The organism is Zhouia amylolytica AD3 (assembly GCF_000511935.2).
Classification (GTDB): Bacteria; Bacteroidota; Bacteroidia; order Flavobacteriales; family Flavobacteriaceae; genus Zhouia; species Zhouia amylolytica.
This window is the reverse complement of the sequence record NZ_AYXY01000031.1, coordinates 173,014-230,684: the sequence shown is the minus strand read 5'-3', so window position 1 is coordinate 230,684 and position 57,671 is coordinate 173,014. Positions and strand designations below refer to the sequence as shown.

41 protein-coding genes and 1 tRNA gene (2 of these 42 only partly in view) are annotated in these 57,671 nt (G+C 37.8%); 15 read left to right on the top strand and 27 right to left on the bottom strand.

The window, feature by feature from the left end; all coding sequences use genetic code 11:
• Nucleotides 1-65, bottom strand: partial view of a hypothetical protein gene (locus P278_RS16230; protein WP_038269073.1) — the beginning only. It extends 277 nt beyond the left edge of the window; 65 of the gene's 342 nt are visible here — the first part of the coding sequence; the start codon lies at nt 63-65; its stop codon lies off the left edge, out of view.
• Between the two features lie 135 nt (nt 66-200).
• Here P278_RS16230 and P278_RS16620 point away from each other — a divergent pair, with 135 nt between their 5' ends.
• The 5 genes from P278_RS16620 (at nt 201) to P278_RS16210 (ending at nt 6,484) form a co-directional block, all read left to right on the top strand.
• A complete protein-coding gene (locus P278_RS16620) occupies nt 201-362 on the top strand; it encodes a DUF5522 domain-containing protein (RefSeq protein WP_161808370.1) in 162 nt (53 codons plus the stop codon).
• Nucleotides 363-511: 149 nt separating this feature from the next.
• A complete protein-coding gene (locus P278_RS16225; protein WP_038269071.1) occupies nt 512-2,515 on the top strand; it encodes a urocanate hydratase in 2,004 nt (667 codons plus the stop codon).
• Between the two features lie 65 nt (nt 2,516-2,580).
• Nucleotides 2,581-3,123: a DUF4136 domain-containing protein gene (locus tag P278_RS16220; RefSeq protein WP_038269069.1), complete on the top strand. Its 543-nt coding sequence runs from the start codon at nt 2,581-2,583 to the stop codon at nt 3,121-3,123.
• Nucleotides 3,124-3,244: 121 nt separating this feature from the next.
• The gene (locus P278_RS16215) at nt 3,245-5,002 is read left to right on the top strand and encodes an aromatic amino acid hydroxylase (RefSeq protein ID WP_038269068.1); all 1,758 of its coding nucleotides are present in this window, start codon (nt 3,245-3,247) and stop codon (nt 5,000-5,002) included.
• A 24-nt stretch (nt 5,003-5,026) separates the two neighbouring features.
• Nucleotides 5,027-6,484, top strand: a complete 1,458-nt coding sequence (locus tag P278_RS16210; protein WP_038269066.1) for a sulfatase family protein — start codon at nt 5,027-5,029, stop codon at nt 6,482-6,484.
• 97 nt (nt 6,485-6,581) lie between these two features.
• Here P278_RS16210 and P278_RS16205 read toward each other — a convergent pair whose 3' ends face one another.
• The 3 genes from P278_RS16205 to alaS form a co-directional block, all read right to left on the bottom strand.
• Nucleotides 6,582-7,913 (bottom strand): serine hydrolase domain-containing protein, encoded by a 1,332-nt coding sequence (locus tag P278_RS16205; RefSeq protein ID WP_038269062.1) that lies wholly within the window; start codon nt 7,911-7,913, stop codon nt 6,582-6,584.
• A gap of 84 nt (nt 7,914-7,997) precedes the next feature.
• Nucleotides 7,998-8,948 carry a GSCFA domain-containing protein gene (locus P278_RS16200; protein WP_038269059.1) on the bottom strand — a complete coding sequence of 317 codons (951 nt, stop codon included), beginning with the start codon at nt 8,946-8,948 and terminating at the stop codon, nt 7,998-8,000.
• 35 nt (nt 8,949-8,983) lie between these two features.
• Nucleotides 8,984-11,596, bottom strand: coding sequence for an alanine--tRNA ligase (gene alaS / locus P278_RS16195; RefSeq protein ID WP_038269192.1), 2,613 nt, complete (start codon nt 11,594-11,596; stop codon nt 8,984-8,986).
• A 118-nt stretch (nt 11,597-11,714) separates the two neighbouring features.
• Between alaS and P278_RS16190 the strand changes: the two genes are divergently transcribed.
• The 6 genes from P278_RS16190 to P278_RS16165 all read left to right on the top strand — a co-directional run bounded on the left by P278_RS16190 (nt 11,715) and on the right by P278_RS16165 (nt 16,846).
• The gene (locus P278_RS16190) at nt 11,715-12,692 is read left to right on the top strand and encodes a M23 family metallopeptidase (protein WP_038269057.1); all 978 of its coding nucleotides are present in this window, start codon (nt 11,715-11,717) and stop codon (nt 12,690-12,692) included.
• Nucleotides 12,692-13,021: a MerR family transcriptional regulator gene (locus P278_RS16185; RefSeq protein ID WP_038269054.1), complete on the top strand. Its 330-nt coding sequence runs from the start codon at nt 12,692-12,694 to the stop codon at nt 13,019-13,021. Before P278_RS16190 ends, P278_RS16185 begins: the two co-directional genes overlap by 1 nt.
• Nucleotides 13,022-13,127: 106 nt before the next feature.
• Entirely contained in the window at nt 13,128-13,724 is a 597-nt protein-coding gene (locus tag P278_RS16180) for a LemA family protein (protein WP_038269051.1), read from the top strand.
• Between the two features lie 9 nt (nt 13,725-13,733).
• The gene (locus P278_RS16175) at nt 13,734-14,174 is read left to right on the top strand and encodes a TPM domain-containing protein (protein ID WP_038269049.1); all 441 of its coding nucleotides are present in this window, start codon (nt 13,734-13,736) and stop codon (nt 14,172-14,174) included.
• 1 nt (nt 14,175) lies between these two features.
• Complete coding sequence (locus P278_RS16170) at nt 14,176-14,982, top strand: TPM domain-containing protein (RefSeq protein ID WP_038269046.1); 807 nt, start codon at nt 14,176-14,178, stop codon at nt 14,980-14,982.
• Nucleotides 14,983-15,082: 100 nt separating this feature from the next.
• A complete protein-coding gene (locus P278_RS16165) occupies nt 15,083-16,846 on the top strand; it encodes a MutS-related protein (protein WP_038269043.1) in 1,764 nt (587 codons plus the stop codon).
• 133 nt (nt 16,847-16,979) lie between these two features.
• Here P278_RS16165 and P278_RS16160 read toward each other — a convergent pair whose 3' ends face one another.
• From P278_RS16160 to der, 4 genes are all read right to left on the bottom strand, one after another.
• Entirely contained in the window at nt 16,980-19,757 is a 2,778-nt protein-coding gene (locus P278_RS16160) for an outer membrane beta-barrel protein (RefSeq protein ID WP_038269040.1), read from the bottom strand.
• 112 nt (nt 19,758-19,869) lie between these two features.
• Entirely contained in the window at nt 19,870-22,599 is a 2,730-nt protein-coding gene (locus tag P278_RS16155) for an outer membrane beta-barrel protein (RefSeq protein ID WP_038269037.1), read from the bottom strand.
• A gap of 102 nt (nt 22,600-22,701) precedes the next feature.
• Entirely contained in the window at nt 22,702-25,470 is a 2,769-nt protein-coding gene (locus P278_RS16150) for an outer membrane beta-barrel protein (protein ID WP_038269034.1), read from the bottom strand.
• Between the two features lie 82 nt (nt 25,471-25,552).
• On the bottom strand, nt 25,553-26,857 hold the full coding sequence (gene der, locus P278_RS16145; protein ID WP_038269031.1) for a ribosome biogenesis GTPase Der: 1,305 nt from the start codon (nt 26,855-26,857) through the stop codon (nt 25,553-25,555).
• A gap of 217 nt (nt 26,858-27,074) precedes the next feature.
• Here der and P278_RS16140 point away from each other — a divergent pair, with 217 nt between their 5' ends.
• Nucleotides 27,075-27,614, top strand: a complete 540-nt coding sequence (locus P278_RS16140; protein WP_038269027.1) for a lipid-binding SYLF domain-containing protein — start codon at nt 27,075-27,077, stop codon at nt 27,612-27,614.
• 30 nt (nt 27,615-27,644) lie between these two features.
• Here P278_RS16140 and era read toward each other — a convergent pair whose 3' ends face one another.
• Both era and P278_RS16130 read right to left on the bottom strand, forming a co-directional pair.
• Nucleotides 27,645-28,532 carry a GTPase Era gene (era, locus tag P278_RS16135; RefSeq protein ID WP_038269024.1) on the bottom strand — a complete coding sequence of 296 codons (888 nt, stop codon included), beginning with the start codon at nt 28,530-28,532 and terminating at the stop codon, nt 27,645-27,647.
• Entirely contained in the window at nt 28,525-29,889 is a 1,365-nt protein-coding gene (locus P278_RS16130) for an alanine/glycine:cation symporter family protein (protein ID WP_038269021.1), read from the bottom strand. The genes era and P278_RS16130 overlap by 8 nt, the downstream gene beginning before the upstream one ends.
• Before the next feature lie 167 nt (nt 29,890-30,056).
• Here P278_RS16130 and P278_RS16125 point away from each other — a divergent pair.
• Nucleotides 30,057-30,129, top strand: a tRNA-Met gene (locus P278_RS16125).
• A 450-nt stretch (nt 30,130-30,579) separates the two neighbouring features.
• Here P278_RS16125 and P278_RS16120 read toward each other — a convergent pair.
• The gene (locus P278_RS16120) at nt 30,580-31,791 is read right to left on the bottom strand and encodes an alpha/beta fold hydrolase (RefSeq protein ID WP_051413632.1); all 1,212 of its coding nucleotides are present in this window, start codon (nt 31,789-31,791) and stop codon (nt 30,580-30,582) included.
• A 135-nt stretch (nt 31,792-31,926) separates the two neighbouring features.
• Here P278_RS16120 and P278_RS16115 point away from each other — a divergent pair, with 135 nt between their 5' ends.
• Nucleotides 31,927-32,112 carry a hypothetical protein gene (locus P278_RS16115; protein ID WP_038269018.1) on the top strand — a complete coding sequence of 62 codons (186 nt, stop codon included), beginning with the start codon at nt 31,927-31,929 and terminating at the stop codon, nt 32,110-32,112.
• A 344-nt stretch (nt 32,113-32,456) separates the two neighbouring features.
• Here the strand turns inward: P278_RS16115 and P278_RS16105 are convergent, their stop codons facing one another.
• From P278_RS16105 to P278_RS16050, 13 genes are all read right to left on the bottom strand, one after another.
• The gene (locus tag P278_RS16105) at nt 32,457-34,100 is read right to left on the bottom strand and encodes a discoidin domain-containing protein (RefSeq protein ID WP_161808369.1); all 1,644 of its coding nucleotides are present in this window, start codon (nt 34,098-34,100) and stop codon (nt 32,457-32,459) included.
• 49 nt (nt 34,101-34,149) lie between these two features.
• Complete coding sequence (locus P278_RS16100; protein WP_051413631.1) at nt 34,150-35,220, bottom strand: discoidin domain-containing protein; 1,071 nt, start codon at nt 35,218-35,220, stop codon at nt 34,150-34,152.
• An 11-nt stretch (nt 35,221-35,231) separates the two neighbouring features.
• Nucleotides 35,232-37,061 carry a RagB/SusD family nutrient uptake outer membrane protein gene (locus P278_RS16095; protein ID WP_038269011.1) on the bottom strand — a complete coding sequence of 610 codons (1,830 nt, stop codon included), beginning with the start codon at nt 37,059-37,061 and terminating at the stop codon, nt 35,232-35,234.
• Between the two features lie 11 nt (nt 37,062-37,072).
• A complete protein-coding gene (locus tag P278_RS16090) occupies nt 37,073-40,474 on the bottom strand; it encodes a TonB-dependent receptor (RefSeq protein ID WP_051413629.1) in 3,402 nt (1,133 codons plus the stop codon).
• Nucleotides 40,475-40,648: 174 nt separating this feature from the next.
• A complete protein-coding gene (locus P278_RS16085; protein WP_152973954.1) occupies nt 40,649-41,737 on the bottom strand; it encodes a FecR family protein in 1,089 nt (362 codons plus the stop codon).
• A gap of 103 nt (nt 41,738-41,840) precedes the next feature.
• Complete coding sequence (locus P278_RS16080) at nt 41,841-42,419, bottom strand: RNA polymerase sigma factor (protein WP_038269009.1); 579 nt, start codon at nt 42,417-42,419, stop codon at nt 41,841-41,843.
• A 224-nt stretch (nt 42,420-42,643) separates the two neighbouring features.
• Nucleotides 42,644-45,376 carry a PKD domain-containing protein gene (locus P278_RS16075; protein WP_161808368.1) on the bottom strand — a complete coding sequence of 911 codons (2,733 nt, stop codon included), beginning with the start codon at nt 45,374-45,376 and terminating at the stop codon, nt 42,644-42,646.
• 164 nt (nt 45,377-45,540) lie between these two features.
• Nucleotides 45,541-46,953, bottom strand: coding sequence for a DUF4403 family protein (locus P278_RS16070; RefSeq protein ID WP_038269003.1), 1,413 nt, complete (start codon nt 46,951-46,953; stop codon nt 45,541-45,543).
• Between the two features lie 91 nt (nt 46,954-47,044).
• The gene (locus P278_RS16465) at nt 47,045-47,227 is read right to left on the bottom strand and encodes a CPXCG motif-containing cysteine-rich protein (RefSeq protein WP_038269001.1); all 183 of its coding nucleotides are present in this window, start codon (nt 47,225-47,227) and stop codon (nt 47,045-47,047) included.
• A gap of 12 nt (nt 47,228-47,239) precedes the next feature.
• Entirely contained in the window at nt 47,240-48,559 is a 1,320-nt protein-coding gene (locus tag P278_RS16065) for a TolC family protein (protein ID WP_038269000.1), read from the bottom strand.
• The gene (locus tag P278_RS16060; protein ID WP_038268998.1) at nt 48,549-51,746 is read right to left on the bottom strand and encodes an efflux RND transporter permease subunit; all 3,198 of its coding nucleotides are present in this window, start codon (nt 51,744-51,746) and stop codon (nt 48,549-48,551) included. Before P278_RS16060 ends, P278_RS16065 begins: the two co-directional genes overlap by 11 nt.
• Nucleotides 51,747-51,751: 5 nt before the next feature.
• Nucleotides 51,752-52,885, bottom strand: coding sequence for an efflux RND transporter periplasmic adaptor subunit (locus tag P278_RS16055; RefSeq protein ID WP_038268996.1), 1,134 nt, complete (start codon nt 52,883-52,885; stop codon nt 51,752-51,754).
• A gap of 76 nt (nt 52,886-52,961) precedes the next feature.
• Entirely contained in the window at nt 52,962-54,872 is a 1,911-nt protein-coding gene (locus P278_RS16050; protein ID WP_038268994.1) for an ABC-F family ATP-binding cassette domain-containing protein, read from the bottom strand.
• A 66-nt stretch (nt 54,873-54,938) separates the two neighbouring features.
• Here P278_RS16050 and P278_RS16045 point away from each other — a divergent pair, with 66 nt between their 5' ends.
• Entirely contained in the window at nt 54,939-55,334 is a 396-nt protein-coding gene (locus tag P278_RS16045) for a DUF983 domain-containing protein (protein WP_038268991.1), read from the top strand.
• Nucleotides 55,335-55,341: 7 nt separating this feature from the next.
• On the opposite strand, the gene P278_RS16040 is transcribed toward P278_RS16045, so the two are convergent.
• The 3 genes from P278_RS16040 to porM all read right to left on the bottom strand — a co-directional run.
• A complete protein-coding gene (locus P278_RS16040) occupies nt 55,342-56,403 on the bottom strand; it encodes an NAD(P)/FAD-dependent oxidoreductase (protein ID WP_038268989.1) in 1,062 nt (353 codons plus the stop codon).
• A 107-nt stretch (nt 56,404-56,510) separates the two neighbouring features.
• Nucleotides 56,511-57,401, bottom strand: a complete 891-nt coding sequence (gene porN, locus P278_RS16035) for a type IX secretion system ring subunit PorN/GldN (protein WP_038268985.1) — start codon at nt 57,399-57,401, stop codon at nt 56,511-56,513.
• Nucleotides 57,402-57,494: 93 nt separating this feature from the next.
• Nucleotides 57,495-57,671: the end of a type IX secretion system motor protein PorM/GldM gene (porM, locus tag P278_RS16030; RefSeq protein WP_152973953.1), read on the bottom strand. Its footprint extends 1,419 nt past the window's final position; the window shows 177 of its 1,596 coding nt (coding positions 1,420-1,596); its start codon lies off the right edge, out of view; the stop codon is at nt 57,495-57,497.

Below are 57,671 nucleotides of genomic sequence, written 5' to 3'. Positions count from 1 at the left end.
ATTACTGGCCATAAGGTTAAACCTACATAGGGTTTTGGAAATATATGTTTAAATACTAAAATCATATTTCACTTATCTCAAACAGTTTTAATTCTGTTATATTTGTAAAGTTAATTATATACGGAGTAATATATAACGAACTATCATAAATAAATTTTAAAGAGTTATTCACAAAATAACTTTTTACGATATTTGTTCGCATGAAAAAGATTATTCCTTTAGAAGAAGGAGATTATTACCTGTCTCCGCAAGGATACAGGGTTTTTACAGAGAAGTATCATTTAAAGCGTGGGTATTGCTGCGAAAGTGGTTGCAAGCACTGTCCATACGGATTTAACAAAAAGACTAATACTCAAAAATAAATAAGCTTTCTTTTGGATAACAACCTTATGAAATACAAGTCTACTACTGCTTATTCCTATCATAGGGCTGATATCCGCTATCCTTAGTTTTACATTATTGACCTTGAACCTTAAGTTTTATTTTTTCAATAATTGTAAACGATTACATCATGACATTCAAAGAGCAAATTTTAGAGGGTATTCCAAGCGAACTACCTCAACCGAAAGTATACGAAACTGAAATTAATCACGCACCAAAGCGCAAGGAAATACTAAACGAGCAAGAGAAAAAACTGGCTCTTAAAAATGCGCTTCGCTATTTTGATGCGGCCCATCACGAAACTTTAATACCTGAATTTAAAGAGGAACTTGACAAGTATGGCCGTATCTATATGTACAGGCTTCGCCCGGATTATGAGATGAAAGCCCGTTCTATTGAGGCCTATCCTGCAAAAAGCAAACAGGCGGCTGCGATTATGTTGATGATTCAAAACAATTTGGATTATGCTGTTGCTCAACACCCGCATGAACTTATCACCTATGGTGGTAATGGGGCTGTATTTCAAAATTGGGCTCAGTATAGACTCACTATGAAATACCTGGCTGAGATGAATGATGAGCAAACCCTGGTAATGTATAGTGGGCATCCAATGGGTCTTTTCCCTTCTCACAAAGACGCTCCCAGGGTGGTTATTACTAACGGAATGATGATTCCGAATTATTCGAAGCCGGATGACTGGGAGAAATTCAATGCATTGGGAGTTACCCAATACGGACAAATGACTGCAGGAAGTTATATGTATATCGGTCCGCAGGGGATTGTTCACGGTACCACCATTACGGTTCTGAATGGATTTAGAAAAATTGGCAAGGTGCCTCAGGGCAACCTATTTGTTACTTCCGGATTAGGGGGAATGAGTGGAGCTCAACCAAAGGCCGGAAATATTGCCGGTTGTATTACCGTGTGTGCAGAAGTGAACCCGAAAGCTACGCACACAAGACATTCTCAAGGCTGGGTAGATGAAGTTATTTCTGATTTAGATCTATTATCCGAACGTGTAAAACAAGCAAAAGCAAATAAAGAGACTGTTTCCATTGCTTATCAGGGTAATGTGGTTGATGTTTGGGAAAAATTTGATACTGAAAACATACATATCGACCTTGGGTCGGATCAAACTTCTTTGCACAATCCGTGGGCAGGAGGATATTACCCTGCAGGTTTAAGCTTTGAAGAATCGAACGAACTGATGGCCAATAAGCCTGAAGAATTCAAAGAGGCCGTACAAGAGTCGTTGAGAAGGCAGGCAGCAGCCATCAACAAACATGCTGCGAAAGGCACGTACTTCTTTGATTATGGAAATGCTTTCTTATTGGAGGCATCAAGAGCGGGGGCGGATATTATGAACACCCCGGAGGAAGCGATTAAAACGAACCGTGAATTCAGGTATCCGAGTTATGTACAGGACATCATGGGACCTATGTGTTTTGATTATGGGTTCGGACCATTCCGATGGGTTTGTGCCAGTGGAGACCCTGAGGATCTCAAAAAGACTGATGAGATTGCCTGTAAAGTTTTGGAAGAAATCATGACTAATTCTCCTGAGGAGATACGTCAGCAAATGGCGGATAACATCCAGTGGATCCAAGGAGCTCAGGAGAACAAACTTGTGGTAGGTTCACAAGCGAGGATCTTGTATGCCGATGCCGAAGGACGTATGAAAATAGCTGAAGCCTTTAATAAAGCTATTTCGAAAAATGAAATAGGTTTTGTAATTTTAGGTAGAGACCATCATGATGTGAGTGGTACGGACTCTCCATATCGCGAAACCTCTAATATTTATGACGGCTCTCGCTTTACAGCGGATATGGCCATTCATAATGTAATAGGCGATAGCTTTAGAGGTGCTACCTGGGTGAGTATTCACAATGGTGGTGGCGTTGGATGGGGAGAAGTTATAAACGGCGGATTTGGTATGGTTCTTGATGGTACTAAAGATGCAGACAGACGTCTGAAATCGATGCTTTTCTGGGATGTTAACAATGGTATCTCCAGACGCAGTTGGGCTCGAAACGAAGGGGCTGTTTTTGCCATCAAAAGAGCTATGGAGGTTGAGCCAAATTTAAAGGTTACACTTCCAAACAATGTCGATGAAGATCTGCTGAATAATGTTTAACCCGGTGTTCTGCTACGAAAGCAAACAGTTTGTGGCTGGCCACCAAAAATTAAAAGCTAATTGTTATGAGAACAGTTAAATTATTATCATTGGTAGCCTTGATCTCATTTTTTGCGGTTTCCTGCTCTTCGATAAAGGTAGCAGCCGACTATGACAGACAAGCAAACTTTAACGATTATAAAACATTTGCTTTTTACAAACCAGGAGTCGACAAGGCAGAAATCTCTGACCTTGACAAAAAACGGATTCTAAGAGCTGTAGAAAGAGAAATGATAGCAAAAGGATATACGCTTTCGGAGAACCCTGATGTATTGGTAAGTATTTTTACCAAAGAACGCGATCGGGTAAATGTGTATAATAACGCCGGATGGGGCTGGGGACCATACTGGGGTCCGTACTGGGGTATGGGATACAGTAATGTTTCGACCACTACTGAAGGTTCTTTATACATCGATATAATCGATGCTGAAGAAAAGGAGCTTGTCTGGCAGGGTAAAGGAACAGGTAATTTGGTAACTTCAGGTGATATTGACAAGAAGGTTGCAAAGATCAATGAATTCGTCATGGAAATCATGTCGCAATATCCACCGGGGTCATCGAACAAATAATAGCTTTAAAAAACCGCCAAATGGCGGTTTTTTCATTTCATAACGTGTTGTCTTTTATTTAAGAAAACGTTTTCGTTATGTTTTGTAACTTTACATCAACACAAAACACTAAAAACACATTATGAACACTGCATACACCAGCAATCCATTACTCGATAAGCTTCCTGCGCACCTGAAACAGTTTATCAAACCTCAGAACTATGATGATTATTCACCTATCAACCAGGCTGTATGGAGGTATGTCATGCGTAAGAATGTAGATTATTTAAGTAAGGTTGCTCATGAGTCTTACCTTGACGGACTTAAACAAACAGGGATTTCTATAGATCATATTCCGAGTATGTACGGAATGAATCGTATTTTAAAGGAAATTGGATGGGCGGCAGTTGCCGTCGATGGTTTTATCCCGCCCAACGCCTTTATGGAATTCCAAGCCTATAACGTCCTGGTTATCGCATCAGACATTCGACAATTGGAACATATTGAGTACACTCCAGCTCCTGATATTATACATGAAGGTGCAGGCCATGCACCTATCATTGCGAATCCTGAATACGCGGAGTATTTGCGTCGCTTTGGTGAAATTGGAGCTAAGGCCATTTCCAGCGCTAAGGATTACGAAATGTATGAGGCTATCAGGCATCTTTCGATCATAAAAGAGGCTGAAGGCACGCCTCAGGAAGAAATTGAGGCCGCTGAAAAGCGGGTTGATTATCTACAGGATCATATGGGAGCACCCAGTGAGATGGCTTTAATTAGAAATTTACACTGGTGGACGGTAGAATACGGATTGATCGGCGAACTGGAAGATCCAAAAATATACGGTGCGGGACTTTTATCTTCTATCGGAGAAAGTGCCTGGTGTATGACAGACCAGGTAAAAAAATTACCGTATACCATTGAAGCTGCTTACCAGGGGTTTGACATCACTAAGCCCCAGCCACAGTTATATGTAACCCCTGACTTCGCTCATTTAAGCCTTGTTTTAGAGGAGTTCGCCAATACCATGGCTTTGAGAAAAGGCGGATTGAGTGGCCTTCAAAAACTTATCAAATCTGAAGCATTAGGTACTATTGAACTTAGTACAGGAATACAGGTTTCGGGAATATTCACCAATGTAATTGAACATGACGGAAAGCCTGTTTATGTCCAAACATCAGGAAAAACTGCCTTGGCATACCGGGAGAAGGAATTGGTAGGTCATGGCACAAACTATCACAGAGAAGGTTTTGGAAGTCCTATTGGAAAATTAAAAGGCATTAACCTGGCGATTGAAGACATGAGTCCTCGAGATCTCAAAGCCTACAAGATATACGAAGAACAACGGGTTACCTTTGAGTTTGAAGGAGGCATTAAAGTTGAGGGTGTTATCATTACCGGTAAAAGAAACCTACAGGGCAAAATAATACTCATTAGCTTAAAAGACTGTACAGTAACTTATGGTGACACTGTTCTATTCAAACCAGAATGGGGTGTATACGACATGGCTATCGGAAAGGAAGTAACTTCTGCTTTTTCCGGACCGGCTGATGTAAATAGTTTTGACCTCATCACTCATGTTCCTTCAGAAAAAACGATCAAATCTAAAAAATCTCCGAAGCGAATTGCTCTTGAAAGTTTATATCAACAAGTCAGGGAATATCGCGAGGGCAAGAACAGAACTATATCGCGACATAAAGTATTTGAAGAGTTGGTAGCGCACTATCCCAACGACTGGTTGCTTTCGGTGGAGTTATATGAATTGGCCAGAAATAGTCATAATGACGAGTTTGCTCAAGAAATCTTAGATCATCTGGAAACTGTAAAATTAAACAGACCTCAGGTAGGTCATTTGATTGACGGTGGAATTTCATTGATCAATTCAGAATTAATTCATTAATTTTAGGGCGATAAACCTAAATATATGAACAAAAAAATATTCCTCGGTATTGTATGCTGTTTAAGCGTCCTTGCCTGTAAAAAGGGCACGGAAGAGAAATCGGATGAAATCGCAACCAATTCCCACAAGCAACCTAATGTGGTCATTGTATTCACGGATGATCAGGGTTATGAAGATGTTGGATGCTTTGGTTCCCCAGACATCAAGACACCACATTTAGACCAAATGGCTAGTGAAGGGGTAAAACTGACTAGTTTTTATTCGGCTCAGGCTGTTTGTTCTGCTTCTCGAGCTGGACTTTTAACAGGATGCTACCCTAACAGAATAGGCATTCATAATGCCTTTATGCCTGATGCGAAAATTGGTCTTAACCCTGAAGAAACGACCATTGCTGACATGTTGAAGGAGCAAGGATATGCAACTGCTATCTATGGAAAATGGCACTTAGGAGACCACCCGGATTTTATGCCGAACAATCAGGGATTTGATGACTATTTCGGAATTCCATATTCAAATGACATGTGGCCTTTGCATCCGCAACAGGGCCCAATTTTTAATTTCGGCCCGCTTCCATTATATGAGAATGAAAAGGTGATTGATACCTTAACCGATCAGTCGCAATTGACCACTCAAATTACGGAAAGAGCCGTTTCTTTTATTGACAAGAACAAAGACAACCCATTCTTTCTATATGTGGCACACCCACAACCCCATGTACCTTTATATGTTTCTGATAAATTTAAAGGCAAGTCTGAAAGGGGTTTATATGGTGATGTTATTATGGAGATCGATTGGAGTGTAGGACAGATCCTGGAGACTTTAAAAAAGAACAACCTGGATAGAAACACCCTGGTTATATTCACTTCTGATAATGGACCGTGGTTAGCCTATGGTAATCATGCGGGATCAGCGGATCCATTCAGAGAAGGAAAAGGGACTGCCTGGGAAGGAGGTCAGAGAGAACCTTTTATTGCGTGGTATCCCGGAACATTACCTGCCAATAAGACTATTAATACACCGGTAATGGCCATTGACATTCTCCCTACTGTAGCCTCGATTACGGAGAGCAAGCTTCCTGAAAAGGAAATTGACGGTAAAAACGTTTGGCCAATTTTATCGGGAGCATCTACGGAAACACCTCATGAAGCTTTCTTTTTCTATTATCGAGTTAATGAACTCTTCGGTGTACGCTACAAGGACTGGAAATTATACTTCCCTCACCGTTACAGAACAATGGATGGTCAGGAACCCGGAAAAGACGGCTTACCTGGTGAATATCGATTTGTAGACATGGAAGCCATTGAACTCTATAATTTAGCTACTGATTCTATAGAGTCTACCAATGTAGCCGAGGAAAATCCTGAGGTCGTAAAAACGATTATGGCAATTGCCGATGAGAAAAGAAAAGAACTAGGTGACAGTTTAACTGGCATTGAAGGCTCTGAGAACAGAGCACCCGGACAAGTTAAAACCGAAGACTAATAACATATTCATAGTCAGGCGACTGAAAACAATAGAAGGGGCAAAAACACGGTCGTGTTTTTGCCTCTTTGCATTTGAACACAGTATAACTGACGTACTATTTTCTGATAAAATCGAATTTTATATTCCCTTGTTTAAACAGGAACAATTGCTTTCCGTCTTTTTTATAGAAAGACATCTTTATGCCTGCCGGTTTAAATTCAAATTCAGTATTCGAATACGGCGTAAGCGGAAAAGCCCCCTGTCCTGTAGCCTGTCCATATAATTCATTGTCTTTTATATATACTTTTATATCTAACGGAAACTCCGGGTTATCATAAACACCCTCATATCCTTCCAAAACCTCCCCATCAACTTCTACTGGTCTTCTTGAAAAATCAGGAAAGTCTAATGGCTTACCATAAACTCCATTAAGCAATTGAATTGATATATCGTTCGGATTAAAATAATTGGTTGCGTTTACAAACTGAACTAACAAAACCCCATCTTCTTTGTTGTATCCAACAGTAGATCTATAACTTTCTATCCCTCCTGAATGCCCATAAAACTTCTTATCGTTAAAAGGAAAGCTCGTTATTCCATAACCATATCCTTCCTTTATATCGAGCATTTTTTCTAAACTTTCCTGAGCAATTAACTTCCCTGAAAAAAGAGCTTTGTAAAACACTGCCAGATCTTCCAGTGTTGCAGCTAAAGCTCCTGCTGACCATGCCCAGTCAGTATTCCATTCTGGTACTGTGGGCTCCCACTTATCACCTTTTCGGAGATAAGATTTAGCAAAATGCGTTTTATCCAAAGGCCTTCCCAGGTAGGTGTTTTTTAACCCTAGTCTTCCAAGAATCTCTTCCTCTAATTGTTTTTTATAACTATTCCCAGAAGCGTCTTCTATAATGTACCCTAACAACATATAGTTAGTATTACTATATTCATATTGGGCATCAGGTTCAAAAACAATTTCATACCCTTTGACTTTATTCAAAAAAGATTCTTTTGAAATTGGTTGACTTACATTTTCGATAAATCCTTCCTCATTGGTATAGTTATACAAACCAGACCGATGCCTTAAAAGCATTTCTATATCTATTTTGTCTGCATTGGGGATTTCCGGATAATACCTGGCCAGCTTATCAGACAGGTTCAATTTATTCTCTTCCGCTAATTGTAAAATAAGTGTGGCTGTATATGTTTTAGTTATAGAGCCTATTAAGAATAACGAATTAATGGTGTTTTTTTTGTTATTTTCTAAGTTCTGATACCCTACAGATCTTTCATAAAGTACTGTACCATCTTTTTTTAGTAATACATTACCGAAAAATGCATCATTTTTCTGATAATGGTCAAAAAGGCTATCTAGTTCAGCTATTTTAGGGTTTTGGGCACTGACCGTAAAGACCAGAATCAAACATAAAATAAATGCTATTCTTTTCATAAGTGTGTGTTTTCAAATTAAAATTAGGGAATCTACATGAAAAACACTTCAGAATGAAAGAAAATTAATCGTGGTTATAACGATTTACGAAAACTTTATTGATGGATATTGTTTCTGAATGGTCTTTATTTTGTTCTGAATTTTTTCGAGAAATGCATGGTGTTGCTCCGAGTTCGGGTTAAAAGGTTTATGAGCAAGTCCCTTTTGAATTTTGTCAATTTCACCCATCAATTCAGTTGCTTTGGGATCAATCCACACTTCTTTAAATTTCTCCCAGATATAATCTATGGCCACTTCATTAGGATGTACCATATCCGCATTGTAAAATCGGTAATCCCGTAATTCGTCCATCATGATTTCATATGACGGAAAATACAAGGAGTTTACAGCATCCCGGATCGTATCATGAACAGCGGTTAACAAACATGCTTTACTTCGCTGATTCTCAACAAAACCATCTTTTAAATGTCTGACCGGTGAAACCGTAAAAATAATTTTAGCTTTTTGATTATACCTGTGGACAAGATCGACTATACTCCTGAGGCACCGTTGCAGTGCAGGAACCGACCACAATACTTTATTAAATTCCTTTTGGGGTACTTTATGACAATTAGCCACCACCCTATGGGTATTTCTTAATTCATAGGCCCAGGCGGTTCCAGGGGTAATAACTACATAGTCCACTTCTTTTAAGCTTTCATGGACGGCATAAAGCACTTTATTCAAATTAGCCAATATGGTTTCCCTGGATGGATTGCTAAAATCGGAATGCACTTCGTAACAATGCCAGCGTTCGTTTAAAAAAAACACATCTTCTTCGGTGAATTCCCTTTGCTGTTCTACTCGTTCCAATAAATTAAGAACTGCTTGTGGATGAAATAAAATACCAAATGGATTCAGGAATGAAGAAAATTTATAGTAATCTAACTTCTTACCGATATTCTCAACAAAACAAGAACCTAGTAACAAGAGTTTATCACTATAGCCTATTTGCTTTTTTTCTGGCTTTAACGGTATGTGCGTTTGTAGTTGCATATAAAAAATATTCCCGCCTGGGCGGGAATACAAATTTATAAAATATATGTTTTGGCCTTTTCAAGGACTTCGGGAATCCCGCCCGGGTTTTTACCTCCGGCTGTTGCGAAAAACGGTTGGCCTCCGCCACCGCCCTGAATGAGCTTCCCTAACTCTCTTACCACTTGTCCGGCATTTAATTCTTTTTCAGCCACCAATTCTTTGGAAATATAACAGGTAAGCATCGCTTTACCATTATTTTCTGAAGCGAATAAGGCAAATAAGTTTTTAAACTCACTCCCTAACTCGAAAGCCATATCTTTAAGAGCCGCCTGATCCAAATCTACTTTTTGAGCCAGAAACTTCACTCCGTTTACGTCTTCAAGTCCATTTCGGATCTCTTGTTTAAGCCCCTTAGCCTTTTCTTTTTGCAGTGCCTCGATTTCCTTTCTAAGTGCAACATTTTCCTCTTGCAAAGAGGTTATAACTTTGATAGGATCGTTCTTAGTTTTAAGCACAGCCAGCACCTTGTCATAAGCCTCACTCTGGCTTTCAAAATATTGCTTAGCACCCTCAGCAGAAATAGCTTCAATTCTTCTTACCCCAGCAGCTACAGCGCTTTCTGAAGTAATTACAAAGTGCCAAATATCTGCTGTATTCTTCACATGGGTACCTCCACAAAGTTCCATGCTTTCACCAAATTTAATCGTACGTACGGTATCACCATATTTTTCACCAAATAAAGCAACTGCACCTTCATTTAATGCTTGCTGATACGGAATATTTCTATTTTCCTCTAAAGGTAATTGCTCTCTGATCCTGGCATTTACAAACTCTTCCACCTGCTTTAATTCATCGGTGGTCACTTTAGCATAATGAGAAAAGTCAAAACGGAGATAATCCGCTTTCACTAATGATCCTTTTTGTTCCACATGCGTACCGAGTACGGTTCTTAGTCCCTGATGTAAAAGGTGGGTTGCCGTATGGTTCGCCGCAGTATTGTTTCTGCTATCTAAATCTACCACCGCCTCGAAGGTTGCATTGAGGTTTACAGGTAAATTCCTGGTGTAATGAATGATTAAGTTATTTTCCTTTTTGGTATCTAAAATGTAAGTAACATCACCATTGGGAGCTTCTAAATATCCTTTATCGCCAACCTGACCACCACCTTCCGGATAGAAAGGAGTTAAGTTAAAAACCAATTGATACATTTCACCATCTTTCTTAGAGGTAACCTTTCGATAGCGTGTGATCTTTACTTTGGTTTGAAGCATGTCATAACCTACAAACTCTTCTTCATCATCTTCAATAAGCTCATGCCAATCGCCTGTCTCAATTTTGGTTGCTTTTCTCGAACGCTCTTTTTGTTTTTGCAATTCTACATCAAAGCTCTCTGTATCGAGTTCAAAGCCTTTCTCGCTTAAAATTAGTGCGGTAAGGTCTATAGGAAAGCCATAGGTATCGTAGAGTTCAAAGGCCTTTTTACCTGAAATTGTTTTACTCTTGCTACCCGCTATCACATTATCTAAAAGCTGTAATCCCTGATCTAAGGTTCTGAGAAAAGAGTGTTCTTCTTCTTTTATAACATTTTCGATGATTCCCTTTTGAGATCTTAATTCCGGAAATGCTTCATGCATTTGATTTTCCAGGGTATCTACTAATTTGTAAATAAAAGGTTCCTTTTCGTTCAGGAATGTAAACCCATAGCGAATGGCTCTTCTAAGAATTCTTCGTATTACATACCCTGCGCCTGTATTACTTGGTAATTGTCCATCGGCAATGGCAAATGACACCGCCCTAACGTGGTCTGCAATAACCCTGATGGCTATGTCAATCTCTTCTTCTTTACCATATTTAGAATTTGTTATGGTTTCAATCTCGCGAATGAGTGGTGTAAAAACATCAGTATCGTAATTACTCTTCTTATTTTGTAATACCATACACAAACGTTCAAACCCCATACCCGTATCTATATGCTGAGCAGGTAATTCTTCGAGTGAGCTGTCTGCTTTTCTATTGAATTGAATAAAAACCAGGTTCCATACTTCAATTACTTCCGGATGATCTTTATTTACTAAATCTTTTCCGGGCACTTTTGCTTTTTCTTCGGCAGAACGAATATCTACATGAATCTCCGAGCACGGTCCACATGGCCCCTGTTCGCCCATTTCCCAGAAGTTATCCTTTTTATTTCCGTTAAGAATTCTGTCTTCACTGATGAATTCTTTCCAAATATCATAGGCCTCGGTATCTCGTTGAAGACCTTCTTTTTCATCTCCTTCGAAAATGGTAACATACAGCATATCCTTATCGACCTTGAATACTTCGGTAAGTAATTCCCAAGCCCATTGAATGGCCTCTTTTTTGAAATAATCACCAAAACTCCAATTCCCCAACATTTCGAACATGGTATGGTGATAAGTATCCTTACCAACCTCTTCAAGGTCATTATGCTTCCCGCTGACCCTTAAACATTTTTGAGTATCGGTAACCCTTGAATTTTTAGGTTTTTTATTACCAAGAAAAAATTCTTTAAACTGGTTCATCCCCGCATTGGTAAACATCAGGGTGGGATCATCTTTGATAACCATTGGTGCCGAAGGGACTATGGTGTGTTTTTTATTTTCAAAAAACGCTAAAAACTGCTTTCTTATTTCTTGAGACTGCATCATAAAACTCTTAACTTTTTCTAAAAATTGGAGCAACTGCGAAACAATTTTTATATTTGTTCGTTAGCAAAATTGCAATCACTCTCATTTAGAGTGCAAAAATAGAATAATTAAACTAATGTCGAAGGTAAAATATTATTACGATCACGAAACACTATCTTATAGAAGAATTGAACCTAAAAAAGGGAAGAAGTTAGGTTTAGTGGCTATTTTCATTACCGGCATGATTTTATCTGGGTTTTTATTTTTTATTGCAACCAGTTACATCCCTAATGTTAAGACTCCCAGAGTACTTTCACTGGAGCGCGAACTCAACAATGCTGAGTTAAATTATCAGATATTAAACAACAAGCTCACCCAAATTGAAAGTGTTCTTTCGAATATAGAGGAGCGAGATAATAATATTTACAGAATATATTTTGAAGCCAATCCGATTCCTGACGAGCAAAGGCAAGCTGGTTTTGGGGGTGTAAACCGATACAAGCATTTAGAAGGGTTTGACAATTCTGATCTAATCGTAAACACCACTGAGCGTTTGGAGGTACTTCAAAAAAGGTTGGTAGTTCAGTCAAAATCTTTGGATGAGATCACTGAACTGGCAAAGGAAAAAGAAGATTTACTAGCGGCTATCCCTGCTATACAGCCTGTAAAGAATGAAGATCTTACCCGAATCGCATCGGGATATGGATGGCGTTCTGATCCTTTTACAAAGGCTAGAAAATTTCATTATGGAATGGATTTTACCGCTCCGAGAGGGACTCCTATTTTTGCTACAGGAGATGGTGTTGTTACGAGGGCGGATAACAGATCTTCTGGTTATGGCGAGCATATTCGCGTAGACCATGGTTATGGATATGTAAGTTTGTATGCCCACCTGAGCAAGTATAACGTTAGAAGAGGGCAAAAGGTAAAAAGAGGCGATATCATTGGATTTGTAGGAAGCACGGGAAGATCGCAAGCCCCTCACCTTCACTATGAGGTTTTTAAAGACGACAATCGTATTAACCCTCTTAACTTCTATTACGGCAGTTTAACAGCTGACGAATTTGATGCTATGTTAAAGGCAGCTACGATAGAAAACCAATCGCTTGATTAATGCACTTAGAACTTCCTGATAAACTATATTACAGCATTGGTGAGGTAGCCAAGGCCTTTGATGTAAACACTTCTCTAATTCGTTTTTGGGAAAAGGAGTTTGATGTTATCAAACCAAAGAAAAATGCCAAAGGAAATCGGAAGTTTACTCAAGAGGACATAAAGAACCTTCAACTTATCTACCATTTGGTAAAAGAAAGAGGTTTTACTCTTGAGGGAGCAAAAACACACTTAAAAGAAGAAAGGTTGAAAACTCTTTCAAATTTTGAGATTATTCGTAAATTGGAGCATATAAAAACTGAGCTGATAAAAATTAAGGACCAACTATAAATTGGTTTGCGTATTGGTCACTACACAAGTTTTTATAAATGTTACCTGTAACGAATGTGTAAAATTTTATACCTATAATTAGAAACAACCTAAAAACTGAATATCGATGAAAAAGTGGTTAATTCCTGTTATCATTATTGTTGTGGTAGTCTTCGGACTTTACAGATGGGCTGTTGGCATCAACAACACAGCAGTTACGTATGAAGAAAATGCTAAAACTGCATGGGCTGATGTAGAGAGCACTTACCAAAGACGTAATGATCTCATTGGCAATCTTGTAAAAACGGTACAAGGTGCTGCTGATTTTGAAAAATCGACCTTAACGGATGTTATTGAGGCCAGAGCAAAAGCTACCTCAACAACCATAGACCCCACTAATATAACTCCAGAACAGTTAGCAGCCTTTAATCAGGCTCAAAGTGGTTTGTCTTCTGCTCTCTCCCGTCTATTGGTTACGGTAGAGCGTTATCCTGAACTGAAAGCCAATCAGAACTTTTTAGAATTACAATCGCAACTGGAGGGTACTGAAAACAGGATCAATGTAGCCAGAGATCGTTTCAACGAATCTGTTAATACATACAACAAGCATATTAAAATATTCCCAAACAGTTTGTTAGCAGGCATGTTTGGTTTTGAAGAAATGGGACGTTTCTCAGCCGATGCCGGTGCAGAAAATGCTCCTGATGTAGAATTTGATTTTTAATTATCGCTAATGTCTGAAGTTGAGGAGTTTTTAACACCTGAAGAAGAAAAAGAAATCGTGGCTGCCATTCGCACAGCTGAAATGCAAACCTCAGGTGAAATTCGCGTACATATAGAAAAATCTTCACAGGAAAAAGAAGCGTTCGAAAGAGCGAAAGAGGTATTCCATTGGCTTAAAATGGATCAAACTAAAGAAGCTAATGGGGTACTTATCTATGTCGCTGTTCACGATCATACCTTTGCTATTTGTGGAGATAAAGGAATAAACGAAAAGGTCCCTAAAGGCTTTTGGGACAGCACCAAAGATGTCATGCAAAAGCATTTCAGACACAAACAATTCAAACAAGGATTGGTGGAAGGTATTTTAAAAGCGGGTACCGAATTACGAATGCATTTTCCATGGAAGCATGATGACGCAGATGAATTGTCGAACGAAATATCAAAAGCTTAATATGCTTAGATCAAACTTTATAAAAAACTGTTTATGTTTCATAGCAGGTCTTTTATTAATCAATATTGCTTCAGCTCAATTTCAAATTCCTGAAACTCCAAGTGAACAAACCAGTGTTTATGATTATGTAAACCTCTTGTCTTCTTCTGAAAAGTCTTCCTTAGAAAATAAGCTCGTACGTTATTCTGACACTACCTCCACTCAAATTGTGGTAGCTATCATCTCTTCTACCGAAGGAGAGGATATCAATTATCTGGCCGCACAATGGGGTCATAAATGGGGTATTGGACAGGAAAAAGAAGATAATGGAATATTGATTCTTCTTGCCAAAGATGATAGAGACATCAGCATACAAACCGGATATGGCATCGAACATCTTTTAACAGATGCGCTTTCCAAACGTATCATTACCAACGTTATCATCCCTGAATTTAAGAAAGGGGACTATTATGCCGGATTGAATCGGGGCACGGATGTTATCTTTCAGGTTTTATCGGGAGAATACAAAGGCAGCAGGAAATCCGGATCTAAGGGCTTCCCTGTTGGTGGTATCATTTTCATGATATTTATATTTTTTATTATCATTTCGGCCTTGTCAAAAAAGAACAGAGGTGGGCGCGGTGGACCCGGAGGTAAAAATCGCGGACTTGACATCTGGGACATGATCATTTTAAGCAATATGGGGCGTGGCGGCTTCGGTGGTTCCGGAGGTGGATTTGGCAGTGGTGGTAGCTTTGGTGGCGGTGGCTTTGGTGGCGGCTTCGGCGGCGGTGGCTTCGGTGGTGGTGGTGCCAGTGGAAGCTGGTAATATCGAGAACCAAAAAGTAATTCCCTTTTAACTTTTCATTATTAACAATCCATTACAGAAATGGTTTCTTTTGTAGTGCTAATAAAATAACCTGGAAGTAATGCCGGCATCTTTTTACACCCAAGAAATAGAAAATTACCAATCAGCGCTCAAAGCTACAAATAAGAAGTTATTATTTTTTAGTATGCTTCGTCTAACTGTTTTTTTGCTTGCGGTAGTTGGTATATACTTCTTCTCTGGCAATTGGACCCTGATTACCGTCATAGCCATTATATGTACGACTGTTTTTCTCGGGCTGGTATCTCATTACTCAAACCTTCAATATGAAAAGAAAAAAACACAAAAGCTCATTGAGATTAATCAAAATGAACTTCGGTTTTTAAAACGAGATTATCATGAGTTTGACACGGGTGAAGAATTTTCAGATGCCAATCATTTTTACAGTTATGACATCGATCTGTTTGGGAAAGGTTCATTTTTTCAATATTTGAACAGGACCGCCACTCCTGAGGGCAAAAAAGAATTAGCAGAAATATTACTTCACAACGATCCGGTTGATATTGAAAAGAAACAACGTGTTATTAAAGATCTAGCTTCTAAACCCAAATGGCGTCAGGTTTATTCTGCCATCGCTAACCTTATTGAATCGGACCTTAGCACTAAGACTATTGTTAACTGGATTAAAGGTTATCAATCGTTCACCCCGAAATATGCCAAGCCAATCTCGATTGGATTTTCTATCATTTCCCTTGGGGTTATTACCACCGCCATTCTAAATATCATTCCTGAATCGTTCGCCATTTATTGGTTCTTTATTGGGTTAACAATTACAGGACGTTACTTTAAAAAAACGAATTTACTGTCTGATCGTTCGGGAAAAGCTAAAGAAGTACTTCAACAATATCATCAGTTATTGAATTTGATAGAGGAAGCCTCATTTTCTGCTGAAATCTTAAAGGCCAAGCAGGTAATCATTAATTCCAAGCGTGAAAAAGCCTCCGGCATTCTCAAGAAGCTTTCAAAAGCGATAGACTCCTTAGATCAGCGGAATAACATGCTGTTTGGTGTCCTAGCCAACGGCTTCTTGTTATGGGATTTGAGACATGCAAAAACTATTGAAGAGTGGATTCATACGTATAAAGAAGACGTTGATCACTGGTTTGAAATCATCGCTTATATAGATGCTCAAAATTCCCTGGCTACTTTTGCTTATAATCACTCTGGCTATCATTATCCCACTATTTGTGATAAAAAAGGAATTGAAGCGAAAGGCTTAGGGCATCCACTATTAAATCCTGAGAACAGAGTTGATAATAACTTCAATATTCAAAACAAAGAATTCTTTATCGTTACAGGGGCTAACATGGCTGGAAAGAGTACTTTTTTAAGAACTGTATCATTAAGTATTGTTATGGCTAACTGCGGCCTTCCTGTTTGTGCTTCTTCGTTTGATTATTCGCCTATGAAGCTTATTACGAGTATGCGAACCTCGGACTCTCTAGCTGATGGTGCATCCTACTTCTTTTCTGAATTACAGCGTTTAAAATTTATTGTTGAAGCCATTAAAACGAGTCGTTATTTTATCATTCTTGATGAAATCCTCAAAGGCACCAACAGCACTGATAAAGCAATGGGATCACGTAAGCTGGTAGAGCGTTTGGTTAAAAGTAATGCTACAGGCATTATTGCCACTCACGATCTGAGTTTATGTAAGGTAGCCCAGGAATTGGATGCGGTTAAGAACTATTATTTTGACGCCATTATTGCGAACGATGAGTTGTCCTTCAGCTACGAATTGAAGGAGGGAATTTGCCAAAACATGAATGCTTCATTCTTGCTGAAACATATGGATATTGTTGAGTAATAAAAAGGTCGCACCCTTATCCAAAAATAGCAATTACCCGCAATATCATTTGTTGTCTTTTTGTGATTAAAAGCAAATAAAAAGGCCACTACTTTTGTAGTGACCCATTTTTACATTCGAAATCCGTAATCGATTAAAATCTTCTAAAACGCATTCCTCCACGTTGGGGAGCTTTTCCTCCGAACTTATCAAATTTCCATGTAAAGCTCAGCATAAAATACCTTTGAAGAACCGTACCCTGACTGTCTTGAATGTAATCTTCAGCGACCGTTCTACGCGTGTTTATATTTTGATCGAGTAAATCGTATGCCAATAACTTTAAGGTACCCTTTTCTTTGAACATCTGGACTCCCAGACTCATATTCCAAAAGACGGAACTCTTATCAAAACCTTCACTTACATTCCCGTTATAGCTATACACAATATCGTTCCCCCAGATGATATTCTTTGGCCAATAAGTAGAGGTTCTTAATTCAGCATTATGCGTAATAAATTTAACTTTATCGAGGTTATCTAAGGTATAGGATGTATTATTAAATGTAATTGAATAACCCGGTTCTATATCTATTAATTCTTTATAGTTATAGTCGAAGGTTAGACGTGGAGTAAAGCTGAAATTTTTAGAAGTAAATTCTACCCCATTACTAAAACTCACATCATTGTTATATCCGGAGTTTAATCGCAAACGCCATCCCAGTGTATATGTCGTATCTTTCTTTATCTGTTTCCCATATGATGCTCCCACATTGGCTGAATAATTACCATCTACATTGGTATAGGAGGTTCTTCTGATAAAGTTATCATCCGTAACTGTAAATCGGGTTATTTTATCATTTTCAAAATTCATCGCCCCATAGATGAACATTCCGCTCCGGCTTCTCCAATCGAAATTATTATAATTAAATGAAACCCGATGACTTAGCGCTGCATCCAAATCAGGATTCCCGACTACTATATTTGTAGGGTTCGAAATATTCTCAATGGGTTGAAGCTGGGACAACGATGGAATATCTACGCTTGACCTATAATCAAAACGTATCCGTTTATTTCTACTTAGGGTATACCGCACACGACTTGAGAAAAAGATGTTATTAAAATCCTTATCAAATTCTAAATTTTGTAGTCTATCGTTGTTATTCATTTCGGTATTCTGATAGTTTGCATTTACGCGAACACTCAGGGCCTCGCCTTCATAATTGATACCAAAAGTTGATCTTTGTTGTATGTTCTTAAAGGTAAATTCGGAACTTAGGTCAGCATTAAAATCAGTATATCCATTTGATGCGGCATCAAAATCATTAACAATCCTGCTATTTTCCTGATTTTGCCAATTATAGCGATATTCTAAATCGGCAAAAAGGTTTTTAATAATTGGTTGTCTGAACTCGATCTCTGCCTGATATGTATCGGAGCGGTTATCAATTTTAGTCAACTGATCCACTTCTTCTTCTGACGGGTTATTCCCGTATACCGATCTGAGCGTATTGAGGTTAGAACTCCCATCGGTAACATTGTTATTATTATTAAAACCTACTCTCAAAAACTGACCTTTACTTCCAAACCTTTTGATCACATCGAGATTATTACTGAAACTCTGTTGCTCATTTTCATCAACACTTCTGGATTGACTTTCATTGATCAGCGCCCCATCTTCATCGGTAGCATTTTCCATGGTTCTATTTGAGGAGAGGCTTTTAGCAAGGTTAAACCTTGGAGCTATCGTTATCTTAAAGGTTGAATCTAATTCAAATTCAAATCGTGCATTCCCCCTGTGTGAATCGGTATCTCCATTAAAACTGGATTGACGTTCGGTAAAATAACGTCTATCTGGTAATATGTTTTCTCGTGATGTTTTGGTATCGTTGAATGAACTACTCCCCCCATAGAAATAATCCCCGGTAACTTCAGTTTTATCACTGAATTCATTGGCATAATTACCTCCGATATTGGTAGATGTTGTTATACCCTGACCAAAACCAAAGTTGAGTCCATTTACACTAAAACTACCATTTCCTCCGACGGAAACACTTCTTCTTCCGGAGTTTCCTACCATGTCAAAAATCTCATCCATGGAGAACCCGGAACTATTGATATTATTCTTTCCTGCCAGAATACTGAAGCGTTCTTCACCTTTAAACATATTCAACATACCGTTTAACTGATAGCGATCATCGGTTCCATATCCGGCTGTGGCTCTACCAAAATGGCCTTTATTCTTCTCTTCTTTTATCGTTATGTTTATAGTTTTTTCTTCAGAATCAGAATCTTTACCTGTAAACTCTTCAGTTTCTGTCTTGGTATCGGTAATTTGTATTTTATCTATGATTTCTTTAGGCAAGTTTTTTGTGGCTATTTTAGGGTCATTACCAAAAAACGCCTTTCCGTTCACCAACACTCTATTTACCTCTCGTCCGTTAACGGTAATTTTTCCATCGCTATCTACCTCAACGCCCGGCAACTTTTTCAATAACTCCTCGACATTGGCATCCGGACGCGCTTTGAAGGAGTCGGCATTAAATTCGAGAGTGTCTTTTTTTATTTGAATGGGAATACGCTCTCCAACTACATTAACTCCTTCGAGTTCTTGTGTTTGCTGATCTAACAATATTTCTCCTAAATCTATGTTCGTCTTATTCAGGTCAATGATCCTCTTTTTCGAATTATATCCTGTATAAGAGATCATTACATTGGCCTTGGTAACATTCGTATTCAGTTGAAGCTCAAAAGATCCATCATCTTTTGAAATGGTATATGAAATAAGCGTACTGTCTTTTAAAGTCTCTGCAAACACAGTCGCGGCTTCCAGAGCATTCTTCGTACCATTTTCTTTAACAGTACCTGTTATGGTATACTCTTGGGAAAATAAATAGCTGCTAAAAAGCAGTACAATCAGGGTAATTTTTACTTTCATCTTAGTTTAAAGGTTCAAGGTTAGTTTATGATAACTCTTAAAAAGACTTTAATCAAGACAAAAGGTTTAACGTTATTATGTTATAGTTTTCTTAAATAAACATGAAAATCAATTAATTATAATTTCGGCGGCCACTTTTTGATCTTTTCCCTCCAAACTGATCTAATTTATAAGAAAAGCTCAATAAAAAATATTGTTTCAACACAGTACTTTGATTATCCTGAATAACATCTCCGAAAGCCGTTCGGGAGGTATTAATATTTTGATCCAACAGGTCATAAGCAAATAGTTTCACCAGACCTTTATCTTTTAAAACCCGCATCCCAATGCTCATGTTCCAGAAAACAGAACTTTTATCGAAATCATCACTGACGTTTCCGTTATATGAATATGAAATATCGTTCCCCCAAATTACATTTTTAGGCCAAAAGGTTGTCGTCCTGACCCCCGCGCTATGTCTTGCAAATCGAACCTTGTCTCTGTTTTCTAAAGTATAAGAAGCATTACTATAAGTAAGTGCATAGTTTGGAGCAACATCAATTAATTCTTTGTAGTTATAATTAAATCCAATACGCGGCGTCAGGTTAAAGGTTTTCGAAGTAAATTCAATTCCATTACTAAAATTGACATTGTTATTGTATGATGCATTCAGGTTTAAATTGAATTTTATCTCATAAACACTATCTTTCTTAACCTGTTTATTGAAGGATCCACCCAGTCCTATCGAATAATCACCATCGAGGTTGGTATATGTGGTTGTCCTGACCAGGTTTTCATCTGTAATGGTAATCCTGGCAATTTTATCATTAGCAAGTCTTAAATTAGAATTAACACTAATGCCCATCTTTTTTTTCCAATCGTAATTATTGTAGTACATGGATAGGTTATGACTAACGGTTGCATTTAAATCGGGATTTCCGACTCGAATATTTGTCGGGTTTATTCTATTTTCAATTGGCTGGAGCTGATTGACATTTGGCACCCTCACATTGGATCGATAATTTAAATGGACCTGTTTATTATTTTCTAACTGATACCTGAACCTTCCACTAAAAAAGAAATTATTGAATTCTTTATCAAACTGTACATCTTGCAATTTATCATCATTACTCATTTGGGTATTTTGCCAATTACCATCAATACCAACACTCAATTTTTTTCCGGCATAATTAACTCCAACCGATGCATGTTGTCGTATGTTTTTAAAAATAAAGTCAGAACTTAATTCTTCATTGAACTGAGTATATTCTTCTGTTATTTCATCATAATCATTGACGATGATTTTATTTTTCTGAACATTTGAATTATAGTTATATTTTGTATCCAAGAAAAGTTTCTCTACAATCGGTTTTCTATAATTGACATTTATACCATACCCATCGGATCGATTACTTCGTGTTGTTAACTGTCTCACCTCTTCTTGTGAAGGATTATCACCATACAATTCTCTAAAGGTATTCAACTTCATCAACCCGTTATTGATGTTATTAGCATTGTTAAACCCCATGCTAACATAGCCACCTTTGCGGTCCAGACGTTTAATGATGTTTATATTGTTATTAAAACTTTTTCGATCATTCTCTGATACGTTTTCTGTTGCACTTTCATTAATAAGGTTTCCATCTTCATCACTTGATTTTTGTGCACTCGTATTGGCGGCAATATTCTCAGTGATATTAAATCTCGGAGCCATGGTAATTCTAAGGGTAGAATCTAATTCAAAGGCAAAACGAGCATCGGCATTGTGGGTATCTGCATCTGAATCGGATTTAGACAAGCTTTCTGTAAAATAATATCTATCAGGCAATATATTTTCTCTTGACGTTTTAGATTCATTAAATGTACTGCTACCCGAGTACATATAATTGGCTCTTACATTTGTTTTGTCCTTAAAGCGATTGGAATAATTAGTTCCTATATTACCAGAGTTTGTGATCCCTGATCCACCCCCTACACTAACTCGATTCATGGGCCCTCCATACATATCATAGATTCCATCCATAGAAAACCCCGTGTTATTAACATTATTGGCACCTCCAATGATACTCACCCGTTCTGCCTCCTGAAAGAGGTTGACCATTCCATTTAACTGATACTTATCGTCTGTTCCGTAACCAGCTGCTAATCTTCCGAAGTACCCTCTGTTTTTACCTTTTTTGATGGTAATGTTCAATGTTTTGTTTTCCGAATCGGATTCTTTGCCCGTGAACTCTTCTGTTTCTGTTTTTGTGGTTGTAAACTGAATTTTATCTACAATTTCTTTGGGCAGGTTTTTAGTGGCGATTTTAGGATCACTACCGAAAAACTCTCTCCCATCGACCAGAATTTTATCTACCTGCCTCCCGTTTACCATAATTTTCCCGTCGCTATCGACTTCGACGCCGGGTAGCTTCTTTAATAACTCTTCTACATTGGCGTCTGGTCGAGCCTTGAACGAATCAGCATTGTATTCAAGGGTATCTTTTTTTATGGTAATTGGCCTTCGCTCTGCAACCACACTTACACCTTCCAGCTCCTCCATTTGTTGCTCCATTAGAACTTCTCCCAGGTCTAACGGAGTCTTTTTAAGCGCCAGCAACTTCTTGGTTGTTCCATACCCCGCGTAGGAAATAAACAGGTTTACGCGATCTAAGGAAGAGACCAGGTCGAGTTCAAACGAGCCGTCTTTTTCTGAAATAGTGTATGAAATTAGCGTACTGTCTTTAACACTTTCCGCATAGACGGTTGCTGCCTCCAGTGCTTCTTTCGATTGTTTTTCTTTAACTACTCCTTTTATGGTATATTCCTGAGCGAGTATAAAACTACTCCATAGGAATCCAATTATAAAAAAATAATTTCGCACTTTGGTGTTTGGGTTGGTTTATATATTTTACAATTAGAGTCCTATTTATCGTAAATGGGTGCCTTCATATATGTTATAATTTTCTTAAAAAATATAGAAAAATTAATCTAAGTACATCATACTACTTTTTTTCTTTTTACCTCCAAACTGATCGAATTTAAACGTAAAACTCATCATAAAGTATCGCTGTAGAACTGTACCTTGAAAATCCTGGATGTAATCGGTTCCGGTTGATCTTCTGGTATTGTTATTCTGATTGAGCAGATCGTAAGCTAATACTTTTAAAGTGGCCTTTTCCTTAAACATTTGCATTCCCAAACTCATGTTCCAGAACAAGGCATCTTTGTCAAATCCCGGTCCGACATTACTATTATACGTATAACTAATATCATTCCCCCAGATAAGATTTTTCGGCCAATAGGTCGTTGTTTTTAAAGTCGCTCTTTGGGTTACAAAATTGATGTCATCTACAGCACTTAAATTATACCTGGTATCGGTATATCCGAATTCATAACCCGGTTCTAATTCGAGCATTTCCAAAAAATTTAAGGTAGTTGAAATTCTTGGGGTTATGGAATAAGAATTACTCTCCAGTTGCTGTCCGTTACTAAAGCTTACTCCTTTGTTATAATTAAAATATGGTTTTATATTAATCTTAGCCGTGAAGGTACTATCCTTTTTAAACTGTTTTGAATACCTGGCGGACCCGTAAATGGAATAATTACCATCTATGTTGCGATATTCTGTTGTTCTTATAAAGTCTTCATCGGTAGTGGTTACCGCGACAATTTTATCAGTTTCAGCCCGTAGGCTTGCATGGAAAAACATTCCCGTTCGTTCCTGCCAATTGTAATTATTAAAACTCAAACTAAGGCTATGGTTTGTCGAAGGATTCAAATCGGGATTACCAATCACAACATTCAATGGATTACTAACATCCGGCACAGGCTGTAACTGACGAACAGATGGCATATTTAAATCAGAGTAATACCATAAAGACATACGCTTCCGCTTATCGAAACTATAATTAGCATTGGCGGTGAATAATAAGTTTTCGTATTTATTATTAAAGGTGGTACTCTGCAAAAAATCTTCATTATCCAGTTCGGTAAAAAAGTACCTGGCAGACAATCCAAATCTGAACTTCTCCCCATTTCTTCTAAATCCTGCTTCAGGGTAATGCTGTTTATTCTCAAAGTTAAAATCAGAACTCAAGAGCGTATTAAAGTCGTCATAGACTTGTGATACTTCATCGTAATCAAATACACTTTTTTCATTCTTATTCATTGCGTTTCGGAAGTTATATCCAAGGCTTACAAAGGTCTTTTTGGAGAGTGGGTGATTATAGGTAAACCCTAAATTATAGCTATCGGTTGTAGCATTGGTAAATGTTTTTTGATCGAGTTCTTCATCTGAAGGGTTATCACCGAAAACCTCTCTTCGGGTATAAAAATTGGACACATTCATGTTTTCGGTATTATTATTTGAAAACCCAAACCTTATGTATCTTCCAATGGTATCTAACTTTTTAAAGATATTCAATTGATTCGAAAAATTACGTTGTTCGCCATTACTGACGGTTCTACTTCTGTTTCTATTAATCAGTTCATCCTGATCACTGATACTCTCGGTAGCACTTATGTTCTCGGAATCGGTATTATTAACGCTCATTGCCGGCTGTACCGAGATCCTTAGGGTTTCATCGATATCGAATTCAAGATTCGCAGCTCCTCTATGCGACTTGGTAGTACCTTCAAAATTAGATTCGGAATTGGTAAAGAAACTACCATCCGGCAAGAAGTTTTCTCTATTGGTTCTTTGATCATTATAGGAATCACTTGAAGTAAAAAAATAATTAGCATCGAGCTCATATTTACCTTTTTTTGCATTTGCATAGCTGGCACCAAGGTTTGAGGTTGTTACTATTCCCTGTCCAAAACCAAAAGACATCCCTCCTACAGAAAATGCCCCATTGGAATTGAATGAGATCCCTCTACTGGTATTACCTACCATGTCGTAAATCTCATCGAACGAAAACCCGGCATTATTGATATTATTTGCTCCTGTAAGTATACTTACCCGTTCTTTATTATTGAAATAATTTAAAAGACCGTTGAGTTGATAGCGGTCGTCGGTACCATAACCTGCGGACAATCGTCCCATCATTCCTTTGTTCTTATCTTCTTTGATAGTAAGGTTAATAGTTTTTGTTTCTCCATTACCCTCCTCTCCTGCGAATTCCTGGGTTTTTGTTTTGGTATCGGTAATCTGAATCTTACTAATAATTTCTTTTGGAAGGCTCTTGGTTGCTACTTTGGGGTCGTTACTAAAAAAAACCTGCCCATTGACCAATACCTGATTTACTTCCTTTCCGTTGACCGTTATTTTACCTTCCGAATCGATCTCGACCCCAGGTAGTTTTTTCAGCACATCTTCGACGGTGGCATCTGGTCTTGTTTTAAAAGAATCTGCATTAAATTCTAAAGTATCTTTTTTAATGGTAATGGGAATGCGTTCCCCAACAACACTTACACCATCCAATTCCTGCAATTGAGGCTGTAGTAGAATATCGCCAACCTCGAATTTCGGTTTATTCAGCACGAACTCTTTCATTACGGATTTGTACCCGTTGTAGGTAAAAAACACATTAACTTTAGGCTCAGAGGTTTTGAAATCGAGTTGAAAACCACCGTTATTCTCGGAAATGGTATATGAAATCAGGGTACTATCTTTTATGCTTTCCGCATAAATAGTTGCTGATTCCAGTAATTGTTGCGATTCTTTTTCCTTAACGGTTCCGGTTATGGTGTAATCTTGCGCAAAGATTAGACTACTCGTAAAGAGTAGCAATAAAGTACATAATCTGATCATTTTTTGATTGAATTTTCAACAAAACTAAAACATTAGTTCAACCAAAAAACTAAGAAAGTGTTAAAAAATTGGTTATGTTTCCCTATTTTTTCCTAAAATATACCTGAATTGGCACTCCGTTAAAGTCAAAATTTTCCCTCAGCTTATTTTCGACGAATCTTCTGTATGGGTCTTTAATGTACTGTGGTAAATTCGCAAAAAATGCAAACTGAGGTGTTGGAGTTGGTAATTGAGTACAGTATTTAATTTTAACATACTTCCCTTTCGCCGCAGGTGGTGGCGTTTTTTCAATTAGAGGAAGCATGGTATTGTTGAGTTTAGAAGTTGATATCTTTTTACTTCTATTATTATAAACCTCAACGGCCGTCTCTATAGCCTTATAAATACGTTGTTTGGTAAGTGCAGACATAAAAACGATTGGCACATCGGTAAAAGGTTCTATTTCTTTTCTGATTTTACGTTCAAAATCTCTAATGGTATTGGTTTCTTTCTCTACCAGATCCCATTTATTCACTAAAATAACGACTCCTTTTTTATTTCTTTCTGCCAGCCAGAAAATATTAGAGTCCTGTCCTTCAAATCCTCTTGTTGCATCGATTACCACTAAGCACACATCGGCATGTTCAATGGCTCTTACGGATCTCATTACAGAATAGAATTCCAGATCTTCTTTTACTTTGGCTTTTCTTCTGATTCCTGCGGTATCTACCAAATTAAACTCAAACCCAAAGCGATTATAACGTGTATCTATACTATCTCTGGTGGTACCTGCAATATCAGTAACTATATATCTGTCTTCGCCGATAAGTGCATTGATAAAAGAAGATTTACCTGCATTTGGCCTTCCAACGACAGCAAATCGTGGCAATTCATCTTCTTCCTTTTCTACGAATTCCGGAAGGGCTTCCACTACTGCATCCAATAGTTCACCACTCCCACTTCCGTTAATACTTGAAATGGTATAATATTCACCCAGGCCTAATGCATAAAACTCAACAGCATTTGCTTCCCTGGTTGCATCATCCACCTTATTCACAGCCACGAAAACCGGCTTCTCAGCCTGACGTAGTAATTTAGCAACATCTTCATCCATTCCTGTCACACCGACCTCTACATCGACCACAAAAATCAATACATCGGCCTCGTCTATGGCTAATTCAACTTGTTTATCAATTTCCTGTTCGAAAATATCATCACTTCCAACAACATAACCTCCCGTATCTATCAAAGAGAACTCTCGTCCGTTCCAATCGGCTTTACCGTAATGACGATCGCGTGTAACCCCACTTATGGAATCCACTATCGCTTCTCTTCTTTGAATCAATCTATTAAACAAGGTAGACTTCCCTACATTTGGTCTTCCTACTATGGCTACAATACCACTCATAAACAAAAAATTAGGTTGCAAAGGTAAGGTTTACATCCTTAAGTTAAAACATGTATTGCAAGTTATAAACTTCGGTTACTATTATTTTATTTCAAACCATCCTGACAGCTTACACAAACACCGTCCTCAAAGAGACATAAATAACTTATTATTAACATATTATACAACATATTATTCGGAACTTTAAAGTTGCTATTAACCAACATAAAACAACATCATGACATCATTAAAAAGAATACTTCTCGTATTCACCATCGGATTATTCACATGTGCTGTCACTGCACAAAACGACAAAGACCAAAAAATTATTGACGACGCAAAGACTGCCAAGGCTACCTTATTAGATGCTAATCCTGATCTTAAAGAATTTTTTAATAATTCTGCAGGCTATGTTATTTTCCCAAATGTAGGCAAAGGCGGATTCATCGTTGGAGGGGCATCCGGAAACGGGGTCGTATATGAAAAAGGAAAGATGATCGGCATGGCCGGTTTAAAAAAATTGAATGTTGGCCTGCAAGCCGGGGGCCAAGCCATTATTGAAGTTATCTTTTTTGAAACGCAAAATGAACTGGATCAATTTAAAAAAGGTAAATTTAAGTTTGATGCCGGTGCATCTGCCACTGCGATTCACTCGGGAGAATCGGTTGATGCCAAATATTCAGAAGGTGTAGCTGTATTCACGCATACCAAAGGTGGTCTGATGGCTGAGGCCTCAGTGGGTGGACAAAAATTCAAATACAAAGCATTCAAGGAATAAAAACAAAAAAGGCTTGGGAAATCCAAGCCTTTATTTTTGATTATATCCAAACCTTCTTAATTGGTTGGTATTACTTCTCCAGTTTTTATTTACTTTCACATAGAGTTCTATGTGCACCTGTTTCCCGAAAAACTTCTCCAAATCTTCACGGGCTTGCATCCCTACCTTTTTCAATGCAGCTCCTTTATGTCCGATAATGATCCCTTTTTGAGTTTCACGTTCCACCATAATCACGGAACGGATACGAATAATTTTATCATCTTCTAAAAACTCTTCCGTTTCAACCTCCACTGCATAAGGAATTTCCTTTTTGTAATTCAGCAGGATTTTTTCACGGATGGTTTCGTTAACAAAAAAGCGTTCCGGTTTATCCGTTAACTGATCTTTTGCATAAAAAGGTGGTGAGTCTGGTAATAGCTCAACTATTCTATTGAAGACTTCCGGTACATTAAAATTGGTTAAGGCGGAAACCGGATATATTTCAGCTGTTGGCAATTTTTCTTTCCAATATGCTACTTGTTCTTCCAGTTGCTCCTGACTTGATTTATCAATTTTATTCAACAGTAATAACACTGGAATTTCAGAATGCTGTAAACGCTTGAAGAACGCCTCATCTTTTAATTCTTTTTCACCGATCTCCACCATATAGATCAGTAAGTCTGCATCTTCAAAGGCGGATTTCACAAAATCCATCATGGATTCCTGCAATTGGTATGCAGGTTTGATAATACCCGGAGTATCTGACAGGATCACCTGAAAATTATCGCCATTAACGATTCCGAGGATTCGATGGCGTGTAGTCTGGGCTTTGGAGGTGATAATGGAAAGCTTTTCACCTACAAAAGCATTCATCAGGGTTGACTTCCCAACGTTCGGGTTCCCTATGATATTTACAAAACCAGCTTTATGATTACTCATGTTTTACTTTTAATTGATTAAAGTAGCTATTCATGGCCAGATTCATTTTTGGAGCCAGCCATAATACTGCAATCATATTCGGGATACTCATCAGGGCAAATGCCAAATCTATGAGCCCCACCACCAAATCGACAGAAGCTACTGCTGCAAAGATAATGCTGATGATATAAATAGCGTTATAATACTTGCCTATTTTTGGTCCGGCGAGATAGTTGAGGCATTTTGTTCCGTAATACGAATAGGTAAACAAGGTCGAAATCCCAAAACAAATGATCATAACCATGAGCAGTTCATCTCCAAAACCATGCATTAATTTCTCAAAAGCGGACAATGTAAGGGCGATTCCATTGCTCTCTGCCTCTATATACACGCCACTGATAATAATAATCAAGGCTGTAATGGTACAGACAATGATTGTGTCAATAAAGGGTCCGAGCATCGCAACCAAGCCCTCATGAACGGGTTGATTGGTCTTTGATTGCCCGTGATACATTGGAGCGTTCCCTACACCGGATTCATTAGAAAAAACAGCTCGTCGAATTCCCAAAAGAATTAACCCCCACAGACCACCCTGGGTAGCGGTTTGAAGGTTAAACGCCTCGGTAAAAATCAATTTGAATGATGGTGCAATGGCTTCCGCATTGGTAGCCAGAATGTATACGGCTGTCAACATATAAAGCACAACCATGAACGGGACAATAGCAGTGGCTGCTTTCACAATTGACTTCAAGCCACCATAGATTACAAAAATGGTTATGATGGTGAGTACGACACCAATTACGAGTTTCCAATAAAACTCACCCAGACTCAGGTATTGCTCGGGGTTTATTACCTGTACTACACTCTGAGTTAACTGATTTGCAGTAAAGGCCGGTAGCACTCCTACCAAACCAGCGATAGAGAAAAACACTGCAAGAGGTCGCCCGTATTGCTTTAGTCCCAGCTTCATGTAATACATTGGTCCACCGAGCACATTTCCATGCTCGTCTTTTTCTCTTAACAGAATGGCCAGGCCACAAGAATAAAACTTAATTGATGCCCCAATAATCGCGGTGAGCCACATCCAAAACACAACTCCCGGTCCACCGAAATAAATGGCTATAGCGACACCGGATATATTTCCAAGGCCGACGGTAGAAGCCACCACTGAAGAAAGCGCCTGAAAATGACTTACCTGACCACTATCGGATTCATGATCGTATTTACCTCTGATCACATCGATAGCATGTTTAATATGCAGGTATGGTTTAAATCGGGAATAAAAAACTAAAAAACAACCTCCCCCAATGGTAAGGACTAACATAATCCACTCTGTATAGCTTGTAATATGACCAATAGCTTCGGTTAATTCTTTCATCTATAACTTGTTATTGCGCTGGTAAAATTGTATATTAAAGATAGGTGAAGATATATAATTTATTTCAAGGACCGACTAAGGATTAGGTTGTTGCATTTTATCAATTAAAATAAATTAATTTTTATTTGGTAAACTTTAAAATGGTTGTATATTTGCACTCGCAAGATCGCGGGATAGAGCAGTAGGTAGCTCGTCGGGCTCATAACCCGAAGGTCGCTGGTTCGAGTCCAGCTCCCGCTACGAAGTAAACCAGCTAGAAATAGCTGGTTTTTTATTTTATAGCAAAAGCGATGTTTACATCCGCTTTGGAGATAAATAAAAAACAAGATGCGGAGCAGCGTAGGTTTCTTTGTAAAGTTTCCTCCTAATCTGGTCCAACAAGCATAGTGAGTTAATCCAGCTCCCGCTACAACAAGCCAAACATGAAAATGTTTGGCTTTTTTTATACATGAGATTTTGGGAAATTCATTTTTGAAAGAATCATGCATTAAGCATCCCATCAAGTGATTCCGGAATGAATGCGGAATGACACTGGGTATGGAATGACATTGGGACGCATGAGTGGAGAGTGGGTTCCGCAATGAATGCGGAATGACACTGGGAGTAATCAAAGGAGAATGGGTTCTAAATCATTTTTATTCAAAATACATATAAAGTGTTACCTGAGCTTTTAAAGAAATACAAGCAATCCTATTTAAATGCATCTTTATTTAATTCGGTCCTGTATTGGTTCGGGGGCATTCCATATCTTCTTTTAAAAGCTATGGTATAGTTATTAGGATGTGTGTAACCAACGCGTTCAGCGATTTCACTAATAGAAAGGCTAGAATTTGTTAAAAGCCTGATTGAATGCTCTAATCGGGTTTGATTAAGGTAAGTAATCACAGGAGTCTCAAATAATATTGTGAACCCAGACTTTACTTTAAACTCATTAATCCCAAATTTCCTGGAAAGTCCCTTAATCGAAATTACTTCATTGAATTTTTTTTCTATATAGTCTTTTATGGCATAAATAATAAAAACATCTTCAGTTTTAAGTTTATCAAGCCTTTTATCTTTTACAATATTTCCACCCAGCAGAAAGGTCAGTATCGCTGTTAGTTCTTCTCTTTTGATACCAAACCAAGGTAAATGGTCTGTCCCCTCTGAAAGAAACAGCTCTGACCCAGGTATATTTTGATGTAAAAAAATGCTATGACCACTTTCCACTAGTTTATCCCCTGTTCTATGAATAAGTAAAACCGGCTGTTTTATCTTCTTAAGACATGATCTTACGTCAATATCCAGATTCATTTTATACAGAGCGATTGCGGCGGAAGGGCTTGCGCTATGTCTAAGATACGAAGCCCAATACTCCTGAACTTCACTATCGTTCATTACACTGGGAGCCATCAATTGCAACCCTACAGGCCCTCCCCAATTCTCTGCCATATAATTTATGGACTTTAAATGCCCCTCTTCATTGAGACCGTAAGGGTAATCATCGGATCTTACCCATTTTGCAAAGGAACCAAAAAGGATCAGTTTGGATACCTTTTTTGGGTATGCTGAGGCAAAATGTAAACCGAGTGGTCCCCCTTCGGAAAGTCCAAAAAGAGCTGCCTGTTCAATATTAGCATGTTTCATAACCGCTAACAGGTCTTCTGCTCGTTGATCCATATTTGGTAATTCATTCTCGTTTACCCTATCGGATAATCCGGTTCCGCGTTTATCAAATAGAATCAGCCGGCAAAAACTTGTAAGGTGATTTACCCAAGCTGCCAATGGTGGAATATGTGAAAATTGCTCAACATTTGAGATCCAGCCAGGAATTACTATTAAACAAATGTCGCCACTGCCAAATTCCTGATAGGCTATATTAACCTTACCAGATTGCGCATATTTAGTTCCTCCGGTTTGCATTTTATAAAGTTAAATCTTTAAAATCTATATAAAAAATACTTTTCGCATAGATCATAATACCGATGTAATATTACTGACTATCAGCATTATAGATAATTTTGAAGTACAGAAGTTTAATCATTTAATTCAAAAGACATGAAAACGCTAGTTAATGGATTTGGGGCAGTTATAATTACAATAATTGGACTATTATTTTTGATATCCGACAGGTTATCTTATAAAAACTCGAGTGAGGGTAAAGTCTCAAAAGATTTAGGGAGTTTTGAAAAAGAACTTAAAAAAGAGATTGAGTTTGATCTCTATCATCGAGATTATCGATAAAAACATGTTTCACAGATTTATAAAGGGAAAGAGCCACAATGATTTTCTCGGGTTTCAGCAACCAATAACCTACCGATCTTTCCGATTAGGAAATTTGGCAGGTGTACTTCTTGCTAATGTTAGACATATAGTTTTTGATGATATTTTTATAATGCACGATGCGTTAACCAAGTTCCCGCGAAATGAAAAGTACAGTTGCATAGTCGACTTTATATTTCATGGGATTACTTAGCTTCAATAAAAAATCAGGCCAAGAAATGACCTGATTATCAACCAAATTAATTCGAAATTATTTCTGAGTATTCCGAATCTATTTTTAACCTAATTAAATTAAACCTTATGGCTTAATAAGCACTTATTTCTGCAAGGTGAGTAAAGAAGATGTCTTCCCCAATTCCGTTATCATGTCCTGTTAGAATATTAATTTTAAAATATCTGAATAATTGTGACTCGTTTAAATCTAAGGTTTCAACAGTTGAAGATCCAACGGTTCCGGATTGTATTTTGGTCCAGTTTACAGCATCATCACTAATTTCAATCTCAATATCCTTAATACGCCCGTTAAATTTATTGCTTCGTTGATTGAATAAAAAACCCTTCACCGTTTCTACAGCTCCTAAATCGATGGTAAAATGATGAGGGTAACCTGGTTGTGCTCCTTGCCATTGTGAATGCCAAAAAGTATTTGAATCTCCATCAATCAAGTATTTCGCTGCTCCATTTTCTGAACCTTCCCCATTGAGTTCTTCAGATGAAACCTGAACGATTTCCCAATTATCCTTGGATAGGGTTGTCACTTCTTTTAATTCCACATCAATATCCGGTTTACCATCAACAAAATCGTAGGAGTAATTCCAAACTGAAAAATTACCATTCTCATGAAGGAAGCGCAATCTTAAGTCAAAAGGATATTGCCTAAAATCACTATCAATTCCAGACAATGGCATATCCAGAGATATGCTATCGCCATTTATAATATTTCGGCTGGCCCATGTAACCGCATTATAATCAGCATCACTGCTACTGGTTTTAGGATCATTATAGGCTATAAATCCATTAACCGGGATATCTGTTTCGAATTTCGCCCGAAAATATAATTTTTCAGCATCTGCAAACAGCCTAATAGAAATAGGGTTAAGGGATGGTGTTTGTTCATAAAAAGGCATGGAACCCACTTTATTCATCACCTGATTATTATTTAGTATCAAAGCTGAAGCGAATGTTAAATGCACTCCATCCGGATTATCATTGAATTCATGATTTCCCCACGACATCATGGAGGTCCAATTATCTGTTGCCTGGTGTTTGTTATGCGGCAGGTTTAATGCGTGACCAAGCTCATGAATGGTTCCTCCAATCCATAGTGAATTTCCCTGTTGAGATCCATCTTGCCAATACTTCATATCGAAGTTGGTATAATCAAGGGCATAGCACCATTTTCCGATGCCATAAAAAGGCACACCTCCTGCATCCCAACCATTATCACCTTCCCGACTTGGCAAGAACACAATGCTGTGTGCTCCGGAAGATTCTCCCGGATTTTCGGAAAAGTACTCCTTTATTTCTTCTCCAGCCTTACCACCTCCTCCTTCATAGGGATAATATTCCTGACCATGGTTGCCATTAACTAAAATTACTTTAACATAGGACGGATCTTTTTCACTTTTAAGAAGCCCAAATGTTTTATCGTTAATACCATATCGAGTCATCTCATCTTTATACCATTTTTGCATAAAGGTCATAATTCCCGATATCCTTTCATGATAATTATCTAATGGATCTATGTCTGAGGGCACAAAGTATACCACATTTAAATTATGTTCGTAATCACTAATGTAATTACCTAAATCAGGTTCTTGACCATTATCCGGTAATTCAGTTTCCGGATCCTTAACATTTTCATCCGGATTGTTAGATTCAGTCTCTGGTGACGAGCACCCCCACAGGGCCACCATTAACATGAAGAAATAAGTTTTTACTTTTTTCATATCATATATAAACCAGAGGACCCCTTTTGAGTCCCCTGGTATTTTTAAATTATTCGCCATACACATCTAGCTCGGCCAAAAAGGTAAAATTATTTGGGCCTTCAATTGCTGTCATTCTAATATACCTCATCTCGGGATTAGACGACAATCTATAACTTTGACCGCTAAAATCTGTATTGTCAAAATCAAATTCACCAATCATTTCCCAGGTAGTATTATCTAAGCTTCCCTCAATTGTAAATTTGGTCATTCCTCTGCTATCATTGTTTCGGGTAAACAATACGACTCTACTTACCACTTTTACCTCTTTCATATCTGCAGTGATCCAATGCGGGTAACTCGGAGAACCTGTCGACCAGGCAGAATGCCAGAAGGTATTAACATCTCCATCTATCGCTGCTGTAGCATATCCGTTTACCGGACCTTCACCTCCAGCCTCCTGAGATGAAAAGTCAACAATTTCCCAATCAGACTTATCAAATTTAGTTTCCGAGTATGGAGCCAATTCAAAAAATTGCGAAGGTGATTTTATCCCATTTTGACTGGTAACATATACTTCAAAGGTTTGCTCTTCATTAGACAATCCTGATAGCACAGCCTCTCCGTCAACTTCAGAAGAATTCGCTACAAAAATTTGAGGTAATCCATCCACATCGACATATTTTATGTTTACTCCTACCTCTTTTTCTGTTAAGTTTTCCCATGTAACGATAACACTTCCAAAATCAGGGTTGGCTGCCAGGGTATTGGCCACAAACATGTATGGAGGCTTATTAGGTGTTACATTTAAGGTAGTAGGCTCGGACAAATTACCGTGTTTATCTGAAGCTGCAACCTTAAACTCATATGCTCTTTCTGAAAGTCCGGAGATGGTAGCAGCATCATTGTATTCACTGAATTTTTGATGTTGAGGAATTCCATCATCATCTAAATAATCTACTCTTACAAACTCTACATTCTGATCGTCCGGAAAGCTCCATGTAAAAATGGCTTCTCCGTATCCAGCCTCTACCGTAATATTACCGGGGGCTTCTAAAATAACAACATCGTTATCCTCATCACAAGCTGTGAAAGTCAATGCTGTTAAACAAACTATTAATAAACCATATAATTTCTTCATAATCTTAATTTTTACCAGCCTGGGTTCTGCACTAAATTTTGATTTATTTCAACTTCAGATAATCTAATTGGAAACAGGTAATATCCTGGAGTTGTAAAAACTCTGTTTTCAACATTGACCGGCTTATAGAAGTCTACCGCTTCTGAGGATCTAATATCTAATCCTTGAGCAGGCACATTAAACATTTCTCCTTGTTTCCACCTTCTAACATCCCAGGTTCTATGTCCTTCATAACACAATTCAATATTTCTTTCCTGTTGAATAATCGCTCTCATTTCTTCTTTAGAAAAGGATGATTTTCCTACCAGGGACCAGGCTTCCAACACACCAGGGACATTGGATCTTTCTCTGATCAAATCCAGATATTGAATTACTTCAGCATGCCTTGCGGCTCCATAAGCTTCGTTTAATGCTTCTGCATAATTCAGATAGAGCTCTGCCATTCTAACCAAAGGCCACGGATAGTTAATGACTTGATTTTCAGAAGATGAAATGATCGTTTGAGGATGAACCCCCTTTTTAACCAGATATCCTGTAGGGGAATAATCATTAAGACCATTAGCCCATCCATGCGCTTCATCCATTCGCATTTTTAAAACTACTTCTGTATTATTTACTTCAAACAACCCTCTATCAAAACCGACAGTCGCATAAAATCTTGGCTCTCTGTTTCTGTGTAAAATAATTGTACTGTCTGCCATTTGAAATCTTGCGCTATAATTATAAGCCGGATCTACATCAATAGGCAAGCCATTCTCAGTGTAGAATGTTTCTACCATGGACAGTGAGCATGATTGTCCGTTATAGGAATTACTAGAGATTCTCGGAATACTATGACGTTGCCACCCGTAATATCCTTCTGGCACAGAGTACCCCCATACCACTTCTTTATTCCATGGGTCTACCATTGAATATCGATAATTAAGGGCTCCTTGTTCCATTTCATTATCACCTTCATTACTATAAGCATATAAATCATGACCTATAGTCTGAGCTGCTTCGATTGCATCTTTATTCGCATCTGCGGCCAACACCCATTTTTGTTCATCATAAGATGTATTCATCAATGGTGTTCCGTCATGCCCTGTAAAATCAGCATAAAACTCCGAGTTACCATTAAACAAAGGGCTTGCCGCATAAAGCAAAACTCTTGCCTTTAAGGCTTTTGCTATAGCTTTATTTACCCTGCCTAATTCCCTATCGGTAGAAACATCGTTTGGCAGTAAAGCATAGGCCTCATCAAACTTTTGGGCAATAAACTCTACACATTGATCGTATGGAATTCGGGGGGCATAAAAGTCTTCTCCTGAAGCATCCAAAGGCACCTCATTTTCCATAAGAACGATTGGGCCATATTGACGAAGTAAAATAAAATGATAATACCCTATAAGAAATGTAGCCTCTCCCTTCATTCTTCTTACCTCCGCTTGAGAGAAATCCGGAGTTTTATCTATATTATTCAAAAAGATATAGGCTTGCCTGATTCCATCATACATATCAATAGAACCCGCAGCTGTCCAATAATCGAAAAATGGATCAGAAGCATTTAACTCGCCCCTCATCATCCTTTTAGCATGATACCACGATCTATCCCAGGGCGTAACCATTTCATCAGTTCCCCAAAGGGCAATAGAACTGAACATATCATTTTCCTGAGGCATGAAGCCATACACAGAATATAAAAAGTTTAGGGCTTCATTTGGCCTGTTAAATGCATCATCCAAAGTTGAAACATCGTCAGGAACTATATCCAGATATTCATCGCATGAGGTCGATAGCATCATAAAAGAAAAGGCTATTACCAAAAGCAATCTATTTGTTGTTTTAAATCTTGTCTTCATAATCAATTACTTTACAGGTTAATTTGGGCTCCAAGGTTAAAAGTTCTTTGTGGTGGATATCCCAAACCATTTCCACCACCCATTTCAGGGTCCCAAAGATTGAATTTTGAAAAGGTTAGTAAGTTTACCCCATTCACATAAAATCTTACTTGGCGATTATACTGAAATCCAATTTCTGCACTTTTAAGTCTCATGAAAGAGCCGTCGCGCAACCACCATGAGGAATTTTGAACGTTATTTGGATTTTCGGATTCAGAAAGTCTTGGATAAAAAGCATATAAATTCTGGTTATCCTCCGTCCAATAGTCATTTGCTATAGCCTGGAGCACATTTCGTTCATTTTGAGCAAAAGGTTGTAAGCCACTCATGAAAAATGACACTCTTGCAATACCCTGAAAGAGCACACCAAAATCAAATTTCTTATACATTACATTAATCCCATACCCATAAGTTATTTCTGGCACACTTGGGTGCCCCATCGGAGTCCTGTCATTAGCATCAATTTTGTTTTGACCATCTATCTCGTTTGATATATCGGTATATTTTATATCTCCGGGGTAATATTGTGTAGTATAGGTTTGAGTTGGGCTATTATCTATTTCAGCCTGGTCTATGAACAAACGTTCTGCTTGAAGGCCCCATAATTGATTTACCGGTCGTCCCACTCTCGACAGATAGGAATACTTCAGATTCGGTTCATCCATCGCTAAAATTTTGTTTTGAGCGAATGTGAACGTACCTCTGGAAGAAACTATTAAGTCACTTCCAAAACTTTGATTATAACTCAGGGAAACATCTACACCTTTATTCTCTACCTCTCCAAGGTTAGCATAAGGTTTAGTATCACCGATACCAATCGTACCCGGAATCGTATTACGTTGCATAAAAATTCCTTCTCTACGTTCTTTAAACACATCAACGTTTAAAGTGACTTTATCAAATAACCCCAGGTCTAGTCCAACGTTGATCTTTTTACCAACCTCCCAGGTAATAGAATTATTTTCATAACGCGTAATTGCAACTCCTGGTCTGCTATTGTTAAAGTTCTGACCAAAAGTAAATCCATTATCTGCACCAAGATTCACATTACTGGTATAAGGGAAACGAACTGCTCCGATTCTATCATTTCCAGATTCACCATAAGATGCTCTAAGTTTTAATAGGCTAATTGACTTCTTGAGCGATTTGAAATATGGTTCGTTTGAAATGACATAACCCATCGCAAAGGATGGAAAAAAACCAAATCTTTTACCTTCAGCAAAATTCTCAGATCCATTATATCCAAAATTAACCTCGGCCAGATACCTATCGTCATATGCATAGGTCAATCTTCCGGATACTCCCTGGTTTCTGCTCGGCAATGAAGAGGTTAAATCACTTCCAATTACATTTACGTTATATTGGCGCTGAAGATAAACTAAGAGACCAGAAACATCATGCTTACCAAAAGTTCTATTGTAATTTAACGCCGCCTGTGTCATAAAGGATCTATCACCATTGTTGCTTCCACTTTGAGCGAGGGACTCTCTACCTCCCTGACCTATTTGGGACAATTCATATTCATAGGTATCTGTTTGCGGATCATACTGATAACCATCCAGTTGATAGAAATAGGGCTCATAAGATCTTGTGATTTCACTACTGGTCCAGTTTTTAAACGATGCAAAAGCTTTAAAGCTAAGACCTTTGGTGATCATATCTAATTGCTGTCTAATTCTAAAGGTTGAAATGAAGGTGGAGGAAAACCTTTCTTTATAACCTTTAACCAGGTCAGCATAAGGATTTGGAAACGTATTATAAGGGCCAAATCCACCGGTGGTATTCCCGAAATAAATATGTCCTGAACCTTCCGGTGTTGGGTATGTAACAGGAAAGCGCACTGGATTTGAATTCATTATGTTTCCAAAAATGTTACTTGCATCTACGGCCGGACCATTATAATTGATTAAATCGGCGTTAAGGTTAAGCTCTAGTTCGGTGGTAGGCGTTACATTTACGGAAATATTATTAACAAAGTTGTATCGCTTTTGATCTATATTATTATCAAAATCATTAACATCTGTTTCTTTTAAAATTCCTTTATCATGAAAAATGGAAGCTGACATATAATACCTTGCTGTTTGCCCTCCTCCTCTGATATTAAGGTTCCCATATTTACGAATGGAAAAATCGCTAAACAATTCATCTAACCAATCGACATTTGGATAAATATATGGGTCTCTGGCCTCCCTGGTTCCCTGAATTTTATCCTCTGAAAATTTAGGCGGTTGAAAAGGATTTTGGTTCTTTCGAGCTTCATTATACATATTCATAAAAGTAACCGCATCGGTGAATTCCGGATATTGTGTTGGGCTAATAAATGAATTTTCTACGGTAACATTTATTCGAGGTTTTCCTTCCATACCTCTCTTTGTTTCGATTAGAATAACACCATTAGCACCTCGAGCACCATAAATAGCAGTTGCGGAAGCATCTTTTAATATGGAGAAGTTTTGAATATTGGTTGGATCGATACTATTTAAATCACCCAAAGAGATCTCAATACCGTCCATAAATACTAAAGGGTTTGTATTTCCGAAAGTCGAAATTCCACGAATCCAAAATTGAGCAGCATCTCTTCCAGGTTCTCCAGATCGCTGAACTGCAATCACTCCTGAAAGACGCCCGGCAAAGGATTGAGACAAGCTACTGGACGGAATCTTCATTTCTTCAGGTTTTATAGCGGTAACGGCCCCTACCACAGACACCTTTTTTTGTTCTCCAAAACCTACGACCACTACTTCATCTAAGGCCTCAGCACTTTCCTGAAGTGTAATTTCGTAGGTTGCAGCCTCTCCTATTTCCATTTCAATGGCTTTAAAGCCTACATAGGACACCCTGATTTTAGGCTCAGCCGTTATCAGGTCTATTTCGAATTTTCCATCAAAATCAGTCGCTACTCCGTTCGTAGTTCCTACCTCAACCACATTCGCTCCTGGAATGGGGGTTCCGTTCGGGTCTAAGACCGTTCCATTTATTTTTCGCTGGGGAGCCCTTTTATTATTAGAATCCCCTTTTACGACATTTATCGTTTTTCCGATGATCTTAAACTCCAGACCCGAAATTGAGGAAATGTAAGACAAGACTTGATTTAGTGGTGCCTTTTTAAATGTTTTGGTCAGCTTCAGATTGTTGTCCAGGTCTTTTTTATCATAAGAAAACTTTAGGCTTGTTTTACTTTCAATCAATTGAAATGTTTTTTCCAAATTATTTTCTTGAAGCATTAAATCTATGGACTCTAATTGCGTACTATCAATATACTTTTCTAAGGTTTTATTCGCTGAATACGAGTAATTTAAACACGTAAAACACGCTAAAATAAAGGCAAAAGAGTGCCTTATACCACGATAAAACCCTGGTATCACATTTTTCATTTTTAATGGTTTTGGTGAAGTTTTAAATAAAGTGAATAAGTGCAGTCAGATGCTCTTTTCCGAAAAAGAGATCTCCGCATAGCTCATTTTAATTAAAATACTTTAACTAGGTTGGATACTGTTTTTTTTGAATTTTCATTTTCTGATTTGTTTTGGTTGACTTAATTTACTTTTTTACTTCTGTCTATATATAGTGATGAGATCTCCCTTTATTTTAAATTCAAATTCCTTAACAAAACTGATACTCTCCAGGACGTTTTGAAGTGATTCATTCTGAAATTTCCCGGAATAACTCCACCCCTGCAAGGCTTCTTCTTCTAATTCCGACACGATATTTATCCCATACCAATTTTCAAGCTTCTCTAAAACCACTAAACCGTTATCATTATTGAATATGAGATTCCCATTCATCCAGCCCACTACTTCATTTTTATTAAACTTCTGTTTCAGAAATACATGATTCTCATTAAAGTCTGCTAGAATTTGCTCACCTGGAACCAGCGTATCCCTATAATGATTACCATTTTCATTTTTAACCACAGAAACTTTACCTGTTGTTAATGAGACTTCAACTCTATTTTGGTTTTGATTAATATTAAATGAGGTCCCAAGGGCAGTAGTAATTACCCCATTAGCATTAACAACGAATGGCTTCTCAGGATTTTTAACTACATCAAAAAAAGCTTCTCCCTCCAGCACAACGTGTCTAACATCATCATCAAATTCTTCCTTAAATGTGATTGAACTACCTCCATTGATTACCACCTTGGTGCCGTCATGCAGAAAAGTGGTTAATTTCTCCCCTTTTTGAGCTACTCGGGTAATGAGATTATTATTATCGAAAAACAATTCACTCAAATCAGATTTAAAAATAATTCCAGAGGATATGATTATCAGTCCAATAAAAGAAGCGGCAATCATATAAATATTTCTTCGTCTATTTCTTTTGGAAATTAACTCACTGATGGGCAATGGGCGAACCTTTTTATCATCCTCCACCGCAAATGAGTCACGATTTATTTGCTTGTTGATTCTGGTTCTTAAATCTTGAATCCTTTGATTAGAGGTTTCAGCATGATGAAAATCAAGATTTCTTATAATAATGGATGCTTTATCAGATACTTCCTTAAGATGCGGATTTCGGATTAAAATATCGTTCCACTTTGTATCCTCCGTTTTTCCTTTAATCCAATCGATGTAGGATTCATCTGCAAGAAAATCATCAAGCTTGTAGTCTGTATATGGTTTCAAATTCGTTTTCAATGATGTATTAAAACTATCTCTTTTATATATAATACATCGAGTACTCTTTTTACTCCCTAAAAAAGTGGATTTTTTTTATTATCGATAAAAAAGCAATTGTAGACTATTTGGAAACCCCTTTTCTCAGGGTCATCATAGCTTTTGACAAAGCATTATAAACCGCTTTTTTACTGATTTGCATTACTTGTGAAATTTCTTCGAACGAAAGTTCATTGTAGTACTTAAGGTAGATAATTTCTTTTTGCCTGGAAGTTAGCTTAATAAATATTTCTTTGATTTTTTGGGATAACCGGCCATCATTGTTCTCTAAAAACATCAGGTTTTCTGCCGACATATCAAATGTGGCCGCTTTTGCATCTAACTCAGACCATGAAGCTATAAGATTAAACTTCTTACGCTTTTGCAGGCTTTTCATTAATTCATTTCTAAATGAAGCCATTAAGTAAAACCTAATATTATCTGTGGTCTTTAATTCTTTTCTAAGGATCCAAATTCTGCAAAACACTTCTTGAATACAATCATCAACCAAATCCCAGTCGGCTGTAAAGGTCTTACCATAATTCGTCAGGTAATGTACATGCTCTTCAAAAATTTGATTAAAGGCTCCCTTATCTCCAAACTTCATATCAGTCCAAAGATCAATGTCCTTTTGTTTATTATATGAGAGCTTTAAAACTTTCATTTAGCTAACGATAATCAATATTTACTTTTATTCAATTGGTTTCGAATGTATTACTATTTTATAGATAACACAAGAAAAAATAACGTTATTTTAACATACCATAAAAAAACGAATGAAACTCAATAAAAAAGTGAAAGTTTTAACTTTCTGTATTTTCATTTCAATCGTTCACAAAAAAAGAGCGATGTTCATCGCTCTTTTTATTTATGCTTCAGGACCCCCTGTTATTTTGAATCATCTGCTTTCCGGGTTACAAATCCTTTTAAGGTTTGCTTACTTTCACCCCGTTTGTCTTTAACGGTCAGAACTACATCGTATTTACCGGAAGATGCATTTTCATAAGAAACGATTGGACGTTCTTCAGTTGAAGTAGCAGGAATACCACCCGGGAATTCCCAGTAATACTCAGCTTCCTTATCGACTACCGAATAGTCTGCGAATCTTACAAACGGATCCTTATCTGACACTTCTGTTTTATCTGCCGACATATTTGCTTTGGGTGCTGTTAATTCTACCAGGTCATTTTCCCATAAGCCCCTGGAAGTACCAACGCGAATCTTACCTTTTGCATAATTAATAAACATAAAGCTTGTATTTGCCGCCTGCATTCCTTCGCCAAACAACTCCCATTGCTTCATGCCTTTTTTCCTGTAATAGACACCTAATCGTGTACCCACATAAAGAATATCATTGCTGCCTCTTTGATAGATCATCGAATAAATTGCATATGAAGGCAATCCTTCAGAATAGTCGAACCAACTATTCCCTCCGTCTTTAGACCCGATGACCTTAACTTCATTCTGACTCCCTTTAACTGTTACCCATACATGTTCAGGGTTTTGGTCACTAACAGCCATACGCCAAAGCGCATAATCTTTTACGAGGCTCTGTGGAGGGCTTACATCTTTCCAGGTTGTCCCTTCATCAGTTGATTTTATTACCTTATTAGGTTCTACTACGGCATAAACATAGTCTGAATTGGCAAAACTTGTTTTAACAGCAACCGCATTTTTCTTTTCATCCACGAAAGAACTTATGGTTTGCCAGGACTGGGCATTATCTACTGTTTTCTTCAGCAGATACGTTTTATTTCTATCGCCATAATCACTTCCGTAAATGGTATAGTATTTATGAGGATGAAATTCCAGGTTATCCAGCGTAATATAGCCTAGCTCAATCCCTAAGTCCTGGAACTGATGTCCTTTAACTCCTTCCAGTGATCTTTTAACCCTTTGGTGCCCCCATGGATGGGTATACATATATTGATCGTCTATCGGATTAACATTGGCAGCCATGGCGTCAGCTCCATTTACACCAATCCATCCACCGTATACTTCATCATCCCTAAAACAAATGCGATTGTGATTCAAACCAACCGCCATGATATCATTTTTAAAGGACTGTCCGAAGCCCCAAAGCTCTTGAATTCCCAGGCCGTCGGACTTATCTTTTACTATGGTTTTTCCTCCATCGGCAGAATAATATGCTCCTCCATCATTTCCATCCCAAATATGATCACCCACAATAGAAAGGCCATGGTGATCGCCATGTACTCCGGTATGCACATCGTTGGTAGGGTATCTATCATAAGCCCTTCCCTTGGTTACTTCTCCTGTAAGATCAAAATGCCAGGTCTTCCCTCCATCGGTGCTTACTTTTAATTTATTGGCCGCACAAGCCAATACATTTTCATCTGTTTCTGAAACCGTAAAAGCAAAGTTCCATGTGAGCTGAGCCAGATGACAGGTATCGTACAGAAAATCGGTTGTTCCCATGGCATTAACCAATGGTTCTTCACTATTTCCACAACAATTCTTTGAAAAACTTTTTCCGGCATCTGAAGATTTAAAAAACGAAATCATGTCCTTGTCTCGTCCGCCATTAAAACCGATCGCAATATAAACCACCTCATTATTAGCGGGCGTAGTACCCAGGCGTGCTCTGTGTGCTTTTGTATTATGGTCTGCCGGGAATCCTTCAGAAACGACCTCAAATGTTTTCCCGCCGTCTAAGGATCTTTTGAAATTAATCCATTTCGTTTTTTCAGACACTTCAAGGATATAAACTATTTTCGGATCGTTAGGTTTTACCCTCATGTCCCAGATCTTATTGGTCGTTTTATATTTTTCTGACCAGGAATCACCTCCATCTTCAGAAACATGCAGGGTATATGCTCCTTTTTCTTCGGTGGTTGCATACACCAAATCACTACTTACTGATGATACATCTACCCATAACAGACTTCCAAACTTATCCGGGAATGTCTTTTTTAAAGCTGTATAATCCCAGCTATTCCCTCCATTTACTGACTTTATAACACCAATATTGGTTGCCGCATATACTACTTTAGGATCTTTGCGACTGTAGACAATTTCATTGACCCATTCTACTTCGGGCACATCGTTAGAAACCAGGCTCCAGTCTTCGCCTGCATTTTCAGTCATCCATATTCCTGCGGTTGCGGCACCGGCCAAAACTGTAGTCGGTTCATCCGGCTTGATTCGAATGGATCGCAACACGCCTACTCCGGAATTATCTTGCCTGGTGTTCCACTTTAAGAAAATTTGTTTCCATTTATTACCCGCCTTAGGCTTCTTTCTTAAATTATCTTCAGATGATATCGGTTCTATATAATTACCATTAGCATCAATATTGGGAAAGTTTTTAGCTATGTACTTCTTGTATTCTTTAACGGCTTCCGTCTTTACATAGGGTCTGTTTTCAAAGTAAGAAACGAATTGATCCCTGACTTCGAAAAAATTTGGATTTTCAAGCCCTAAAGCATTGTACCAAGAGGTTAATTTGTGTTGGTTCGACCAATACATTTTTTTCTGTACCGTTAACTCTTCACCATCTTTTGCAGGGTCTTTATCATAATCAAAAGAAATCAACACTCCGCAAACTAAACACAGTACTCCTAAAAGGAGCACCTTTAAAACACTTTTACTTTTCAACATACTTATAGAATTAGCTCTAAACATAGATAAACTTCACTCGTATTAAAATCAATAATTCGAAAGTATAGTTGTATAAAAAGAAAACCAAACAAAACCTTATAGTTTTTGTTTGGTTTTATACAAAAGTATTCTTAGGCTGTCGCCAGTTACAAATTAAATAAGATCTATTCTAACCCATTTACATCAACTTCCACCTTTCCTTTTACCTCTATAAAGGCTATCAGAGCATTATTGGTAAGCTGAATTTTCTTGAAGTTAATATCTTTTACTGCTCCATTTACAAAAACACCTTTTACCGGAGAGTAATTATTTAAGTAATGTTCAATATTTTCTTTTCCTTCAACCAGGTTTGGTTCAATGGAGTATCGGCATTTTTCCTGAAACTGCAGAAGCATAAAGTTCCCTGCCAACCACTGTGCTGATTTAACCAATGCATTCTTTGTATCCAACACATAATCTAACTTATCAAAATAGACTTCTTTGGTCACATTATTATATTGTGGATATCCCGTAAGGTAAATAAGTCCGTTAACACTTCCTGCCACATCAAGTGCTATAACCATTTTTTGTGACCGTTGCCATATCTCAACATTTTGAACGGTAACCTTCTTTTTACCTGTTCCGAATTCATATCCTTTGAAATTTTTGGTCATAATTCGGGAAGCATCTTTATAGGAAGAAATTGCAGCGATGTTTGCAGTTACAGCTTCCGGAATTTTAATTACCGGTTTTAATACGATTTCACTGCGATTAAATTTAGCTTCGGGCTCTTTCCCAATGATGGTCTCCATGGCACATTTCATTCCCATTTTAAATTTAATGGATTGATCTTGTAATGATGCATCCGTAGTGTAGAGCTCTTCCGGGACCACTCTTAACCAACTTTCGTAGGTTTCACTCATTTCAAAAGGCTTACAGACCGCTTCTAAAGCGTCGAGCACATTCGGTTTAAAATCGAGTGATTCTTTAATTGACTGATCGATACTTTCCTCTATTACAGATTTAAAAATTGTTACTGCAGGATTCACAAGACTGGTTACAGGGATTCCCTGCCCTAAAACTTTCATTGTCGGAGCTTCATTCCACACCAGCGATTTTAATCTTGTATTTGTATTCAATTGCCAATTATTCAGTCCGACATCGCTTATTAGTGTCACCACTCCATCGAGATGAATGTCCCGAACATCTTCAAGTGGAATCCCAAACTTACTTACGCTAAAACGATAATTAATCAAGGCTTTTAATGGCAGGACCGTTTTAAGCTTTCCTCCTTCATTAGTAATGGAAATAGCATTTTGTTTCCAAACCTTCATTTTGAGATCATCGCCATCGAAATTTGAATCTTCATAAACCAATCCCTCAAGTGAGTTATTGGTTATTCGTTCGATGTCTTTAAGCTCTATGGTTACGGGAATATTAATAAACGAATAGACATTTTCGTAGACTAATGGCGCAGCATCATCAGGTTCGGGTTTTAAGGTGCTTAACTTTTTTTGAGTAGCACAACTGAAAATTGATGTAAGGATTATTACAACAGCACATACAACTGGCATCTTAGAAAGCCATTTATTTCTCATCAATAAGTAATTTAAAGTTCTTTAAGATTGGATTTTAAAGATATAAAATCTCAATAATTCAATCGTACTTTAAAACAGCCTAAATGTATATTTATTGTTCTATACTTATTGCCTCGAAAGCCATCACTCCTCCATTACTGCATTTCACTATCAGCTTTATAGGGTTGCAACAAATTTCGCAATCTTCTATATACTCCTGTGCGGGTAGCGAAGTATCTATCAATACAGATATCTGCTCCCAACAATATGGACACTGAAAAAAATGCTCTATCATACACCCAATATACTAAAAATCGGTATTAAGCAATTGTCCACTTACCTGAAGTGCTATCAACTCAGCAATCTTAGCTGTATACTTTGCCTGATTCTTTGCTAATACAGCATTCAACAAATTTATTTGTGCCTGCCTGAATTCCAGTGATGTTGCCTGACCAATCTTATAGCGTTCTTCTGTTCTGTCAAAATTATTTTTTGTAGTCAACACATTCTTCTCCTGGGTATCATAAATAAACAATGCATTTTGATAAGTTTCCCAAGCGTTTTTAATATTTCGCTCTACCTGCAACTCTGTTTGTCTTTTTATCAATTCCTGATTTGCGTAATTGATCTTAAGGTTTTTGGTATTGGTAATTGTGCGTCCACCATCAAAAAGATCCCAGGCCAAACTAACTCCTCCCGACAAACCAGTAGAGGTATTCTGCACGGTAAAAGCCAATGGATTGTTATTCGAAGCTTCATTCCATCCATAGGATCCGGATAATCCGATAGTAGGTAAAAATCCACTTTTCACTGCTTTGTAATCATAGTTAGAAATGGAGATATTCTTCTCCATAATCAGCATTTGCACGTTATTGGATTTGGCATCATTAAACATCTCTTCCATTAATAACCCTGAAGTAAAAGTAACAGTTGTGTCGACTGTAAACCCTGCATCCAGATCTCTATTGATTACCAAGTTCAAATCTCGTTTGGTATTGCGAAGCAATTGGTCTGAATTCAGTACATTAATACTATCCGTATTTACATCAACTTCTGCGTTTAATACATCCAGGCCTGTTGCCTGACCATAGTCAAACTGATATTTAATACGTTTCAAGCGATCTTTTGAAATTTCCAAAGCCTGCTTTAAATTACCATTATTCTCCTCGATTCTTGCCACTTCATAATACACCGTAAATAACTGTACAATGGTTGATTCAATGGTTTGACGTGCCTCTAATTCAGATAAACCATACTGTTCTTTCAAGCTTTTATAATTGTAATGCCTTCCCAATCCGTCAAAAAGGGTATAATTTAAATTAAGCGAGGCATTATATCGTCTTGTTTCCACACCATCAGCAGATCGGGTTGAGCCATCCCCCAACTCTCCTTCTGTATTTTGCCGATCTATGGAACCGGAAGCATTTCCTGAAAGGACGGGTAAAAACCCTGAATTAAGAATGTCGGCATTATTTTCAGCTATTTCTAAATTGTTATTTGCAATTTGTATCCCCAGGTTATTCTCGAGGGTAAGCTTCATGGCTTCTTCAGGAGTCAACACTTCCTGAGCTGTTAAGCTTGTCGTTACGAAAACAGTAAGTAGCAGTATACTTTTCTTAATGCTCATGTTCAGCTACGTTTAATTCTTTAATTGCTCTTTCAACTTCCTCTTTTGCTTTTCTCTGACCGGTCATTAACCATTTTACATTTACTTTTAAATAATTATTGGCAGACAAAAACAGTGGTAACATTAATAAGGTTAAAAATGTCGCTATGGCAATTCCATAGGAAATGGAAATAGCCATAGGCTTTAAAAACTGTGCCTGTCGGCTTTTTTCTAAAATTAAAGGAGCCATTCCTGCTATGGTGGTTAATGAGGTTAGAAATATAGCCCTGAAACGCGACTTTCCTGCTTCAAATAAGGCATCATCGAATTTCATCCCCTCCTTTAAATTTTGATTGAATTTACCTATGAGAACCAGACCATCATTTACCATAATCCCTATTAAGGCTATAATTCCCAGCCAAGACAACACATTGATCGGAAATCCGTGTAATTTATGTCCCCATGCTACTCCAATAACACTAAACGGTATCAAAAGAAGTAACATCAATGGCTGACTGTAAGAACGAAATGTAAATGCTATTACCGCATAGATCAAGAATATAATTACCGGGAATACCTCACCTGCTGAACGCGATAGTTTTTGAGCCTCTCTGTTCTGCCCTTCATACGAAGCTTTTACTGTTGGGTATTTTGATTGTATTTCAGGAACGACATTCATTTTAATATCTTCCAGGATATCTGTATTGCTCAATTTTACATCTGCGAGATCGGCATTTACCTGAATCTCCCTTAAGCCTTCCAAGTGATTGATCGCAACATCACCTCTGATAATTTCATAATTAGCAATCTCATCAAAAGGAATGCGTTCACCGGCAGGTGTTACGATACGCATCTGATCGAGATTATTGATAGACTCCCTATCTGCTCTGTCATACCGCACCCATACTCTTATCTCATCCTGACCACGCTGAAATCTTTGTGCCTGTACACCAAAGAATCCGGAGCGTACCTGACTCATTACTTCGCGCAAGCTTAACCCCAGGATATAGGCATTCTCCTTAAGGTTAATTCTGATTTCCTTAATTCCGGCCGGATCATTGTCATTAATATCTTTTAACTGCGGATTTTGAGCTAATACAGTTTTCAACTCTTCTTTAGCTGCTTTCAGTTCAGTGATATTATTACTTAACAAGGAGACGGAAACAGGACTTCCTCCGAAGTTACCGCCGGATCCAAAAATTAAACTTTCTACTCCCTGAACACTACCAACTTTATCTCTTAGGCTATTATTTATATCCGGTGATGGAAAATCCCGTTCTTCTCCCGGCAACAAATTGATCTGAAGCGAGGCTTTGGAACTTCCCGGTCCGATGTTTTTGATTATATTCTCAATTACCGGTTTGTTTCCGGTTTGTCTTTGCGTATACTCCTTTCCTACCTCTATAGCGGCTAATTCTATTTCTGAAATAATAGAATCCGTTATTTTCTCATTCGTTCCCTGAGGCATGACAAGGGAAACAGTAATACGATCACTGGCAATACTTGGAAATGTAGAGGTTCCTATAATACCCCCTCCAATTGCTCCGATGGTTATGATAAAAAAGGCACAAAACATGGCAAAAGAAAAAATCTTATTACTTAATGTGACCTTTAATACCGGAGCATACAGATAGTCTCTGAGGTATTTCATTATGCGATCACCAATTTTATTGATGTCTCTCATTTTAGCAAAGAAGGCTGCTATTTTAGTTCTTTTCTTTTTCTCTTCCTCCGATTCTCTTGACAAGGCTTTAGAGTGTGCTAAATGCGCGGGTAATATTACCAAGGCTTCAAATAAGGATACTGTTAGCGTCAGTACAACTACTGTGGCTACTTCCGAAAAGAATTCACCAATCCTACTATCTAAAAAGAAAAATGTACTGAATGCCAGGACGGTGGTTAAAATAGCCGACACAATAGGCGGAATCACTTCCATAGTACCATCTATTGCCGCTCTGACCGGTGATTTACCACGTTCATAATGCTGATAAATATTTTCACCAATTACTATTCCGTCATCAACCAGGATCCCGACTACTATAATCATCCCGAATAAAGACAATACATTGATCGTTACATCAAATCCACTAGCAAAAACAAACATCCCCAAAAAAGAAATTGGTAATCCAAATGCCACCCAAAATGCTAAACGGGTATTAAGGAAAAGTGACAAAAATACGATTACCAAGAATATTCCAACGGCTGCATTCTCTCCTAATAACTGAGTACGTTGTTTTAATCGAATAGAAGAGTCGCTAACCACATCAAGTTTTACATTATTGTTTTGCTGATTAAACTCCTCTATATAGCTCGCTACTTTTTCTGCGGTGGAAATCAGATCTTCGGTGTTGGTATTACTAACCGCAATATTTACTGATAAATTCCCATCAAAATAGGATGCGTTTGGATTTTCGGAAAACCGATCTCTTACGGAAGCTACTTCTTGTAGTCGTATTACATTACCTGAAGGATCTGCTCTTACTATCAGGTTATTGAGTTCATCAGCATAGTACGAGCGATTATTTGCCCTGATAAGATACTCTTCTGCTGAAGTTTTAATATTACCCCCTGTAACCAGGAGATTTGTTCGCGAAACCGCTTGTGCCACATCATTAAAAGTGAGATCATAGGCAAGCAGGTCATTTTCCCGAACGGCAATTTCTATTTCTTCATCGGGATAACCTGTAATTTCAATTTGCGATACCCCTTCCATACCACGCAAATCATTTTCTACCTCCCTGGCTATTTGTTTCAGGGTTGCCAGGGAAATACCATCGCCACTTACTGCGAAATTAATGGTCTCCCGAACATTTTCCCTTTTGGCTACTACCAAAGGTTCCATTCCCGTTGGAAAAGACGGCACCCGATCTACAGCATTTTTAACCTCCAAAAGCATAAAATCTATATTTTCATCTTTTAAGATTTCAATGGTAATGGTACCACTATTCTCTCTGGAGGTGGAGGTCACTCTATCTATACCTTCTAAACCTTTAAGGTTGTCTTCTATCTTTAGAATAACCCCTTCTTCAATTTCTAATGGAGAAGCTCCCGGGTAGGTAACATTAACGGTTATTGTTTTTGAATCTACTAAAGGAAAGAAAGAAGACTTGAGTCTTAAAACTCCAATAAAACCAAAAATTATAATTGCCAGTATACAAACATTTACCGCAACGTGATATTTTATGAAATACGAAATAATCTTCCTCATAATCCCTATTCTGCCTTATTTGTTGCTGACGAGTCGTTATATATCTTCACCAACATACCAGGATAGGCTCCAGGCACAGGTCGTGTTAATATTTGGGTTCCATCAGGGATATCCTTTACGACCACTTTTTTATCAGAATAATATACTGGTTTTACTGGCAGTACGTCTAACATGCTATCCTTGACAACAAAAACTTCCTGGTTTTCAAGAAGTAACTTTCTATCAATTTCAATAGCATTTTTTTCTTCTTTTGCATCAATTAATGCTTCCAGGTACATCCCCTCCTTTAAATCGTCGGATGTAACTTCAGCAAATGCGCTTATGGTTTGACTCTGAGGATTAACTCTTCCATTCACCCTAACGATCTTTCCTCCCCAACTTTGGGTTTTATCAAGATTTGTAAGCTCTACCCGCTCTCCTACTTTTAAAAGTCCTGCAAACGACTTATTAACAGTTACTTCCAATTCATATACAGAAGGATCTATAAACTCTCCTAGCTTTTGTCCATTTCTAATGAGTGTCCCTTCGGTGACCAAGGCTTCTGTTAAGACTCCTGAAAAGGGCGCAGTTATATAATATTTAGCCAGTCGCTGCTCGGCATTTTTAACTGAATAATAGGTCGTTAAAATATTTCGACCGGTAATAAAATAACGTTCTTTATCGGAAGTGAACTTCGGTAACTCCGGAGTAGGTTTATTAAGATCGTAATTATCCAGGTAATTCTGCCATTTAGGATAAAAATCAGGGAAGTCCAATCTTAAATCCGGGATGGCTGCGGCGATAAGATTATACAAATTACTTTTTTGTGATTGCACTCCTGCAGCAAACTCTGAGGCATCTATTCGCAGTAGTGTTTGTCCGGCTTTAAAGTTCTGACCTTCTTTAAAAGGTTTGCTACTGCCTTTAAAAATCCCCTGGACTTCAGCATACAATTCAACCCGGCGTTTTGCAGTTAAACTACCATTACTATTAACAACAATAGGCACGGCACCGTTTTGAACCTTTTCTACAAAGACGGTCTTTGCTCTCTTTTGTATTACAGGCTTTGGCTTATTCTTACTATCGATTAAATATTTGGCAAAGAATATCGAACCAACGATAACTCCTACGCCTAACACAGACAAAATTAAGTTTCTCATAAGTAGCTTTAAGGTATGCTACAAATCTATCTATTTGAAAGTGCGCAAATAGTTAAATATATCTTAAAAAGATCTTTTATGCATTGTCTTCCAATTCTTCCGAGATATTTTCCCAGTCTTGCATTAAACGCTCTAAATCGGCTTTCTTTTTTGAATAATTTTCAAAGAACACCGTATCCTCAGATAGTTCGTCATAGTTCTCAGCTAATTTTAAATCGGCCTTTTCTAAAGCTTTTTCTAATTCTGAGATCTGGGATTCTACCTTACTCAGCTTGTTCTTCAACGACTTGAGTTTCTTCTGATCTTCATAAGAGATCGCTCCGGAAGACTCTTTTTTCTCCTCTTTTATTTTATCTCGTTTTTCTATTTCACGAAAGTCTTCAACCTTACGTTGTTCAAGGTAGAAATTAATATCTCCCAGATATTCTTTGATGTTCTTATTTCTAAATTCATAAACCTTGTTCGTTAGACCTTGAAGAAAATCACGATCGTGAGAAACCAGAATTAATGTCCCTTCAAAGTTTTGAAGTGCTCCTTTTAAGACATTTTTAGACTTAATATCAAGGTGGTTTGTCGGTTCGTCCATTACAAGCACGTTAAATGGATGTAAAAGCATTTTACAAAGAGCTAATCTGTTCCTTTCACCTCCGGAGAGTACTTTTACCTTTTTATCAACATCATCTCCACGGAATAAAAAAGAGCCCAACATGTCTCTTACCTTAGCACGGTTGTTATCTGTTGCTGCATCGAGCATGGTATCTAACACCGTCTTTTCTCCGTCCAGGTAATCCGCTTGATTCTGGGCAAAATAACCTAATTGCACATTATGACCTAATTTAAGCGTACCAGCATAAGGGATCTCCCCAACAATCATTTTAGCCAGGGTTGTCTTTCCTTGTCCGTTTTGACCAACAAAGGCTGTCTTACTCCCTCTTTCCACTAACAGGTTAATATTTTTCAACACTTCCTTATCCCCATAGCTCTTTGCGGCTTTGTCAGCTTCAAGTACAACTTTACCAGGCTGAATTGATACAGGAAAACGCACATTCATTACAGCATTATCTTCTTCATCTACCTCGATTCGGTCAATCTTATCCAGCTTTTTAATTAAGGACTGGGCCATGGAAGCCTTACTGGCCTTCGCCCTGAATTTTTCGATCAGTTTTTCAGTTTGCTGAATCTGTTTCTCCTGATTTTTTTGAGCATTCATTTGTTGCTCACGCATTTCGGCTCTTAATTTCAGGTATTTAGAATATGGCTTGGGATAATCATAAATCTTACCCAATGAAATTTCAATGGTCCTATTGGTTACATTATCGAGGAACATTTTATCGTGTGAAACAATAACTACTGCTCCACTATAGGCGTTAAGGAATTGCTCCAACCAAATAATCGATTCGATATCGAGGTGGTTGGTCGGCTCATCCAGAAGCAACACATCATTGTCCTGGAGTAACAACTTAGCCAGCTCAATACGCATTCTCCAACCTCCTGAGAACGAATCTGTCAGTTTATCAAAATCATCGCGTTTAAAACCAAGGCCCTGAAGAACCTTTTCGGTATTTCCCTGGTAATTATAACCTCCGAGAACCTCATATCTATGTGTAATATCATTGAGGTCTATCATTAATTGATTATACCCTTCACTATCATAATCCGTTCGTGTTGCGAGTTGATGATTAATTTCATCCATTTTCAACTCCAGACCTTTAATTTCTTCAAACGCCTGATAAGCTTCCTCCAGTACGGTACGACCTTTAACAAAATCAATATCTTGCTTTAAAAAACCAATTTTAACTTCCTTATCTGTTGCAATAACACCAGTATCAGCTTCTGTTTCTTTAGACAGTAATTTAAGCATGGTTGATTTTCCTGCCCCATTTTTACCAATGAGTCCAGCCCTATCTCCCGGACTTAATCTAAAAGAAACTTCATCAAACAAAACTTCACCCCCGAATGAAACTGATAAATTATGTACGTTTAACATCTATTTGTTACAATTGTTACTAATAATATTTTGCAGTATATGTACTTTTGTACAAAACCTGTGCAAATGTTAAAAAAAGGAACGAAACTCTACAGTATTTTAACAGGAAGTTGTCCTAAATGTCATGAAGAGAGTATGTATTTAGATAATAATATGTATAATTTATCCAGCATATTTAAAATGCATGATCACTGCTCTCACTGTGGTACCAAATATAAAATCGAACCTTCATTCTTTTACGGGGCAATGTATGTAAGCTATGGCGTAGGGGTAGCAGTAGCCGTGGCAGCATTTGTTTTAAGTTATTTGATTATTGGCTCCAGTTTAAAGACATCTTTTATTGCGATTGTAGGATCTTTAATTGTATTTATGCCTATAATCATGCGATTTTCCAGAAATATCTGGATTAATTTCTTTATTAAATACGACCCTAAATCTTTGAAAAATCCTTCCAACAAATAGCACCCAACTATTGGTTTAGACTTTTGTACTTTTTATCGAACCTCCTGATATTCATTTCTTCATCAAGCTCCGATTGATGTGTTATGAATTGATATAATTGCTCCGAAGCATCTGGGGCTATCATTACTCCTCTAGAGCCCATACCATTTAAGATGTATAGATTTTTATATTCAGGATGTTGCCCTACCAGAGGTCTTCTATCCGTAACTGTAGGCCTGATCCCCGCTTTTTGATCAACCACTTTATAGTTACATTTTATAAAGGTCTCCATCTTGCTCAACAATTCCTGCCTGGCTTTTTCAGTGACCTCGTTCGTTTTATCGTGCCACTCATATGTAGCTCCTACACGATAAAGATCTTCACCAATCGGAATGAGAAATACAGATGACTTCAGGACAAAATTGATTTTAAGTGCTGGTGCATGAATCGTCAACAACTCACCTTTGGTTCCGTTTAAAGGCAGGTAATTAAAAAATGGATTTTTTTTAAGTCCAAATCCATCACAAAACACAATGTGCTTTGCTTTTAAGTCTTTATACTCAATATAGTTTTCACTCAACTCCAGAAGTTCATAGTTAAACTTTTCCCGGATCAACAGCCCTCTTGAATTCAGGTATTTGGTATAGGCCTTAACCAAAGATTCAGTATCAATTCTTCCAGTACCTAGTACTTCTCCATAACCATAAGTTGCCTCTATACAACTGTGATCCTTCTGAATAATTTTAGTTGACAAGAAATCTTCTAATAGCGGTTTATCAGATGCATCAAACCATAGGTTTTGCTCTTCAACGGAAGCAAAACGTCTATACACAGGTACCTTATAATCGAAACGCATGTCTAACTTACTTTCTAAACGAGCATAAAAAGGTTTCGCTTTTTTTAACTGTTCATGAGCCCTCCAGACTTTTGTAAAGCGCTTCAAAATAACAGGATTATACAATCCTCCGGCAACTACGGACGATTGTTGAGAATCGTCATCAAAAACCACAAAAGATTTGTTATCTGCTAACAATTGTTCAGCAAAGGAAGTCCCTGCCAAACCCAAACCTACTATTATATAATCCACCATAACGCAAAGGTAGCCGTTATTTGAATCTAGACAAGGTAATTAAAAAACAAATCGCCTGAGCGGTTGGTCAGGCGATGTATTGTATATTGAATTGGAAATCGACTTATTTAGTAACTCCACATATCTTGCTCTTTATCACGTAAACGTTCTTTGATACGCTGAGCTTCCAATAACTGGAATAATGCATTGTCTTGTATATAATCTTCGATCTTCCTGTCTCCATAAACATTCTCTTCCTTATAAATATAGGCATTAAAACGCCGTGCATTTAACAATTGATCGAAAGAGATAGGTCGTGCAGTGTTAGCACCATTAAATGCCTTCGCTTCGTGTAGAATCTCTCTGGCACTTGGAAACCAAACCCAAAAAAGAGGCACCAAATCCTGGTGTTCACTATCGATAAAGTTGACATCCGGAGCAACAGGTGCAAGTCCTATAAGTCTATACTTAAGTTCACCTTGACGCTTATCAAAATACCACACTCCTTTAATCCAGTATTCCTGAATATCAGCTGAGGTAATTCTCCTTCTGTTTACATACTCAGGAGAAACCTGCTCTCCTGCATTTAGTTGTTCATAACCAAGATCTGTAGTATCTACTTTAACCAAGGTAGCTTCTAAATCTTCAAAATTTCTTCGCTCTGTGAAGTATGAATCCACGTAAATATCCTGAAGATTCCCATTTTTAATATTCTTTACCAGCACATCGTACAGTGATCTTCTATCACTTCCGATGCCTACGGTATCAACCGGATAATATAATGGGAAATTAATCCTTTCATCTAAATCGATACGCTCCCATGTAGTTTTAGACCATAAAATATCTCTATCATCTACATACCCATAAGGTAGTGGTGCGTCATTATCAGCTTCAATTTGCTCCATTGTTTTAACCCCAACTTGTTCTGGGATCTTGGCATTAAGTAAGTTTGCCTGAGCAAATGTCGCAGTACTAAAAAGTACTCCCGAGATTACACATATTATACTTTTCCAATTCATAATAACTTGTAATATTTTGTTCTTATTAAAATTTAACTGCTTTTAAAGTTATAACGAAAAAAAAGCAGTTAAATTTTATGTTAAGATCGTTTATTAGTTCGTAAGCTCCACCACTACAGGCGAAACCTTCTTAAGCTTATAACTTCTGTTATTCGTAATATAAGCCTCGATATCGAAGATTTGAACTACTTCACCTCTTCTAGCTCTTTGAAGTGCTGCCTTAGCACGTCCGTCAAGCTTGTTACCTCTAACCTGCACAGTTGGCTGACC

What these genes read in the sequence shown, in the direction of transcription:
- P278_RS16620 (WP_161808370.1), top strand. Translation starts at nt 201, where the DNA reads ATGAAAAAGATTATTCCTTTAGAAGAAGGAGATTATTACCTGTCTCCG.
- P278_RS16225 (WP_038269071.1), top strand. Translation starts at nt 512, where the DNA reads ATGACATTCAAAGAGCAAATTTTAGAGGGTATTCCAAGCGAACTACCT.
- P278_RS16220 (WP_038269069.1), top strand. Translation starts at nt 2,581, where the DNA reads ATGAGAACAGTTAAATTATTATCATTGGTAGCCTTGATCTCATTTTTT.
- P278_RS16215 (WP_038269068.1), top strand. Translation starts at nt 3,245, where the DNA reads ATGAACACTGCATACACCAGCAATCCATTACTCGATAAGCTTCCTGCG.
- P278_RS16210 (WP_038269066.1), top strand. Translation starts at nt 5,027, where the DNA reads ATGAACAAAAAAATATTCCTCGGTATTGTATGCTGTTTAAGCGTCCTT.
- P278_RS16205 (WP_038269062.1), bottom strand. Translation starts at nt 7,913, where the DNA reads ATGAAAAGAATAGCATTTATTTTATGTTTGATTCTGGTCTTTACGGTC.
- P278_RS16200 (WP_038269059.1), bottom strand. Translation starts at nt 8,948, where the DNA reads ATGCAACTACAAACGCACATACCGTTAAAGCCAGAAAAAAAGCAAATA.
- alaS (WP_038269192.1), bottom strand. Translation starts at nt 11,596, where the DNA reads ATGCAGTCTCAAGAAATAAGAAAGCAGTTTTTAGCGTTTTTTGAAAAT.
- P278_RS16190 (WP_038269057.1), top strand. Translation starts at nt 11,715, where the DNA reads ATGTCGAAGGTAAAATATTATTACGATCACGAAACACTATCTTATAGA.
- P278_RS16185 (WP_038269054.1), top strand. Translation starts at nt 12,692, where the DNA reads ATGCACTTAGAACTTCCTGATAAACTATATTACAGCATTGGTGAGGTA.
- P278_RS16180 (WP_038269051.1), top strand. Translation starts at nt 13,128, where the DNA reads ATGAAAAAGTGGTTAATTCCTGTTATCATTATTGTTGTGGTAGTCTTC.
- P278_RS16175 (WP_038269049.1), top strand. Translation starts at nt 13,734, where the DNA reads ATGTCTGAAGTTGAGGAGTTTTTAACACCTGAAGAAGAAAAAGAAATC.
- P278_RS16170 (WP_038269046.1), top strand. Translation starts at nt 14,176, where the DNA reads ATGCTTAGATCAAACTTTATAAAAAACTGTTTATGTTTCATAGCAGGT.
- P278_RS16165 (WP_038269043.1), top strand. Translation starts at nt 15,083, where the DNA reads ATGCCGGCATCTTTTTACACCCAAGAAATAGAAAATTACCAATCAGCG.
- P278_RS16160 (WP_038269040.1), bottom strand. Translation starts at nt 19,757, where the DNA reads ATGAAAGTAAAAATTACCCTGATTGTACTGCTTTTTAGCAGCTATTTA.
- P278_RS16150 (WP_038269034.1), bottom strand. Translation starts at nt 25,470, where the DNA reads ATGATCAGATTATGTACTTTATTGCTACTCTTTACGAGTAGTCTAATC.
- der (WP_038269031.1), bottom strand. Translation starts at nt 26,857, where the DNA reads ATGAGTGGTATTGTAGCCATAGTAGGAAGACCAAATGTAGGGAAGTCT.
- P278_RS16140 (WP_038269027.1), top strand. Translation starts at nt 27,075, where the DNA reads ATGACATCATTAAAAAGAATACTTCTCGTATTCACCATCGGATTATTC.
- era (WP_038269024.1), bottom strand. Translation starts at nt 28,532, where the DNA reads ATGAGTAATCATAAAGCTGGTTTTGTAAATATCATAGGGAACCCGAAC.
- P278_RS16130 (WP_038269021.1), bottom strand. Translation starts at nt 29,889, where the DNA reads ATGAAAGAATTAACCGAAGCTATTGGTCATATTACAAGCTATACAGAG.
- P278_RS16120 (WP_051413632.1), bottom strand. Translation starts at nt 31,791, where the DNA reads ATGCAAACCGGAGGAACTAAATATGCGCAATCTGGTAAGGTTAATATA.
- P278_RS16115 (WP_038269018.1), top strand. Translation starts at nt 31,927, where the DNA reads ATGAAAACGCTAGTTAATGGATTTGGGGCAGTTATAATTACAATAATT.
- P278_RS16105 (WP_161808369.1), bottom strand. Translation starts at nt 34,100, where the DNA reads ATGAAAAAAGTAAAAACTTATTTCTTCATGTTAATGGTGGCCCTGTGG.
- P278_RS16100 (WP_051413631.1), bottom strand. Translation starts at nt 35,220, where the DNA reads ATGAAGAAATTATATGGTTTATTAATAGTTTGTTTAACAGCATTGACT.
- P278_RS16095 (WP_038269011.1), bottom strand. Translation starts at nt 37,061, where the DNA reads ATGAAGACAAGATTTAAAACAACAAATAGATTGCTTTTGGTAATAGCC.
- P278_RS16090 (WP_051413629.1), bottom strand. Translation starts at nt 40,474, where the DNA reads ATGAAAAATGTGATACCAGGGTTTTATCGTGGTATAAGGCACTCTTTT.
- P278_RS16080 (WP_038269009.1), bottom strand. Translation starts at nt 42,419, where the DNA reads ATGAAAGTTTTAAAGCTCTCATATAATAAACAAAAGGACATTGATCTT.
- P278_RS16075 (WP_161808368.1), bottom strand. Translation starts at nt 45,376, where the DNA reads ATGTTGAAAAGTAAAAGTGTTTTAAAGGTGCTCCTTTTAGGAGTACTG.
- P278_RS16070 (WP_038269003.1), bottom strand. Translation starts at nt 46,953, where the DNA reads ATGAGAAATAAATGGCTTTCTAAGATGCCAGTTGTATGTGCTGTTGTA.
- P278_RS16465 (WP_038269001.1), bottom strand. Translation starts at nt 47,227, where the DNA reads ATGATAGAGCATTTTTTTCAGTGTCCATATTGTTGGGAGCAGATATCT.
- P278_RS16065 (WP_038269000.1), bottom strand. Translation starts at nt 48,559, where the DNA reads ATGAGCATTAAGAAAAGTATACTGCTACTTACTGTTTTCGTAACGACA.
- P278_RS16060 (WP_038268998.1), bottom strand. Translation starts at nt 51,746, where the DNA reads ATGAGGAAGATTATTTCGTATTTCATAAAATATCACGTTGCGGTAAAT.
- P278_RS16055 (WP_038268996.1), bottom strand. Translation starts at nt 52,885, where the DNA reads ATGAGAAACTTAATTTTGTCTGTGTTAGGCGTAGGAGTTATCGTTGGT.
- P278_RS16050 (WP_038268994.1), bottom strand. Translation starts at nt 54,872, where the DNA reads ATGTTAAACGTACATAATTTATCAGTTTCATTCGGGGGTGAAGTTTTG.
- P278_RS16045 (WP_038268991.1), top strand. Translation starts at nt 54,939, where the DNA reads ATGTTAAAAAAAGGAACGAAACTCTACAGTATTTTAACAGGAAGTTGT.
- P278_RS16040 (WP_038268989.1), bottom strand. Translation starts at nt 56,403, where the DNA reads ATGGTGGATTATATAATAGTAGGTTTGGGTTTGGCAGGGACTTCCTTT.
- porN (WP_038268985.1), bottom strand. Translation starts at nt 57,401, where the DNA reads ATGAATTGGAAAAGTATAATATGTGTAATCTCGGGAGTACTTTTTAGT.